At 71.5% G+C, this 56967-nt stretch carries 54 protein-coding genes and 1 tRNA gene (2 of these 55 running past the window's edge); 36 read left to right on the forward strand and 19 right to left on the reverse strand.

Annotated elements, in window-relative coordinates:
- The 6 genes from ABZ808_RS27325 to ABZ808_RS27350 all read right to left on the reverse strand — a co-directional run.
- Window positions 1-360, reverse strand: partial view of a beta-ketoacyl-ACP synthase III gene (locus ABZ808_RS27325; protein ID WP_357011819.1) — the start only. Its footprint begins 585 nt before the window's first position; the window shows 360 of its 945 coding nt (coding positions 1-360); the start codon lies at window positions 358-360; its stop codon lies off the left edge, out of view.
- Window positions 357-1313, reverse strand: coding sequence for an ACP S-malonyltransferase (locus ABZ808_RS27330; protein ID WP_357011821.1), 957 nt, complete (start codon window positions 1311-1313; stop codon window positions 357-359). The genes ABZ808_RS27325 and ABZ808_RS27330 overlap by 4 nt, the downstream gene beginning before the upstream one ends.
- A gap of 78 nt (window positions 1314-1391) precedes the next feature.
- Window positions 1392-2693: a helix-turn-helix domain-containing protein gene (locus tag ABZ808_RS27335; RefSeq protein ID WP_357011823.1), complete on the reverse strand. Its 1302-nt coding sequence runs from the start codon at window positions 2691-2693 to the stop codon at window positions 1392-1394.
- Between the two features lie 11 nt (window positions 2694-2704).
- Window positions 2705-3523, reverse strand: a complete 819-nt coding sequence (locus tag ABZ808_RS27340; protein ID WP_357011826.1) for a septum formation family protein — start codon at window positions 3521-3523, stop codon at window positions 2705-2707.
- Window positions 3524-3649: 126 nt separating this feature from the next.
- Complete coding sequence (locus ABZ808_RS27345; protein ID WP_357011828.1) at window positions 3650-4336, reverse strand: response regulator transcription factor; 687 nt, start codon at window positions 4334-4336, stop codon at window positions 3650-3652.
- Complete coding sequence (locus ABZ808_RS27350) at window positions 4333-5532, reverse strand: histidine kinase (protein ID WP_357011831.1); 1200 nt, start codon at window positions 5530-5532, stop codon at window positions 4333-4335. Before ABZ808_RS27350 ends, ABZ808_RS27345 begins: the two co-directional genes overlap by 4 nt.
- Before the next feature lie 209 nt (window positions 5533-5741).
- Here ABZ808_RS27350 and ABZ808_RS27355 point away from each other — a divergent pair, with 209 nt between their 5' ends.
- Complete coding sequence (locus tag ABZ808_RS27355) at window positions 5742-6077, forward strand: hypothetical protein (RefSeq protein WP_357011832.1); 336 nt, start codon at window positions 5742-5744, stop codon at window positions 6075-6077.
- A gap of 69 nt (window positions 6078-6146) precedes the next feature.
- Here the strand turns inward: ABZ808_RS27355 and ABZ808_RS27360 are convergent, their stop codons facing one another.
- Window positions 6147-6800 carry a hypothetical protein gene (locus tag ABZ808_RS27360; RefSeq protein WP_357011835.1) on the reverse strand — a complete coding sequence of 218 codons (654 nt, stop codon included), beginning with the start codon at window positions 6798-6800 and terminating at the stop codon, window positions 6147-6149.
- 242 nt (window positions 6801-7042) lie between these two features.
- On the opposite strand from ABZ808_RS27360, the gene ABZ808_RS27365 reads away from it, so the two are divergent.
- The gene (locus ABZ808_RS27365; RefSeq protein ID WP_357011837.1) at window positions 7043-7657 is read left to right on the forward strand and encodes a copper resistance CopC family protein; all 615 of its coding nucleotides are present in this window, start codon (window positions 7043-7045) and stop codon (window positions 7655-7657) included.
- A gap of 65 nt (window positions 7658-7722) precedes the next feature.
- Here the strand turns inward: ABZ808_RS27365 and gltX are convergent, their stop codons facing one another.
- The 3 genes from gltX to ABZ808_RS27380 form a co-directional block, all read right to left on the reverse strand.
- The gene (gene gltX / locus ABZ808_RS27370) at window positions 7723-9120 is read right to left on the reverse strand and encodes a glutamate--tRNA ligase (RefSeq protein ID WP_357012014.1); all 1398 of its coding nucleotides are present in this window, start codon (window positions 9118-9120) and stop codon (window positions 7723-7725) included.
- 62 nt (window positions 9121-9182) lie between these two features.
- Entirely contained in the window at window positions 9183-10460 is a 1278-nt protein-coding gene (locus ABZ808_RS27375; protein ID WP_357011839.1) for an MFS transporter, read from the reverse strand.
- Window positions 10457-11791 (reverse strand): GH1 family beta-glucosidase, encoded by a 1335-nt coding sequence (locus tag ABZ808_RS27380; protein WP_357012016.1) that lies wholly within the window; start codon window positions 11789-11791, stop codon window positions 10457-10459. Before ABZ808_RS27380 ends, ABZ808_RS27375 begins: the two co-directional genes overlap by 4 nt.
- A gap of 204 nt (window positions 11792-11995) precedes the next feature.
- Between ABZ808_RS27380 and ABZ808_RS27385 the strand changes: the two genes are divergently transcribed.
- A complete protein-coding gene (locus tag ABZ808_RS27385; RefSeq protein WP_357011842.1) occupies window positions 11996-12442 on the forward strand; it encodes an SRPBCC family protein in 447 nt (148 codons plus the stop codon).
- Between the two features lie 310 nt (window positions 12443-12752).
- On the opposite strand, the gene aceE is transcribed toward ABZ808_RS27385, so the two are convergent.
- Window positions 12753-15491 carry a pyruvate dehydrogenase (acetyl-transferring), homodimeric type gene (gene aceE, locus ABZ808_RS27390; RefSeq protein ID WP_357011845.1) on the reverse strand — a complete coding sequence of 913 codons (2739 nt, stop codon included), beginning with the start codon at window positions 15489-15491 and terminating at the stop codon, window positions 12753-12755.
- 176 nt (window positions 15492-15667) lie between these two features.
- On the opposite strand from aceE, the gene ABZ808_RS27395 reads away from it, so the two are divergent.
- From ABZ808_RS27395 to ABZ808_RS27425, 7 genes are all read left to right on the forward strand, one after another.
- Window positions 15668-16099 (forward strand): hypothetical protein, encoded by a 432-nt coding sequence (locus ABZ808_RS27395; protein WP_357011847.1) that lies wholly within the window; start codon window positions 15668-15670, stop codon window positions 16097-16099.
- Window positions 16100-16125: 26 nt separating this feature from the next.
- Entirely contained in the window at window positions 16126-16530 is a 405-nt protein-coding gene (locus tag ABZ808_RS27400; RefSeq protein WP_357011849.1) for a YjbQ family protein, read from the forward strand.
- Window positions 16531-16618: 88 nt separating this feature from the next.
- On the forward strand, window positions 16619-17098 hold the full coding sequence (locus tag ABZ808_RS27405; RefSeq protein ID WP_357011852.1) for a MarR family winged helix-turn-helix transcriptional regulator: 480 nt from the start codon (window positions 16619-16621) through the stop codon (window positions 17096-17098).
- Window positions 17099-17149: 51 nt separating this feature from the next.
- Entirely contained in the window at window positions 17150-19624 is a 2475-nt protein-coding gene (locus tag ABZ808_RS27410; protein ID WP_357011855.1) for a transketolase C-terminal domain-containing protein, read from the forward strand.
- 112 nt (window positions 19625-19736) lie between these two features.
- Window positions 19737-20174 (forward strand): DUF3052 domain-containing protein, encoded by a 438-nt coding sequence (locus ABZ808_RS27415; RefSeq protein ID WP_030330240.1) that lies wholly within the window; start codon window positions 19737-19739, stop codon window positions 20172-20174.
- An 84-nt stretch (window positions 20175-20258) separates the two neighbouring features.
- Window positions 20259-20726, forward strand: a complete 468-nt coding sequence (locus ABZ808_RS27420) for a peroxiredoxin (RefSeq protein ID WP_357011857.1) — start codon at window positions 20259-20261, stop codon at window positions 20724-20726.
- A 79-nt stretch (window positions 20727-20805) separates the two neighbouring features.
- Window positions 20806-20877 (forward strand) — tRNA-Val (locus ABZ808_RS27425).
- A 112-nt stretch (window positions 20878-20989) separates the two neighbouring features.
- Here ABZ808_RS27425 and ABZ808_RS27430 read toward each other — a convergent pair.
- Window positions 20990-21436, reverse strand: coding sequence for a hypothetical protein (locus ABZ808_RS27430; protein WP_357011859.1), 447 nt, complete (start codon window positions 21434-21436; stop codon window positions 20990-20992).
- A gap of 354 nt (window positions 21437-21790) precedes the next feature.
- Between ABZ808_RS27430 and ABZ808_RS27435 the strand changes: the two genes are divergently transcribed.
- Complete coding sequence (locus ABZ808_RS27435) at window positions 21791-22762, forward strand: RICIN domain-containing protein (protein ID WP_357011861.1); 972 nt, start codon at window positions 21791-21793, stop codon at window positions 22760-22762.
- A gap of 113 nt (window positions 22763-22875) precedes the next feature.
- Here ABZ808_RS27435 and ABZ808_RS27440 read toward each other — a convergent pair whose 3' ends face one another.
- Complete coding sequence (locus ABZ808_RS27440; RefSeq protein ID WP_357011863.1) at window positions 22876-24081, reverse strand: hypothetical protein; 1206 nt, start codon at window positions 24079-24081, stop codon at window positions 22876-22878.
- Between the two features lie 196 nt (window positions 24082-24277).
- Window positions 24278-25033, reverse strand: coding sequence for a hypothetical protein (locus ABZ808_RS27445; protein WP_357011865.1), 756 nt, complete (start codon window positions 25031-25033; stop codon window positions 24278-24280).
- Between the two features lie 257 nt (window positions 25034-25290).
- Between ABZ808_RS27445 and ABZ808_RS27450 the strand changes: the two genes are divergently transcribed.
- The 5 genes from ABZ808_RS27450 (at window position 25291) to ABZ808_RS27470 (ending at window position 28944) form a co-directional block, all read left to right on the forward strand.
- Complete coding sequence (locus ABZ808_RS27450; RefSeq protein WP_357011867.1) at window positions 25291-25548, forward strand: hypothetical protein; 258 nt, start codon at window positions 25291-25293, stop codon at window positions 25546-25548.
- A 21-nt stretch (window positions 25549-25569) separates the two neighbouring features.
- Window positions 25570-26367, forward strand: a complete 798-nt coding sequence (locus tag ABZ808_RS27455) for an alpha/beta fold hydrolase (protein ID WP_357011869.1) — start codon at window positions 25570-25572, stop codon at window positions 26365-26367.
- A gap of 132 nt (window positions 26368-26499) precedes the next feature.
- Window positions 26500-27129 (forward strand): HAD-IA family hydrolase, encoded by a 630-nt coding sequence (locus ABZ808_RS27460; protein WP_357011872.1) that lies wholly within the window; start codon window positions 26500-26502, stop codon window positions 27127-27129.
- 97 nt (window positions 27130-27226) lie between these two features.
- Complete coding sequence (locus ABZ808_RS27465) at window positions 27227-27739, forward strand: GNAT family N-acetyltransferase (protein ID WP_357011874.1); 513 nt, start codon at window positions 27227-27229, stop codon at window positions 27737-27739.
- A 62-nt stretch (window positions 27740-27801) separates the two neighbouring features.
- Window positions 27802-28944 carry a polysaccharide pyruvyl transferase family protein gene (locus tag ABZ808_RS27470; protein WP_357011877.1) on the forward strand — a complete coding sequence of 381 codons (1143 nt, stop codon included), beginning with the start codon at window positions 27802-27804 and terminating at the stop codon, window positions 28942-28944.
- Between the two features lie 9 nt (window positions 28945-28953).
- Here the strand turns inward: ABZ808_RS27470 and ABZ808_RS27475 are convergent, their stop codons facing one another.
- The gene (locus tag ABZ808_RS27475; RefSeq protein WP_357011880.1) at window positions 28954-29160 is read right to left on the reverse strand and encodes a hypothetical protein; all 207 of its coding nucleotides are present in this window, start codon (window positions 29158-29160) and stop codon (window positions 28954-28956) included.
- 251 nt (window positions 29161-29411) lie between these two features.
- Between ABZ808_RS27475 and ABZ808_RS27480 the strand changes: the two genes are divergently transcribed.
- Entirely contained in the window at window positions 29412-32624 is a 3213-nt protein-coding gene (locus ABZ808_RS27480) for an SNF2-related protein (RefSeq protein WP_357011883.1), read from the forward strand.
- Window positions 32625-32703: 79 nt separating this feature from the next.
- A complete protein-coding gene (locus tag ABZ808_RS27485; protein ID WP_357011885.1) occupies window positions 32704-33612 on the forward strand; it encodes an SWIM zinc finger family protein in 909 nt (302 codons plus the stop codon).
- A 4-nt stretch (window positions 33613-33616) separates the two neighbouring features.
- Here ABZ808_RS27485 and ABZ808_RS27490 read toward each other — a convergent pair whose 3' ends face one another.
- The gene (locus ABZ808_RS27490; protein WP_357011888.1) at window positions 33617-33874 is read right to left on the reverse strand and encodes a DUF3040 domain-containing protein; all 258 of its coding nucleotides are present in this window, start codon (window positions 33872-33874) and stop codon (window positions 33617-33619) included.
- 432 nt (window positions 33875-34306) lie between these two features.
- On the opposite strand from ABZ808_RS27490, the gene ABZ808_RS27495 reads away from it, so the two are divergent.
- Genes ABZ808_RS27495 through ABZ808_RS27515 form a run of 5 tightly spaced genes read left to right on the forward strand, consistent with a single transcriptional unit; the run spans window position 34307 to window position 40613 of the window.
- Window positions 34307-36427, forward strand: coding sequence for a DUF1800 domain-containing protein (locus ABZ808_RS27495; RefSeq protein ID WP_357011890.1), 2121 nt, complete (start codon window positions 34307-34309; stop codon window positions 36425-36427).
- Window positions 36428-36435: 8 nt separating this feature from the next.
- A complete protein-coding gene (locus tag ABZ808_RS27500; RefSeq protein WP_357011893.1) occupies window positions 36436-37818 on the forward strand; it encodes a DUF1501 domain-containing protein in 1383 nt (460 codons plus the stop codon).
- Window positions 37815-39233 carry a ferredoxin reductase family protein gene (locus ABZ808_RS27505; protein WP_357011895.1) on the forward strand — a complete coding sequence of 473 codons (1419 nt, stop codon included), beginning with the start codon at window positions 37815-37817 and terminating at the stop codon, window positions 39231-39233. Before ABZ808_RS27500 ends, ABZ808_RS27505 begins: the two co-directional genes overlap by 4 nt.
- Window positions 39234-39244: 11 nt before the next feature.
- Window positions 39245-39841 carry an FMN-binding protein gene (locus ABZ808_RS27510; protein WP_357011898.1) on the forward strand — a complete coding sequence of 199 codons (597 nt, stop codon included), beginning with the start codon at window positions 39245-39247 and terminating at the stop codon, window positions 39839-39841.
- Between the two features lie 49 nt (window positions 39842-39890).
- Window positions 39891-40613: an FAD:protein FMN transferase gene (locus tag ABZ808_RS27515; protein WP_357012018.1), complete on the forward strand. Its 723-nt coding sequence runs from the start codon at window positions 39891-39893 to the stop codon at window positions 40611-40613.
- A gap of 559 nt (window positions 40614-41172) precedes the next feature.
- Here ABZ808_RS27515 and ABZ808_RS27520 read toward each other — a convergent pair.
- Entirely contained in the window at window positions 41173-41844 is a 672-nt protein-coding gene (locus ABZ808_RS27520) for a bifunctional DNA primase/polymerase (protein WP_357011900.1), read from the reverse strand.
- 251 nt (window positions 41845-42095) lie between these two features.
- Here ABZ808_RS27520 and ABZ808_RS27525 point away from each other — a divergent pair, with 251 nt between their 5' ends.
- The 9 genes from ABZ808_RS27525 to mctP all read left to right on the forward strand — a co-directional run bounded on the left by ABZ808_RS27525 (window position 42096) and on the right by mctP (window position 51625).
- The gene (locus ABZ808_RS27525) at window positions 42096-43325 is read left to right on the forward strand and encodes a helix-turn-helix domain-containing protein (RefSeq protein WP_357011903.1); all 1230 of its coding nucleotides are present in this window, start codon (window positions 42096-42098) and stop codon (window positions 43323-43325) included.
- Between the two features lie 16 nt (window positions 43326-43341).
- The gene (locus tag ABZ808_RS27530) at window positions 43342-43914 is read left to right on the forward strand and encodes a flavoprotein (protein WP_357011905.1); all 573 of its coding nucleotides are present in this window, start codon (window positions 43342-43344) and stop codon (window positions 43912-43914) included.
- A 125-nt stretch (window positions 43915-44039) separates the two neighbouring features.
- Window positions 44040-44876, forward strand: coding sequence for a Nif3-like dinuclear metal center hexameric protein (locus ABZ808_RS27535; protein ID WP_357012020.1), 837 nt, complete (start codon window positions 44040-44042; stop codon window positions 44874-44876).
- Complete coding sequence (locus ABZ808_RS27540) at window positions 44866-45603, forward strand: C4-type zinc ribbon domain-containing protein (protein ID WP_357011907.1); 738 nt, start codon at window positions 44866-44868, stop codon at window positions 45601-45603. Before ABZ808_RS27535 ends, ABZ808_RS27540 begins: the two co-directional genes overlap by 11 nt.
- A gap of 3 nt (window positions 45604-45606) precedes the next feature.
- The gene (locus tag ABZ808_RS27545) at window positions 45607-46770 is read left to right on the forward strand and encodes a bifunctional RNase H/acid phosphatase (protein WP_357011909.1); all 1164 of its coding nucleotides are present in this window, start codon (window positions 45607-45609) and stop codon (window positions 46768-46770) included.
- An 89-nt stretch (window positions 46771-46859) separates the two neighbouring features.
- On the forward strand, window positions 46860-46940 hold the full coding sequence (locus tag ABZ808_RS27550; RefSeq protein ID WP_357012022.1) for a putative leader peptide: 81 nt from the start codon (window positions 46860-46862) through the stop codon (window positions 46938-46940).
- 147 nt (window positions 46941-47087) lie between these two features.
- The gene (locus ABZ808_RS27555) at window positions 47088-49517 is read left to right on the forward strand and encodes a M14 family zinc carboxypeptidase (RefSeq protein WP_357011911.1); all 2430 of its coding nucleotides are present in this window, start codon (window positions 47088-47090) and stop codon (window positions 49515-49517) included.
- Window positions 49518-49733: 216 nt separating this feature from the next.
- Window positions 49734-49976, forward strand: a complete 243-nt coding sequence (locus ABZ808_RS27560) for a DUF3311 domain-containing protein (RefSeq protein WP_357011913.1) — start codon at window positions 49734-49736, stop codon at window positions 49974-49976.
- Window positions 49976-51625 carry a monocarboxylate uptake permease MctP gene (gene mctP, locus ABZ808_RS27565; RefSeq protein ID WP_357011915.1) on the forward strand — a complete coding sequence of 550 codons (1650 nt, stop codon included), beginning with the start codon at window positions 49976-49978 and terminating at the stop codon, window positions 51623-51625. Before ABZ808_RS27560 ends, mctP begins: the two co-directional genes overlap by 1 nt.
- 96 nt (window positions 51626-51721) lie before the next feature.
- Here mctP and ABZ808_RS27570 read toward each other — a convergent pair whose 3' ends face one another.
- Complete coding sequence (locus ABZ808_RS27570; RefSeq protein ID WP_357011917.1) at window positions 51722-52603, reverse strand: AraC family transcriptional regulator; 882 nt, start codon at window positions 52601-52603, stop codon at window positions 51722-51724.
- Between the two features lie 160 nt (window positions 52604-52763).
- Here ABZ808_RS27570 and ABZ808_RS27575 point away from each other — a divergent pair, with 160 nt between their 5' ends.
- From ABZ808_RS27575 to ABZ808_RS27585, 3 genes are all read left to right on the forward strand, one after another.
- On the forward strand, window positions 52764-53774 hold the full coding sequence (locus ABZ808_RS27575; RefSeq protein ID WP_357011919.1) for an aldo/keto reductase: 1011 nt from the start codon (window positions 52764-52766) through the stop codon (window positions 53772-53774).
- Between the two features lie 118 nt (window positions 53775-53892).
- The gene (locus ABZ808_RS27580) at window positions 53893-55095 is read left to right on the forward strand and encodes a serine hydrolase domain-containing protein (RefSeq protein ID WP_357011921.1); all 1203 of its coding nucleotides are present in this window, start codon (window positions 53893-53895) and stop codon (window positions 55093-55095) included.
- Window positions 55096-55192: 97 nt separating this feature from the next.
- Window positions 55193-56083 (forward strand): NmrA/HSCARG family protein, encoded by an 891-nt coding sequence (locus ABZ808_RS27585; protein WP_357011924.1) that lies wholly within the window; start codon window positions 55193-55195, stop codon window positions 56081-56083.
- Window positions 56084-56140: 57 nt separating this feature from the next.
- On the opposite strand, the gene ABZ808_RS27590 is transcribed toward ABZ808_RS27585, so the two are convergent.
- Window positions 56141-56629 (reverse strand): MarR family transcriptional regulator, encoded by a 489-nt coding sequence (locus ABZ808_RS27590; RefSeq protein WP_357011926.1) that lies wholly within the window; start codon window positions 56627-56629, stop codon window positions 56141-56143.
- Between the two features lie 54 nt (window positions 56630-56683).
- Between ABZ808_RS27590 and ABZ808_RS27595 the strand changes: the two genes are divergently transcribed.
- Window positions 56684-56967 carry the 5' end (the start) of an MFS transporter gene (locus tag ABZ808_RS27595; RefSeq protein ID WP_357011928.1) on the forward strand. Its footprint extends 949 nt past the window's final position, so only the first 284 of its 1233 coding nucleotides appear in the window; the start codon lies at window positions 56684-56686; its stop codon lies beyond the right edge, outside the window.

The following is a 56967-nucleotide window of genomic DNA, read 5'->3' on the forward strand; positions in this document are numbered from 1 at the left end:
GCCCAGCGCGTAGGCGAAGCCGGAGCAGGCGGTGTTGACGTCGTACGCGCCCGGCGCGCCGATGCCCAGCTTCGCGGCGACGCGGCAGGCCACGTTGGGGCTGCGGTCGATCGACGAGCAGGTGGCGACCACGACCAGGTCGATGTCGGCGGCACTCAGGCCGGAGTTGGCCAGCGCCTTGCCGGCGGCGGCGGCGGCCATGTCGGCCACGGTCTCACTGTCGGCGATCCGTCGGGTGACGATGCCGACCCGGTCCCGGATCCACTCGTCGCTGGTGTCGACGAGCTGGGCGATGTCGTCGTTGGTCACCACCCGCGAGGGCTGGTAGTGCCCCATCGAGACGATGCGACTGCCGGTCATGAATGTCCTCCGATGGGGGCGAGCGGTTGGCCCGGCGTGCCGTGCCGGGCGATCAGATCCCGCGCGGCCGGTAGGTCGTCCGGCGTGTTCAGGGTGACGATCTCGGGCGCGCCGTCGCCCTTGAGCTCCCGCTTCACCAGGCCGGCGAGGGTGCCGGCCGGAGGCAGCTCGATCACCCCGGTCACACCGAGGTCGGCCAGGGTACGCATGCATAGGTCCCAGCGGACCGGGGCGGTGACCTGGCGGACCAGGCGCTGCACCATGACCCGCCCGTCGGTGACCGCCGTGCCGTCGAGGTTCGACAGCAGGGTCCGCTCCGGGGTGGCGGGGGTGATCCCCTCGGCCACCGAGGCCAGCGCGGTCTCGGCCGGGGCCATGTACGGGGTGTGGAACGCGCCCGCCACCTGGAGCCGGATTACGCGGGCCTTCGACGGTCGCTCGGCGGCGAGCTTGTCCAGGCCGTCCAGCGCGCCGGCGGCGACGATCTGACCGGCGCCGTTGCGGTTGGCCGGGTACAGCCCGTTCGCCTCGATCGCGGCGAGCACCTCGTCCGGGTCCCCACCGAGCACGGCCGCCATCCCGGTCGGCTCCAGCGCGCACGCCGCGGCCATCTCCCGGCCCCGCACACCGGCGAGGGTGATCGCCGTCTCGGCCGACAGCACCCCGGCCAGCGCCGCGGCGCCCAGCTCGCCGACGCTGTGCCCGGCGGTCAGCGCCACGTCGTGCAGCGGCAGGTGCTCGGCGGCGAGCAGCGCGGCGGCGACGAGCAGCGGCTGGGTGCGGGCGGTGTCCTTGATCTCGTCGGCGTCGGCGTCAGTGCCCAGGTGCACCAGGTCGACCCCGGCCAACGCGGACCACCACCGCAGGCGTGCCTCGGTGCCGGTCAGGTCGAGCCAGGGGGTCAGGAAGCCGGGTTTCTGGGAACCCTGGCCGGGACTAAGTACGGCGAGCACGCCTATGACTCTTCCGGATACACGTAAGGAACGCTGTGCCGGCCCGGACCAAACCGCACTAGGACCTTTGGAGGTTTCCTACAAAGATCGGCCGGGATCATCACTGGTTTGGGTGGATTTCCGGGCGGCCGGGGTCAATGTCTGGGTCGGTACGGACGAGGCGATCGGGACCACCGGATCCAGCCGGCCGACAGTCAACGCCACCTGCAGCGCGAACGCGTCCCGGGGCGACAGGGGTGAGAAGCCGGTCACCTCGGCGATGCGGCGCAGCCGGTACCGCACCGTGTTCGGGTGCACGAACAGCGCCCGCGCGGCGCTCTCCAGCGTGCCACCGGCGGCGAGGAAGGCGTCCAGGGTCTCCAGCAGCTCGCCACCGGCGCGGACCAGCGTGGCGTACACGTCATGACGTAGCTGACGACGCGCCTCCGCGTCCCCGGCGAGGGCGCGCTCCGGCAACAGGTCGTCGGCCGGCACCGGCCGCGGGGCCGCCGGCCACGCCAGCGCCGCCCGGAAACCGGCCAACGCGGCCCGCGCCGACGACGTCGCCTCGTCCAGACTGGGCACCGCCGGACCGACCACCACCGGGCCGTCCCCGAACGCGTCCAGCAGCTTGCCCGCCGCGCTCAGCGGGTCCGCCGCGCCGCCCAGCACGATCACCAGCCGGTCGCCGTGCACACCGCCGATCACCTCGACGTCGATCCGGCGGGCCAGCCGGTAGACGACGTGCAGCACCGCCGAAACCTCCCCACCAGGGGAACGACCGACCGCCACCGCGACCGGCGGCGCGTCCGCCCACCCCAGCGCGGCCGCCCGGCTGGCCAGCACGTCCGGCGAGTCACCACGCAGCAGGGCGTCGACCAGCAGGGCCTGCAACCTCGCGTCCCAGGCACCGCGTGACTCGGCGGCCCGCGCGTACACCCGGGCGGCCGAGAAGGCGATCTCCCGGGAGAAGCGCAGCACCGCCTCGCGCAGCTGCTGCTCCTCACCCTCGACGGCCAGCTGCGACACCTGCTCCTCGACCACGTCGATGGTCACCTTGATCAGCGCCACGGTCTGCTGAAGGGTGATCGACCGGGCCAGCGCCAGCGGCGCGGTGGCGAAGACCTCGTCGGAGACCTCCTGCGTGCTGTCCGCCGTGCCGCCGCCGTCGCGCAGCCACTCCACCAGCGACCGGGCACCGGCCTGGGCGACCAGCATCACCCAGGAGCGCTGGTCGGCCGGCAGGGCGCGGAACCACGGCAGCGTCTCGTCCATCCGCGCCACGCTGGCAGTGGCCAACGCCCCCGCCGAACGCTCGATCCGGCGCAGCGTGGCCGACAACTCTCCACCGCCGGGCGCACTCACCGCCCTAGCCTGACATGTCGTGAGCAGGCCATCCACGTCGGCACCGGTCAGCGGGCCGCCGCGAGGCCGGTCCGGCCGACACCCTTGAGGGACGTGTTGAGCGGCTGACCGGGGCTGTGGAGGAAGCACAAGGCGCTGAGGGTGCCTGCCAGCCACTCGGGCTCGCCCTCCAGCATGAACGCCAACACCTCGAGCCGGCCGTCCAGATCTCCCTCCGGTGCCCCGACGTACCCGGAGATGGTCGACAGGCAGCCCGCGTCCACGATCTCGTCGGTGAGCTCCTCGACCTCCGGTCCGGCCCGCCAGATGCCGGCGAACTCGGTGGCGTGTGGCCCGGAGCAGGAGGCGGGCGGTAGGTCGACGGTGTCGCCGGACTCGGCCGGCTCGGTGAAACAGGTGTACCGCAGCGGCGAATCACCGGTCAGTCCGTTGCGCAGGCTGTTCGCCCGGGGGTTCGGGAACCACCGGTCCACCGCATGCATCTCCAGCAGGTCGCAGCGGTACCACCGCTCACCCGCCTTCCACCGCGCCGCCGACGGGGTCAGCGCCCGCATCGCCAGCCGCGACTCGCGCCACTCGCCGCCCAGGAAGCGGGCAGCCTCGGCGTCGCAGGATTCGTACACCCGCCAGATCCCCTCGGTGTCGGCTGCCGGCGGCGCCTTGGCGGCGGCGTCCGCGCCGTCGAACCGGCCGACCAGGAACGTCTCCACCTCGTGCTTCGAAGAGCAGGGGATCGGTGTGTACGACGTGGGGCTGCGCTCGTCGGAGGCGGTGGCGTGGCACACCCCCGCCTCGGGAGTGAAGCTAGAGGGCTTCTCCTCGGCGAGAACGCCGTCGCAACCGCCCGTTCCTACGGTCAGCGCCACAAGGACCGTCGTCCCCCACCACCGTCGCACGTCGTCCCCATTCCGGCAGCCGTCATCGGCATCGATGGCGCGCAGCGTACGGCAGCCAGGCCGCCCGTCGCCGTCCCGAGCGCGCCGGCCCCGGGCTCAGGATTGCGGGGGAGTGGGCAGGCCCAACTCCTGGGCCAGGATCGCGGCCTGCACCCGGCTGCGTAGGTCCAGCTTCGCCAGGATCCGGCTCACGTGCGTCTTGGTGGTGCTCTCCGCCAGCACCAGCCGGTCGGCGATCTGCTGGTTGGACAGCCCCAGCCCGAGACAGGCCAGCACGTCACGCTCGCGGGGGGTGAGCGTCTCCAGAGCGGCCCGGGTGCCCGTCGACGCGCCCGGCGCGGTGGCTGCGAAGGCCGCGATCAGCCGACGGGTCACCGTGGGGGCGATGAACCCCTCGCCGCGCGCCACGGTGTGCACCGCCGCGACCAGTCCCGCCGCGTCGGTGTCCTTGAGCAGGAACCCGGCCGCACCGGCGCGGAGCGCACCGAAGACGTACTCGTCGAGGTCGAAGGTGGTCAGCACCAGCACGTCGGCGAGCCGGTCGGCGACGATCGCCCGGGTCGCGGCGATGCCGTCGCGGCGGGGCATCCGGATGTCCAGCACCGCCACGTCGGGGCGTGACTCCCGGCACAGTCGGACCGCCTCGTCGCCGTCGCCCGCCTCGCCGACCACCTCGATGCCCGGCGACCCGGCCAGGATCAGGGCCAGTCCCGCCCGTACCGCCGGCTGGTCGTCCGCGAGCACCACCCGTACCGGCGCTGCCGCGTCGCCCGGCCCGGTCATCCGCCGACCCCGGTGGGCAGCGCGGCCCGGACCTGCCAGCGGCCGTCGTGCGGCCCGGCGGTGAACCGGCCGGCCAGCAGCGTCGCGCGTTCCCGCATCCCGATCAGCCCGGCCCCGGCGCCCGGCACTCCGGCCCCGCCCCGGCGCACCGGGTTCTCCACCGTCAGCACCACCTCCGCCGGCCGGTACGCGATGGTCAGCTCCGCCTCGCCCGTGCCGTGCTTGAGCGCGTTGGTCAGCGACTCCTGCACGATCCGGTACGCGGCGAGATCCACCCCCACGGGCAGCGTGCCCGGCGTGCCGTCGGTGTGGACCCGCACCACGAGGCCGGCGGCCCGGATCCGCTCGATCAGCCCGTCCGCCTCGGCGAGCCGCGCCGTCACCGCCTCGGGCAGCGATCCACCGACCGGGGTCCGCTCGTCACCGGCATCCGGCTCGCGCAGCACTTCGATCATCTGTCGCATCTCCGCCAGGCCCTGCACGCTGCTCTCCCGGATCACCCGCAACGCCGACTCGACCTGGCCGCGCTCCAGACCGGGCACGGACAGCACCGCGGTGGCGTGGATGGCCACCGCGCTGAGGTGGTTGGCGACCACGTCGTGCAGCTCCCGGGCCATCCGGGCGCGTTCGTCGCTGACCGCCTGCCGGCGGTCCAGCTCGACCAGCCGGGCGGTCTGCTCGGCGCGCGCCCGTTCGGCGGCTGCCTGGTCGCGGTACTGCCGCACGCTGATCCCGGTCAGCACCGGCAGCAGCCCGGCCAGCACCACCGGCACCCCGACGGCGACCCCCCGCCACTGGCCGAAACCGAGGACGCCGACCACCGCGCCGATCAGGCTCAGCGCCACGGTGATCCGCAGCAGCCACCGCCACAGCCGGGGCGGGCCGTACACGCAGGCGTCGTAGAGCACCTGCGTGTAGACCACGACCGTGCCCAGCGAGTTGCCCAGCGCCGTGTCCACCAGGAGCGCCCCGGTCCCCACGGCCAGGCTGGTGCGTGGCGCGACCCGACGAAGGCCGACGGCCACACACATCACCAGCAGCGGCGGCAGGAACAGCGCGGGCGGCACGTCCGGGTGCGGGACGATCTGCGGTTGCATGCCCAGGCCGTACAGCACCAGGCCGCCGGCGAGCGACGCGCCGGCCAGCGTCAGGTCCCGGCCGGGCGTGCCGGAACCGAGCCAGGGTGGCGGTCGCATGCCCCGATCCCATCACAACGTCGCCCCCGGCAACTCCGACCGGGGGAGGAGCCCGCCGACCCCGACATGCGCCGAAAGGGGTACGTCGAGGGTACCGAGCTGGCTGACCCCCGGGTACGCCGTGCACGGGCCGTCGGTCCCGGCCAGTACGGTGACAGGGCACGTCGGGGGGAGCACCCGCACGTGAGTGCGAGCGTGAGGAGACCGGGATGGCGCACGGGGAGGCCGAGCACGGCTGCGCCCAGGGTGAGCCCTGCCGGCCGGGGCACCACGACCCGCAGGCGACTGGCAAGCCCCGCCGGCCGGTCGGCGGGTTGCCGGCACACCCGGCGGAGTCGGCCGGTGGCCGCCCTGCCGAGCGGGCTGACGACGACCTGGCGGTGCCGCGCCAGCGGGCCGGTGAGCCGGCGCTGCCCGACGAGCCCGACGACGACGCCGGCTGCCGCAGTGACCTGCCCGGGTGGGCTGGGGCGCACCGGCACGGCCCGGTTCGGCCACGACAGCGGGCTACCCGCCGGGAGCGGCCACCGCGCCGCTGGTGCTGACCGCACGGTCGATGGGCGGCAGCTAGCGTGCGGTCGCCGCACGGGACACGTGCGGCGACTCCGGGTGGGTCAGCGGGTCCGGCGACGGATCAGCAGGGCGATGCCGGCGAGACCGACCGTGATGGTCAACATCACCGCGACGTTGAGCAGCAGCAGTCGCTGCAACTCGCCGAGTGCCTTGTCGATGTCCCGAGCGGGGTCGAGAGTGTCCTCCGGGAGCACCCGCTCGCCGCCACCCACGCCGCCGCTGACCGTGTCGAACTGCCGTTCCAGCGGCACTCCGGCGGTGCGCAGCGTTTCGGACATGCTGAGCCGGCCGAGGAACCAGCCGGCGCTGGTCTTGCGGCCGTCCGGCTGCTTCGCCGGCCGGTAGACGCGAGGCCCGCCGACAGCCTTCGGATAGAGGTCGTACGTCTGCTTCGGCGTCTCCCCGGCGAGCACCACGACCGTGAACTTCGGGCCGAGGTTGGCCGCCTTCGGGCCGGTCGACTGGCCGGTACGACCAAGGAAGTTGACCTGGTCGATGACCGCGACCACGTGGGCGGGCTGCGTGTCCGACCGCAGCCGCAGCGGCTCGGACAGCCCTTCGCCGGTGACGTCCACTCCGGCGGGCGCGGCGGGCTTCGGCGCGGCGGTGGCCGGGCCGGCGGTGCCGAGCGCCAGCAGTGCCCCCGCAAGCGTGCCCGCCAGCACGGCCAGCGACCGTCTCATCTGTCGGACCATCCCGCCTCCTCGCCCCGTTCGATGGATGGCTTCGTTGTGATGTCCGGACCGGTAGGCCGGTGAGCTCACCGGCCGGGCGGTCGTGCCCACTCTCACAGACTCCGCAGAACGTCGATGATTTGCAGCTTGTGGAACAGTAATTGGAACTATCTGCGATCTCTGCTCGACTAATGAGGAGCGGTTTTGATCAGCGGGCGGATCGTACCCTTACGGAGGGGTTCATGGGGGGCAGGGTTACACGTTTGGCGCGGGTCGTGCCAGTGGTGCTCGGCGTGGCGTTCGGTGTGTCGTTGCTGGCCCCGGCGCTGCCGGCCGCCGCGCACAACTCGCTGACCGGCAGCGATCCGCGCGACGGTGCCCGGGTGGCCACCGCGCCGGCCCGGATCGAGCTTCGGTTCCTGGCCAGACCGGCCCCGGCCACCACGAAGATCACAATAACGGGACCGGACAATGTGGTCGCTGGTGGGTCGCCCACCTTCGACGGCAGCCGCGTGCGTGTGCCGTTCAAACCGGCTGCCGCAGGGCTCTACATCGTCGGTTACCAACTCGCGTCCGCCGACGGACATCCGGTCAAGGGCGAGGTGCGTTTCACGCTGACCACCGGGACGGCCGCCGACCCGTCCGCGACCGCCGATGGCACCACCCCGACGGCTGCTGCGGCGGGTCCGACCGCCACCACCGGGTCGCCGTCGCCGGTCGCCACCGCGACCGTCGACGCGACTCCGGCGGGCGGCGCGGTGCCGGCCTCCCAGGAGGGCAGTCAGTTGCGCGGCTGGCTGTGGACGATCGGGGCGGCTCTGCTGGTGGGCGCGCTCGTGATCGGACTGCAGCGCCGGTACCGAGCGCGGCGCCGCTGAGCCGCCGGGCGCCAGCCTGACTGGCGGCCGGCGGCGGAGACGGCGCGGGAGTCGGTGGTAGAGGGTCAGACCAGGCGGAGCCGGGCGGCGCGCATCCGGGTCAGGGTGCGCTCACGACCGAGCACCTCCAGCGACTCGAACAGCGGCAGGCCCACGGTGCGGCCGGTGACCGCGACCCGGACCGGCGCCTGCGTCTTGCCGAGCTTGAGGCCGCGTTCGGCGCCGACGGCCTCCAGCGTCGACTTCAACGACTCGGCGTCCCACGGCTCCAGCGCCTCGAACGCCGCGATGGCGGCGTCCAGCAGGTCGGCGGAGCCGTCCTTCATGGTCTTGGTCCAGGCCGCCTCGTCGATCAGCGGCGAGGCCAGGAAGAGGAAGTCGACGTTCGGGACGATCTCGCTGAGAACCGCGAGCCGGGTCTGGGCCAGCGGGGCGACGGCGGCGAACGCGTCGGCGTCGAACTCCTCGGGCTGCCACGGCGGCGGCGCGATCGTCCCCGTGCCGGTCAGCCACGGCTGGCAGGCGTCGATGAACTCGGGCACCGGCAGCGCGCGAATGTACTCACCGTTGAACGCGCGCAGCTTCTTCTCGTCGAAGAACGCGGGGGAGGGGTTGACCTCGTCCAGCCGGAACTCGTCCTCGATGACCGACCAGGGGACAATCTCCCGGTCGCCCGAGGGCGCCCAGCCGAGCAGCATCAGGTAGTTGCGCATCGCACCGGCGAGGTAGCCCTCCTCGCGGTACGCCTCCAGGGCCACCTTGTCCCGACGCTTGGAGAGCTTCTGGCGCTTCTCGTTGACGACCACGGGCACGTGCGCCCAGACCGGCGGCTTGACACCGAGGGCGTCCCAGAGCAACTGCTGCTTGGGCGTGTTGGGCAGGTGCTCCTCGGCCCGGATCACGTGGGTGATCCCCATGGTCATGTCATCGACGACGTTGGCCAGCAGGAAGACCGGCGAGCCGTCGCCCCGGGCTATGACGAAGTCCTCGATGAGCTTGTTCTCGAAGGTGGGCTCGCCGCGGATCAGGTCGACGACCACCGTCGCGCCCTCGTCGGGCGTACGGAAGCGCAGCGCCCGCCCTTCGCCGGGGGTGAGGCCGAGGTCGCGGTGGTAGCCGTCGTAGCCCTGGTACTGCGAGCCGGTACGCGCCTGCACGTCCTCGCGGGTGCAGTCGCAGTAGTAGGCGCGGCCGGACTCGTAGAGCCGGGCGGCGGCTGCGCGGTGCTCGCCGGCGTTCTCCGACTGGAAGTACGGTCCCTCGTAGCTGCCCCGGGAGATGCCGATCCAGTCCAGCGCGGTGAGGATGCCCTCGGTCCACTCGGGCTTGTTGCGCGCCGCGTCCGTGTCCTCGATGCGCAGCACGAACACCCCGCCCTGCTGCTTGGCGTAGATCCAGTTCTGCAGCGCCGAGCGGGCGCCGCCGACGTGGAACATACCGGTCGGGGAGGGGGCGAAGCGCACACGTACCGTCACGTCCCCCAGCCTACGGCGGCCCGCCATCGCGTTACGCCACGCCCCCTGACTCAGGGAACTGAGCGGATCTTGACGACCAGCGCGCTGCCGATCAGGGTGACCACGGCGGTGACCGCGTAGAGCGTGGCGTAGCCGCCCAGGTAGACCACGAGCGGGGCGGAGAGCGCCGGGCCGAGCACCTGCGGCGCCGAGTTGGCGATGTTGATGACGCCGAGGTCCTTGGCCCGGTCGGTGGCCCGGGGCAGCACCTGCGTGATCAGCGCGGCGTCGACCGAGAGGTAGACGCCGTAGCCGGCACCGAGCAGCAGGGCGGCGACGATCGCCATCGGCCAGATCGGCGCGACCGCGAGCAGCAGCGCCGCCACCGCCATGATCAGCCCGGAGGCGATCACATAGATCTTGCGCCGCCCGGAGCGGTCCGACAGCCGGCCGGCGACCACGGCGGTCAGCATCATGCCGAGCGTGTAGAGCAGGATCAGCACCAGCAGGCCACCCTCGGGGTCGGGGTGGCGCACCCCGTCGGTGAGGAAGTACAGCAGGTAGAGGGTGCCCAGCGCGTTGCCGAGCTGGACCAGGAACCGGGTGATCCAGGCCCAGGCGAAGTCCGGGTGCTGGCGCGGGCTGATCCACATCGAGGCCAGCAGCGCCCGCGCCCGCAGCACGGGCCGATGCGTACGCGGCAGCGGCTCGTCGGGGGTGAGCAGCGCGAACGGCAGCGACAGCAGCAGGATGGCCACGGCGATGGCCAGGTAGCCGGCGGCGTTGCCGGTGACCAGGGCGGTGACCAGCACCGCGCCGAGCACCAGCCCGAGCGCCTGCGGGATGCCGACCCAGCCGGAGACTCCACCGCGCTGCGTCACCGGCACCCGGTCCGGGATGGCGGCGGTGAGGCTGGCCAGCATCGCGTTGAAACAGATCTGGGCGGCGACCCAGCCGAGGGCGACACCGAGGATGGTCCGCTGCTGGGCCAGCAGCACCAGCGCGCCGGCGCCGAGCACCGCGCCGCCAGCGGTCCAGACATGCCGGCGGCCGAACTCCCGGCCGGCGATCCGCAGGCAGGTCCGGTCCGACAGCGCGCCCGCCAGGGGGTTGGCGAGCACCGCGGCCAGCGCGCCGAGGCCGGTGACCACGGCCAGCATGTTCTCCTTGTTGCCGGGCGCGATCTGCTCGATCTGCTGCGGCAGCAGCACCTGGATGGGCGTGAAGAACGCCATCCACACCCCGAGGTTGGCCGCGAAGATCAACCCGATCCAGCCGCGCCGCACCGGCACGGTCGGTTCGGCGAGCGCGGCCGGCAGTGACGCCGGGGTCGGGTCGAAGGTGGTCACTCCGCCGACCCCGGCCGGCGGGTCGCGATCACCTCCCGCAACCAGATGTACGAGGACTTCGGCGTACGGGTCTGGGTGGCGTAGTCGACGTGCACCAGCCCGAAGCGTTTGGTGAACCCCTCGGCCCACTCCCAGTTGTCCAGCAGCGACCAGACGAAGTACCCGCGGACGTCCACCCCGTCGTCGATGGCGGCCCGTACGGCCCGCAGGTGCCCGTCCAGGTACGCGATCCGCTCCGGGTCGGCCACCTGCCCGTCCGCGTCAGGTGCGTCGTCGTACGCGCAGCCGCTCTCGGTGATCTCGATGGGCGGCAGCGCGTCGCCGTACGTGTCGCGCAGCCAGCCGAGCAGCTCGCGCAGCCCGTCGGGGGCCACCGGCCAGTCGAAGGCGGTACGCGGGTAGCCGTCGAGCGGCACCAGGTCGAACGGCAGCGGCGAACCCTCCTCGGCGGCCCGTACTCCGGTGGGGTTGTAGTAGTTGACCCCCAGCACGTCGATCGGGGCGGCGATGGTGTCGAGGTCGCCGGGGTGGATGACGCTCGGGTCGAAGCCGGGCAGGTCCGGGTAGCCCCGGCCGAGCAGCGGGTCGGTGAAGAGCCGGTTGTGCAGCGCCTCGTACGCGGCACCGGCGGCGCGGTCGGCGTCGCTGTCGCCGAGCACCCGCACCGGCGAGTAGTTGTTGGCGATCGCCACCGGGCTGGCGGTGCGACCGCGCAGCGCGGCGACCGCGAGCCCGTGGCCGAGCAGTTGGTGGTGGGCGACCGGGAAGGCGTCGAAGAGCAGCATCCGGCCGGGGGCGTGCGTGCCCATGCCGTAGCCGAGGCTCATGTGGATGAACGGCTCGTTGAGGGTGATCCAGAGCCGGACGCGGTCGCCGAGGCGGGCGGCGGTCCGGTCGGCGTACTCGGCGAAGCAGGCGGCGGTGTCGCGGTGCAGCCAGCCACCGGCGTCCTCAAGTGGTTGGGGCAGGTCCCAGTGGTAGAGGGTGGCCACCGGGTCGATGCCGGCGGCCAGCAACTCGTCGACCAGCCGGTCGTAGAAGTCCAGGCCGGCGGCGTTGACCGTGCCGGTGCCGGTGGGCTGCACCCGGGGCCAGGCGATCGAGAACCGGTACGCGGAGACGCCCAGCCCGGCGAGCAGGGCGACGTCGTCGGCGTACCGGTGGTAGTGGTCGCAGGCCACCTCGCCGCTGCTGCCGTCGCTGATCTGGCCGGGGGAGCGCGCGAAGGTGTCCCAGATGGACGGCCCGCGCCCGTCGGCGGTGGCGGCGCCCTCGATCTGGTGTGCCGAGGTGGAGACGCCCCAGCGGAAGCCGGCGGGGAACTCGGGCATCGATGCGGTCGACAAGGCACCCTCCCGGTCAACGTGAAACGTGCTCGGGACTTTAGAGCGCTCTCGATGAATGCGCCATAGGCCGGTCTGGCGCGATGCGCAATGGTTGATCGGCGTGTCTTTTTCCGAACCCGTCCAGGTAAGTCCGATTTAACGCATAGAGTGCCGATATCGTGGGATGTCCTCACTGGAGGAAAGACGGAAATGATCCTCGTGGAACGCAGTGCGCACGTGGCGGCGCCGGTGGAAGTGGTCTGGGACGTCGTACAGCGGGCCGAGCAGTTGCCGGCCTGGCTGGCGGGGGTCCGCGCGGCCGAAGTGCTCTCGGGGGAGGGCTTCGGCCGGCGGCAACTGGTCCAGGCGGGGCGCGGCTCGGCGCATGAGGCCGAGGTGATCGCCTACCAGGAGCCGACGCTGATCGGCTGGCGGGAGCGGGCCAAGGGTGCCGGTGCTCGTGCGGAGGCGCGCACCGAGATCTATGTCCAGCTCACTCCCGATGAGGAGGAGGGCGGGACCATCGTGCGGCTCATCGTGGTCCGCTGGCCGGCTGGTCCGGTCAAGGCGGCCCTGCTGCGCCTGGGCCTGCGCCGGGTGGGCGCCGACCTGGAGGACTCGCTGGCCCGGCTCACCGACCTGGCCGCCGTCGGCTGACGAGAGCCCATCCTCCCGGCGTCACCGGCAACGGCGGTGGTCCGGATCCCCGCCAGGGACCCAAACCACCGCCCGCCCTCACCCCACCCGCCCCGCCGCCCTGCTCCGCCCCCGCCGCCCCGCCCCCGCCCGGGTCGATCATGGAGTTGTGGTGCCTGGATTAAGGTGACTTAACCGCTTCGTCCCCCACCACAACTCCATGATCGACCCGGCGAGGGTGGGGACGGGGACGGGACGGGGGCGGGACGGGTGGGTGGAACTTGGAAGGGCCCGGCGCAACTGCGCCGGGCCCTTCTGGTGCGTGCTGGGGTTAGCTGTCGCCGCCGGTCTCGCCGACCGGGGCGGCGTTGACGTCGTCGATCGCGTACTTCTTGGCGGCCTCGGCCGGCACGGTGGCCGGCACCGCGCCGCTGCGGGCCAGCTGCCGCAGCGTGGCGACCACGATCGACTCGGCGTCGACGTGGAAGTGCCGGCGCAGCGCGTGCCGCGTGTCGGACATGCCGAACCCGTCGGTGCCGAGCGACGTGTAGTCGCCGGGTACCCAGCGGGAGATCAGGTCCGGTACGGCGCGCATCCAGTCGCTGACCGCGACCTTCGGCCCGTCCGCGTCGGCCAGCTTCTGCTGGATGTACGGGACCTTCGCCTCGGCGCCCGGGTTGAGCAGGTTGTACTCCTCGGCCTGCACCGCGTCGCGACGCAGCTCGGTCCAGGAGGTCACCGACCACACCTCGGCAGCCACCCCCCAGTCCTGGGCGAGCAGCTGCTGGGCCTTGAGCGCCCACTGCATGCCGGTGCCGGAGGCGAGCACGTTGGCCTTCGGGCCGTCGACCTGCGGTGCCGGCGAGTAGCGGTAGATGCCCTTGAGCAGGCCCTCCACGTCCACGTCGGCCGGCTCGGCCGGCTGCAGCGTCGGCTCGTTGTAGACCGTCAGGTAGTAGAAGACGTTCTCCTGCGCGTCCCCGTACATCCGGTGCAGGCCGTTTTCCATGATGTGCGCGATCTCGAAGGAGAACGCCGGGTCGTACGCGACCACCGCCGGGTTGGTGGCGGCGATCAGCAGCGAGTGCCCGTCCTCGTGCTGCAGGCCCTCACCGTTGAGCGTGGTCCGGCCCGCCGTGGCGCCGAGCAGGAAGCCCCGGGCCATCTGGTCGGCCGCGGCCCACAGCCCGTCGGCGGTCCGCTGGAACCCGAACATCGAGTAGAAGATGTACATCGGGATCATCGGCTCGTCGTGCGTGGCGTACGCCGAGCCCGCAGCGGTGAACGAGGCGACGGAACCGGCCTCGTTGATGCCCTCGTGCAGGATCTGCCCGGTCGTCGACTCCTTGTACGACAGGAACAGCTCCCGGTCGACCGAGGTGTAGCGCTGGCCGTGCGGCGAGTAGATCTTCGCGGTCGGGAAGATCGAGTCGAGGCCGAAGGTGCGCGCCTCGTCCGGGATGATCGGCACCCAGCGCTTGCCGAACTCCTTGTCCTTCATGATGTCCTTGAGCAGGCGGACGAAGGCCTGCGTGGTGGCCACCTTCTGCTTGCCCGAGCCGCGCTTGATGTCGGCGAACCGCTCCGGGCCGGGGATGCTCAGCCGCTTGGTGCTGGTCCGCCGGGTCGGCAGGTAGCCGCCGAGCTGCTCGCGCCGCTCCTTGAGGTACGCCAGCTCCTCGGACTTCTCGCCCGGGTGGTAGTACGGCGGCAGGTAGGGGTTCTCCTCCAGCGCCGAGTCCGGGATGTCCAGGTAGAGCCGGTCGCGGAAGGTCTTCAGATCCTCCAGCGTCAGCTTCTTCATCTGGTGGGTCGCGTTGCGGCCCTCGAAGTGCGAGCCGAGCGTCCAGCCCTTGATCGTCTTCGCCAGGATGACGGTGGGCTGCCCGGTGTGCTCGGTGGCCGCCTTGTAGGCCGCGTAGAGCTTGCGGTAGTCGTGCCCACCCCGCTTGAGGTTCCAGATCTCGTCGTCGCTCAGCGGCTCGACCATCTTGCGGGTGCGCGTGTCACGGCCGAAGAAGTGCTCCCGCACGTACGCGCCGGACTCCGCCTTGTAGGTCTGGTAGTCGCCGTCGGTCGTGGTGTTCATGAGGTTGACCAGCGCGCCGTCGGTGTCGGCGGCGAGCAGCGGGTCCCACTCGCGGCCCCAGACGACCTTGATCACGTTCCAGCCGGCGCCCCGGAAGAACGACTCCAGCTCCTGCATGACCTTGCCGTTGCCCCGGACCGGGCCGTCCAGCCGCTGCAGGTTGCAGTTGATCACGAAGGTGAGGTTGTCCAGCTCCTCGCGGGCGGCCACACCGATCGCGCCGAGCGTCTCCGGCTCGTCCATCTCACCGTCGCCGAGGAACGCCCACACGTGCTGCTGCGAGGTGTCCTTGATGCCGCGGTGCTGCAGGTACCGGTTGAACCGGGCCTGGTAGATCGCGTTCAGACCGCCGAGACCCATCGAGACGGTGGGGAACTCCCAGAAGTCCGGCATGAGCCGCGGGTGCGGGTACGACGGCAGGCCGCCGCCCGGGTGGGACAGCTCCTGGCGGAACCCGTCGAGCTGGTGCTCGCTGAGCCGCCCCTCCAGGAACGCGCGCGCGTACATGCCGGGGGAGGCGTGGCCTTGGTAGAAGATCTGGTCGCCGCCGCCGGGGTGGTTCTTGCCCCGGAAGAAGTGGTTGAAGCCCACCTCGTAGAGCGACGCCGAGCTGGCGAAGGTGGAGATGTGCCCGCCAACGCCGATCTCCGGGCGCTGCGCCCGGTGCACCAACATCGCGGCGTTCCACCGGACGTACGCCCGGATCCGTCGCTCGACGTGCTCGTCACCCGGGAACCACGGCTCGCGCTCCGACGGGATGGTGTTGATGTAGTCGGTGGTGGTCAGGGGCGGAACCCCGACCTGGCGCTCACGAGCCCGCTCCAGCAGGCGCAGCATGACGTAGCGAGCGCGTTTGGCGCCGCGGTCGTCAATGACACCATCAAGCGACTCGACCCACTCGCTTGTTTCTTCAGGGTCGATGTCCGGAAGCTGGCTCGGTAGGCCGTCGCTGATCACCGGGCGCTTGCGTTCCGTAGCCACAGGCGTTCCCTCGGTTGTGTGTGGGATAGGTCTCTAGCGCCATCCTGCCCCCTGGTGGCACCCCTCGTCACGCCTAGACCCCCCGGACGCGATGCTGAACACAGGTACCCGCCGGTAACTTAGCGCGACGGCGGGCAGCAGTTGAGTGGTTGCCCACCACTCCTACCGTCTGAGTCATGAACAGAGGCCATCTCGCGGTTGCCGTGAGCATGATCGTTATCGGGGTTGCCGGAGTGGTGATCGGCGCGGTCGCGGTCGCCTCCGGTGACGTGGCGGTGGTGGGGGCGGTGGCTCTCGGCGCCCTGGTGGTGGCGCTCGGCGTGGTCCTGCTCCGGGACGCGATCCGAGCGGCTCGTGTGCCGCACGGACCGGGCCAGCGACCTCGTCCGGATACGGGCGGAGGCGCGGTCTTCTACCCGGGGACGGCCGGCGACCCTGGTAGCGCAGACCTCGGCCGCCAGCGCAAACGCGACGACGGCGGGTCCGGCGGCCCGGAACCGGTCGGCGGTGACTCCGGCGGCGGCTCCGGTGGTGGTTGGTCCGGCGGTGACTCCGGTGGTGGTTGGTCCGGCGGGGGCGACTCCGGTGGCGGTGGCGGCGGTTCCTGACCGCTTACTACGGCAGAATGCGGCGTATGCGCAGTGACGTGATCACCGTCCAGACCGGGTCGCGGCCGACCGTCCGGGACATCACCGCCGAGGCACAGGCGTTCGTCTCCGGCGAGGACGACGGCCTGCTGCACGTCTTCGTGCCGCACGCCACCGCCGGCCTGGCGATCATCGAGACGGGGTCCGGCTCCGACGACGACCTGCTCACCGCGATCGACGCGCTGCTGCCCACCGACGGCCGCTGGCGGCACCGGCACGGCTCGCCCGGCCACGGCCGCGACCATGTGCTGCCGGCGTTCGTCCCGCCGTACGCGACGCTGCCGGTGCTCGGCGGCCGGCTGGCGCTCGGCACCTGGCAGTCGATCTGCCTGGTCGACACCAACGGCGACAACCCGACCCGCCAGGTCCGCTTCTCGTTCCTTCCGGCCTGAGGCGACCCAGCCGAGGGGGCCGCTCGGCCGGCGTGACCGAACCTGATCGTCGACCTGCTGAGCCAGGGGCGTTGCGTACGATGTGGCGATGGCGCAGGAGGTCGTTTTCGGATCAGCCGGGCCGGTGGACCGCACCGGCCTGGCCGCCGACGTGGTGCGCCGGATGGGACACGTGAGCGCCGCGCTGCGGCATCGGCAGGATTCCGGGTTCGCCGAGCTGGGGCTCACCCCGGCGTCGGCCCGAGCGCTGCACGAGTTGGACCCGGACCGCCCGTCGCCGGCCCGTGACCTCGCCGAGCGGTTGGGCTGCGACCGGTCGAACGTGACGGCACTTGTCGACAAGCTGGAGCAGGCCGGGCTGGTCGAGCGCCGCACCGACCCGACGGACCGGCGGCAGAAGACACTGGTGGTGACCGGGCAGGGCCGGAGCGTGCGGGACCGGGTGGCCGAGGTGATGTCCGACTCCCGACTCCTGGCCGGGCTGACCGACGACGAGCTGGGCACCCTGCGTGACCTGGTGTGGAAGGTGTCCGACGGTGGCTGTCCGGAGCCCTGCGGACCGGAGTGACTGGACCCGCGCCGGCCGTGTCCCAGTGGGCGACCATGGCCCGCGTCGGTAATGCTGTCCGACGTGACCACCCCGCAAGATCTCGACGACCGCTTCCGGGAGACGCTCGCGGCCCTTCCCGCCGCGCAGCATCGGCGTGACCCCGCCGACCCGGTCACCGACGACGCCCCACTGACCGGCGCACAGCTGCTGGACCTGTTCGACGCGCAGGTGACCAGCCGGCAGCTCGACCTGGCCGGCCGCTGGCTGCGCAGCTTCGGGGAGGGCTTCTACACCATCGGCTCGGCCGGGCACGAGGGCAACGCTGCGGTCGCCGCGGCGCTGCGCCCCACCGACCCGGCGTTGCTGCACTACCGCTCCGGCGCGTTCTACTGCGTACGCGCCGCCCAGGCCGCCACCGACCCGGCGGACACGGGGGAGCCGGTGCCCGCCACCGACCCGGAAGCGCCCGCCAACCCGGAAGCACCGGCCGGCCCGGAGGCGTCCGCCGACCAGGACCCGTCCGCCGCCCCTGAGCCGTCCGGCCCCGCGCCGAGCGCAGGTGGGTTCGCGGCGTACGCGGACGCGGCCCGGGACGTGCTGCGCGGGATGGTCGCGTCCAGTCAGGAGCCGATCGCTGGCGGCCGGCACAAGGTGTTCGGCCGGGCAGACCTCGCCATCGTGCCGACCACCTCCACCATCGCCTCGCACCTGCCCCGGGCGGTCGGAATGGGGCTGGCTGTGGAGCGGCTGCGCCGGCTGGACAGCGCCGGCCGGCGTACCGGCGCCGGGGCGCGGGTGGGCGGCGGGGCCGACGCCGCGAACGCCCCGTGGCCACCGGACGCCATCGTGGTCTGCTCGTTCGGTGACGCGTCGGTCAACCACGCCAGCGCCACCGCAGCCTTCAACACCGCCGGCTGGTACGACCACGCCGGGCTGCGCATCCCGGTGCTCTTCGTCTGTGAGGACAACGGGCTGGGCATCAGCGTCCGCTCCCCGCAGGGCTGGGTGGAGGCGACGCTGCGGGCCAAGCCCGGCATCCGTTTCTTCAGCGCCGACAGCGCCGACCCGGTGCGGGCGTACGCGGTGGCGGTGGAGGCCGCGGCGTGGGTGCGTCGGCACCGGCGACCGGCCGTGCTGCACCTCCGCACGGTCCGGCTGATGGGGCACGCCGGCGCGGACGCGGAGTCGGCGTACCGCAGCCCGGCCGAACTGGCCGAGGACCTGGACCGGGACCCGGTGGCCGCGACCGCCCGGCTGCTCGTCGAGGCCGGCGTGGCGACCGGCGAGGAGTTGCTGGCCCGGTACGACGAGACCGGCTGGCAGGTCCGCCGGCTCGCCGAGGATGTGTTGGGCGAGCCGAAGCTGGCCTCCGTGGCCGAGGTGGTGTCGGCGCTGGCGCCCCGCCGGCCGGTGCGGGTGGCGCGGGCGGTGGCCGACGCGGCGGCGCGGGCCAGTGGGCCGGGCGCGGGTGCCCGCGCGGAGGCGTTCGGGGGCAAGCCGCCGGAGCTGACCGGCCCACTGACGTTGGCGCAGAGCATCAACGCGGCGCTCGCCGACGGGATGATCGACCACCCGCAGATGGCCGTCTTCGGCGAGGACGTGGCCGCCAAGGGCGGCGTGTACGGGGTGACAAAGGGCCTGCGGGACCGGTTCGGGGCGGCCCGGGTCTTCGACACCCTGCTCGACGAGACGTCGGTGCTCGGGTTGGGCCTCGGCGCCGGGCTGGCAGGGATGCTGCCGGTGCCGGAGATCCAGTACCTGGCGTACCTGCACAACGCCGAGGACCAGCTGCGCGGTGAGGCGGCCACCATGCAGTTCTTCTCGCGGGGGGCGTTCCGCAACCCGATGGTGGTGCGGGTGGCCGGGCTGGCGTACCAGGAGGGGTTCGGTGGGCACTTCCACAACGACAACTCGGTGGCCGTACTCCGGGATGTGCCGGGTCTGGTGATCGCGGTGCCGGCGCGGCCGGACGACGCCGCGCCCATGCTGCGGACCTGCCTGGCCAGCGCGGCCGTGGACGGCAGCGTAGTCGTGTTCCTGGAGCCGATCGCGCTTTACCACACCCGCGACCTGTACGCCGAGGGCGACGGCGAGTGGCTGGCCGGCTATCCCGAGCCGGGCTCGTGGGTGGCGGGGCACGTGCCGATCGGCCGGGCGCGGGTCTACCCGGTCGGCTCGGCCGACGACCTGACCATCATCACCTTCGGCAACGGGGTGCGGATGTCGCTGCGGGCCGCGGCCGTCCTCGCCGAGGAGGGGGTGGGCACCCGGGTGGTGGACCTGCGCTGGCTGGCGCCCCTGCCGGTGGCCGACATCATCCGGGAGGCCTCGGCGACCGGCCGGGTGCTGGTGGTGGACGAGACACGCCGGTCCGGCGGGGTCGGCGAGGGAGTCATCGCCGCGCTTGTCGACGCCGGATATGTCGGCGCGGCACGACGAGTAGCCGGAGTTGACTCGTTTGTACCATTAGGTCCGGCAGCACGCCAGGTTCTGGTCTCCGAGGAAGCCATTACCGACGGTGCCCGTACGCTGCTGGCACGGTAAATTCCGATCCACCCGGTGTGCCACTTGCGCGGGGACGCACAACTGTGTGGACTTTGCCAGACGGCGTCGCCCTGACGCCGCGAGCAGGAACGAGAAGAGGAGGCACGCGACAGTGAGCGCGACCGCTGGTCAGGCCGCCGACGGGGTACGCAGCCTGGCGGACCGGTTCGGCATCGAACCGGGGATGGTCGTCATGGAGATGGGGTACGACGATGACGTCGACCAGGATCTCCGGGACGCCCTGACCGACCGCTGTGGAGACCTGGTCGACGAGGACACCGACGAGGTGGTCGACGCGGTGCTGGTGTGGTACCGCGACGGCGACGGTGACCTCTTCGAGCTTCTCGTCGACGCCCTTGGCCCGCTGGCCGACAACGGTGTCGTGTGGCTGCTCACCCCGAAGGCGGGGCGCGAGGGGCACGTCGAGCCGAGTGAGGTCGCGGAGTCCGCGCCCACCGCCGGCCTTCAGCAGACCTCGACCGTCAACGCCGGTCGGGACTGGAGCGGCGCCCGCCTGGTGCTGCGCCGGGGGGCCAAGGCCAAGAAGTAGCCCAATCGGCCCCTCGCACCCGGCGGTCCACACCGCCGGGTGTGGCAGGCTGGCGTCATCCAGCGAGCGACCCGAGGAGTCCTCATGCCCATCGTCACGGTCGGCGCCGAGGCACCGGACTTCGTGCTGAAGGACCAGAACAACCAGGAGGTCCGGCTCTCGGCCTTCCGGGGCAGGCGCGCCGTGCTGCTGGTCTTCTACCCGCTCGCCTTCACCGGCGTATGCCAGGGCGAGCTGAGCGAGGTGCGGGACAACCTCGACGAGTACGTCAACGACGCCGTCCAGGTGCTGACGGTCAGCGTCGACTCGGTCTACAGCCACAAGGTCTGGGCCGACCGCGAGGGCTACCAGTTCCCGATGCTTGCCGACTTCTGGCCGCACGGCGCGGTCGCCCAGGCGTACGGGGTCTTCAACGACGTGGCCGGCTTCGCCAACCGGGGCACCTTCGTCATCGACAGGACCGGCGTGGTGCGCTTCGCCGAGATGAACGGCCCGGGGGAGGCCCGCGACCAACAGGGCTGGCGCAAGGCCATCGCCGAAGCCGCCGCCTGACCGGGGTACGCCGCGCGCCCTGAGCCGGCGGGAGCAGGTAAGCTTGCCAGCCACCGGCCCGCCGCACACGGGGCGTTCCGGGCGCGTAGCTCAGTGGGAGAGCACTCGCCTTACAAGCGAGGGGTCGCAGGTTCGAAACCTGCCGCGCCCACCCTTCACCATCAGCGCAAACAGCCCCGGGAAATCAATCCCCGGGGCGCTGACAGCAACGGGCAGATGCCCGACCGGCGCGGGACTCCGTCGGTGGCGGATCGCGCCACTGATCAACCGTGCACTGTCCGAGCCGGCTGGTCCGGGTGGGTCAGCCATACGCCGACCAGCGCCACGAAAGCCACGCCGTCAGCGACGAGGGACCAGGTGATGGACGCCATGAGTTGGGGCTGGGCCTCGAACAGAGGGGTGCCGATCAGGGCCACCCAGCAGGCGAAGAGCGCGACGCCGACCGCAGTGGTGGTCAGGAGCCCCGACAACCAGCCGCGGGTCGAGACCAGGGCAAGGGCGACCACCACGGCCAGGGCGAGCGCCAGGAAGTAGAACGGCAGGTAGATGAGGATGAACGTGCCGAACCTGCCGCCGGCCTCCAACTCGCCCCACGCCTCTCGGTCTGGCTGGGAGAAGCGCAGACCGTAACCGAGGATCACCCAGGCGATCGCGACCGCGCAGGCGGCGACTGCCTGTGAGGCTCGTCGACGGTGCCTCGAATTCCGCACGGCGACACCGTACTTGCCGGCGGCAGACGCCGGCTCCGCCCTTCGGCTCAGTGTCGGACACGAGCTTCGACGGCGCCGGGGCGGTGGAACGGTCAGGCACCGGGCCGCACCCAGCGCGGTTTGGCCCACCTGCTCGGCCGTGTTGCCGCTCGCTCTTTTCGGTGTTATGAGGGCATTTGTTGCCGAGCATTACCGTCCGAGACGACGGCAATCGGAAGATCTTCGCTATTCAAGATAATGCTATGACTTATTGCGGATGCTGGGGATGTCCAGTTTGTCGGCAGTGGGTCGATGCATCTGATCGGCGCTCCTGATTGCCTTATTGTAAATCGCATTTAGGGTTCCCGCTGACCGGTGGATCCGGCGCCGCCAACCAGCGTCCACAGTGATCCGAAAAACCAGACGGGCCACCCCGAACAGGCGCAGTTCTGCCATCCGCTTGACCTGTTGTCGGCCATCAAGCGCACGCCGTACGGTTGCGGCACCAGCATCTCGTGCGATTGGCCAGATAAATTACGGCAAATTGCAGCGATTCTGTGGAGTCGAAATTCGTCTTTGATGGGAATAAAAGTGAAGAACATGACAAGGTCTGTGGCGGTCTTGGCGGTTCTGGCCATGGCCGCGGCGGGATGCGGGCAGGACGCAGAGTCAAGCCCGTCCGCGTCCGAGCCGGCCACGCCGACGAGCGCGGCGTCCGCACCTGCGTCCGCATCCGCATCCGCGTCCGCATCCGCATCCGCGCCCCAGGCGGCGGCGGTCGACACGTCCATCAACGAGAAGCCGGTGGACGGTTCAGACGCCGCTGCCGTGAAGACAGTCGATGTCCGGACGCGGCCGGCGGCGCAGGCCCCAGCCTCGGCGTCGGGGTACTACAAGCTCAAGACGGTGTTCCGCGGCGAGGACGAGTGCCTGGAAGGCAACCGCGTCGACGGCAACTCGACCCTCGCCGGCGCCGCGTTCCAGGACACCTGCAAGGACGTGGACGGGCAGGCTTGGAGTTTCACCAAGCGCCCCGACGGCTACTACACCTTGCGGACGAAGTTCCTCGGCGAGGAGAAGTGCCTGGAAGGCAACCAGATCGCCGGGAAGGTCCTCGGCGGTGCCGCATTCCTCGACACCTGCCGCGAGGTCACCGGACAACAGTGGAAGCTGGTCGAAGCCGGTGACAACCTTTTCCGGCTACAGACGAAGTTCCGGGAAAAGGAAGGCGAATGCCTGGAAGGCAACCGGTTCGCGCCGGAGTCCGTCCTGAAGGGTGCGTCATTCACGGACAAGTGCCAGAACGTGACCGGTCAGCTCTGGTACCTTACCGCGATTCCTGCCTGACAGCACTGCACTGAACCGGAGGAGCCCGGACAACAGTCCGGGCTCCTCTGCGTGCGCTTGGTAGGTCCGGCGTCACTACGGCGACGTCAATCCGGCACCAAACTGCTGCGGGTCTAATCGGTCAGTCGGGATATCAGTTCATTACGCAGGGGCCACGATTCGTCATTGACGCACTCTGCGAGGGAAGCCAGCCCAAGTGCCAGAGGCCAGGAAACCGCATCCCGGTGCTTGCGCGGCAGCATCTCAAGCGGCCGACGAGGGTCCCACAGTCGCACAGGTGCGAGGTTGACCGGCATGACTTCGTGGACGAAAGACCGCTCCACCCGCCGCACTGACCGGTCGAGCATCTGGTCACCGGTGAGTCTGAGAAGGGTTGCTGCGCAGAATTCGGGCATGGCTCCCCGGCTGATCCAACGACCATGGCCAACGACAGCGCTGCGCCGTATCTCGTTCGCTTCCAGGTGGCATTCTTCCTGTAGTTCGCGCTCGGCCCCGTTGATGACAATTGTTTGGATCGTCCAGTCGGCCATGTTGTCAGGCATGTCCTTGGGTTCGAGTGCACCCGATCCGGACGGGGCAAGCAAGCCGGGACTGCCCATGTTCTCGGGGGTCTGCGACACAAGGAGCAATTGCCCATCGGTGGTGAAGGCAAGCGTCGATACGCCGATGATGTTCGCGAGACGGCTGCGCCTGAAGGGGATCAGCCGTCCCTCGGGGTCGAGGATGAGATCACGACCACGAAGGGCGGGGCTCTTGCGCCCCACCTGCCAGACATCCAGGGGGGCGAGCAGGTTGCTGCACAAGAAGTCGAAGTAGCGGGCCGCTCTCAGCTTGGCGACGTCGTCGCCCAGAAGATCCGATGCCAGGCAGAGCACGCGGTCGTTGTAAATCTTCCCGGTCTTGGCGCGGCGGGTCAGATAGTCAAGGGACCAGGTCCTCAAGTCACGGGGAAGCACGTAGTCCGGGGTTTGAAGAATGGCGCGGATGGGTCGTTTGCGGAGTTCGGCGTTCTCCCGAGACAGCATTATTCCTACGTCTCGGGCGCTTTCTATGCTCGGGCCGAGGGCGGCCGACTGATCTACAACGTCCTTGTATTTGTCGCCCTCTCGCGGCTGGAACCGCAATTCCTCTGAGCGGCGGCGGTTGGCCCGGGTCTCCATGAAGGAGAGGGTAGCGCCAGCAAGTCCCGCAGCCACGCTAACTGTCCGAGGCGGATTGACCAGGGCGGTTGCTGCGCCGAACGAGGCCAAGACAATGCCGACGGTGGTGAGTCGGAAGCGCCACAGCCGGTAGCGCCAGATGGTCAGCTTCGTCCTCACCGATCTCTTAGCTCCAAGCATCTGTGCTCTCCGCCGGTGTGGCTGCCTCGGGTGCTGCATCCTAACGGCGGATGAAAACTTGTCGCGTACGGCTTAAATCCAAGAGCCGGCAGAGAAGTGGGACAATTCTGAACACGACCGGCGGCCGAGATCTTGTCTGCATCGCCAGCGTCGGATATTTGACTCCTGGGCGAGCCTACGAGCAACGTACCCGTACCCGATCCAGCTCGTGTTGCGTGCCGATGGCCGACCGGTGCTCGGGGTGCTCGACGTAGTGGCGGATCGTTTCCGCGAGGAATGTCGGATCGACGTGCAGTGGCGCCATCGGCAGCGAGAACGGTACGGGTGGGCGGCCCGGTGTCGCCGGCTGTTGCATGAGGGTGAGGTTCGCGGTGCGCCGGGCCGGTGACGGTGGTCCGCCCGGAAGCAGCCGGTCCCAGCGGACGAACGCGCGCCGTGCCAGCCCCTGCTTGGTGATGCCGTCCCGGTCCAGGATCAGGCGTGGTCGGTCCAGCAGCAGCACGGCCGCCATGGCTGCCAGGACGACGGCCGGGACGGCGATGCTCACGGCGAGGACGCCGGGTATCTCGGCGAGCCGCACGCGGTCCGCGCCCGGAACCCGCTCGGTCAACACGGCACCCCCGGCCAGCCAGCCGATGAGGATCACCCAGGGGCCGAGCCAGCGCGGGCTGGCCGACGCGACGAACTTCTCCGCGCCGGCCGCCACCTCCCAGGTCGCCGGCCGCTGGCGCACCCGTCTGGTGAGCAGGGCGTGTCCGGCCCACGGCACCAGCAAGCAGGCGGCCTGGACGGCCGCCCAGACCAGGAAGGCGACGCCACTCGGATCGATCCGCCAGGTCACCGGCTTGAACCACAGTTCGGCGCAGACCCGCAGGGCGAGCGCGGTCACCGCGAAGGGCCAGATCAGCAGGCGCGCCACGCGAGGGGACATGCGTGGCACCGTAGGCGACCCGGGCAACATGTCCGGGCGCCGTCCCGTTCAGCACCCGCCGGCAACTCGCCCATCAGCTCGCCCTGGCCCGCCAGGAGAACGCCGAGCGGCGTGCGGCCCGCCGCGACGAGCTGCGGCGCGAGGCGTACGTCGGGTTCCTGAGTGCCTGCGACCAGGCGTACCGGCGGCTGGACCGGCGGTGGGTCGAGCCCGCCGGGGACGGGCACCCGCCCGGCTACGACGAGACGTACGCGGCGATGCGCGCCGTGGACGAGGCGTACAACCTGGTGTTGCTGGAAGGCCCGGCGGACGTCGCGGCGGCGGCCCGGTCGGTGCTGGCCAGCCTCACCACGGAGTACGCCGACCAGCGCCGGCTGGCCGGCGAGCCGGGCGACGCGGTGGTGCCGCTGCGCGACAGGCACCGGGACCGCTGGCTGGCCGCGATCGAGGTACGGACGGATCGGCGCGTTGCGTACGTCGACGTCGTGCGCCCCGTGTTGGATCGGGACGGGTGACGCCGAAGAGCGGGAGGCCGGGTGAGTTACGCGCAGGTCAACGGGCTGCGGCTCTGGTACGAGTCGCACGGCACGGGTCGGCCGCTGGTGTTGCTGCACGGCGGCTACGGGTCGGTGGAGATGTTCGCCCCGGTCGTGCCGGCGTTGGCCGAGCGACGCCGGGTCGTCGCGGTCGACCTTCAGGGTCACGGGCGCACGGCCGACGTCGACCGGCCGCTGCGCTACGAGACGATGGCCGACGACATCGCGGCGCTGCTCGGGCACCTCGACCTGTCCACGGCCGACGTGCTGGGCTACTCGCTGGGCGGCGGTGTCGCGCTGCGTACCGCGATCCAGCATCCGGCGTTGGTGCGTCGGCTGGTGCTGGTCTCCACCCCGTGCAAGAGCGCCGGCTGGTATCCGGAGGTGCTGGCCGCCATGGCCACCCAGGACGAGCGCACCGGCGAGCAGATGCGCGGCACGCCGCCACACGTGCTCTACGAGCGGGTCGCCCTGCGTCCGCAGGACTGGCCGCGGCTCTGGGCCAAGAGCGGTGACCTGTTGCGCCGTGACTACGACTGGTCGGCCGAGGTGGCCCGGCTGAGCATGCCGACGATGCTGGTCTTCGCCGACGCCGACTCGATCCCGACCCGTCACGTGGCGGAGTTCTACGGGCTGCTCGGCGGCGGGCACCGCGACGCCGGCTGGGACGGCACCGACCGTCCGGCGGCCCGGCTGGCCGTGCTGCCCGGGCACACGCACTACGACATCATCGCCGCGCCGGCCCTGCCGGCGGCGGTGCTGCCGTTCCTCACCCACCAGGTCGGCGCGCCCACCTGATCCCCGGGCTGTCGAGGCGGGGTGGTGGTCCGGCGCCGTCGGTGTGGTCCAGGGCGCGACGGTGGCACCTGGCCGGCGGCCCGATCGGCAGCTCCCTATCCTCGTTACGGAGCGTATTCGGGGAGGGTGATCGTGGAGCTGGCGGACATCGACGCGGTGCTGTTCGACATGGATGGCACGCTGGTGGACTCCGACGCCGCCGTGGAGCGGGCGTGGGAGCAGTGGGCGGCCGAGTACGCCGTCGTGCCGGCGGCGGCGCTGGCGATCGCGCACGGCAGGCCCGCCGATCAGACGATTCGCCGGCTGCTGCCCGCACTCGACGACGCGGCGGTCGCCGTGGCGGCGGCCCGGCAGTTGGCATTGCAGTACGACGACCTGTCGGACGTGTCGCCCACCACCGGCGCCCACGAGCTGCTGACGACCCTTGCCCGGTTGGGGATGCCCTGGGCGGTGGTGACCAGCGCCGACGCCCGGCTGGCCGAGGCCCGGCTCGGTGCCGCTGGCATCGAGCCGCCGGTGCTGGTCACCGTGGAGGACGTACGGGCGGGCAAGCCGGACCCGGAGGGCTACCTGCGCGCGGCCGCGTTGCTCGACGTGCCGCCGACGCGGTGCCTGGTCGTCGAGGATGCCGAGGTCGGGCTACAGGCCGGGCGGGCGGCTGGCGCGCTGACCGCTGCGCTGAAGGGACTCGACGGCGACCTGCGGCTGGTCGACCTGACGCAACTGGCGGACGGACTGGCGTCGGCTCCCACGGCACGCTGACCGGCGACAGGAACCAGTCGGTGGGTGGGGTGGCAGGGTCGGGTCGGTTCTGCTGCACTACCCGCTGGAGGCTGACACCCAGAGGAAGGCGGAGCCGGTGGATGTGACGTTGACGCCGTTGAGCGAGCAGGAACTGGCCCGGTTGCGGGACCCGCTGGAACGGGCGTACGCCGAGGATCTGGCCGCGCACCAGGGGATGAGCCCACAGGCGGCGCGGGAGCGGTCGGCGGACCAGCTACGGCAGTTGCTGCCGGCGGGCGCGGCCACCGAGGGGGTGCTGCTGCGGATGGCGCGGGTCGGCGACACCGAGGTCGGCTGGATCTGGGTGACTCTGCCCGGGGCGGCCGGAGCCACCGACGTCACTCGTGCCTGGATCCACAACATCGAGGTGCAACCGGCGCATCGGGGACGGGGGTACGCACGGCGGATGATCCAGCTCATGGAGGCGGAACTCGCCCGACTCGGGGTGCCCGAGCTGGGGCTGAACGTCTTCGGCACGAACACCGTGGCGATCGGGCTCTATCAGAGCCTCGGATTCCAGGTCACCGCTCAGCAGATGGCCAAGCGGATCGACCGGCGGGCTGACCCGGCGGCGACGCCGGTCCCCTGAGCAGGACTGTTCGTCCGTCCAGCGGGAAACCGCGCCGGACCGCACCCGGGGAGGAGCGACGGATGACGCATGACGCCGGACTGACGATCGGTGTGCTCGGCTCGTACGGTGGTCGGAACCTCGGTGACGAGGCGATCCTCACCGGCCTGCTCACCGATCTGCGCACGCAGGAGCCGAACGCCCGGATCATCGTCTTCTCCCGCAACCCGGACCACACCCGGGCCGCCCACCCGGACGTGGAGGCGGTGCCCTGGGAGGGCGTCAGCCGCACCGACTCCGCGCTGGTCCTGGCCCAGCTCGACCTGCTCATCCTGGGCGGCGGCGGCATCCTCTACGACCGGGAGGCCCGCCGCTACCTGCGGGTCGTCCGGGTCGCCCAGGAACGGGGCCTACCCCTGATCACGTACGCGGTGGGGGTCGGGCCGCTCAGCGACGCGGTGGACACCGGCATGGTCCGGGAGACGCTCGCCAGCGCAACCCAGGTGACCGTCCGCGACCAGGAGTCCCGGATGGTGCTGGAAGAGGCGGGCCTGCTCAACCCGATCACGGTCACCGCCGACCCGGCGTTCCTGTTGCAGCCGGCGGACTTCCCAGCCCACCTGCTGGCCGAGGAGGGTGTGCCGGTCGGCAAGCCGCTGGTCGGGATCAGCGTGCGGGAGCCGGGACGGGCCGCCGAACGCCTCGACGTCGACGGCTACCACCGGCTGCTGGCCCAGATCGGTGACTTCCTGGTGCACCGGATCGACGCGCACGTGCTGTTCGTGCCGATGGAACGCGACGACATCCGGCACTCGCACGGGGTGCTGTCGCACATGGTCGCCGCCGAGCGGGGGCGGATCCTGCACGGCAACTACTCCCCGGAGCAGGTGCTCGGTCTGATGCGCCACTTCGATCTGGCCGTCGGCATGCGCCTGCACTTCCTGATCTTCGCGGCGATGGTGGGCACGCCGTTCCTGCCGCTGCCGTACGCCGGGAAGGTCTTCGATCTGGCCCAGCGGCTCGGTGTGCCGGCGCTGCGCGGCGTGGAGCGGGAGGTCGAGGGTCCGTTGCTGGCCGAGGTCGACCGGCTCTGGGACGAGCGCGAGGCACGTGCCGAAGCCACCGCCCGGCGGGTCGCCGAGGTCTGCGAACAGGCCCGAGGCACCTCGGAGGTCACCCGCGCCGTGCTGGAGAGGCTGCGCAGCCAGACCCTCACCCGGGTCTGATCCGGCTGGTCACACCGCCGGGCCGGTCCACCGGTAGCGCCACTCGCGGGCTTCCTCGCGGGCGGACTCCAACTCGTAGATCTGCGCCTCGGCCAGCCCTCCGGACCCGAGGTGGTGGTGGGTGAGCGGCGGGCGGCCGTTGCTGTCCAGCTCGACGGTCACGGTCTGCCCGTCCGCCGCGCCGCCGACGAGGAGGATCTGCACGGAGGAAGCCATGCGCCCATCCTGCCTGCCGTGCCGCCCACGCGCAGCGGATAGCGGGGCAGCGCGACGGCTTGATCACCACGGGATCGGCGAAGTCGGGGTGTCCCGCCTACTCGGATACCGCGATATCAGCGATACCGAGTCGATCACCCCAGCAGCGTCGCGGTGAGCCCGTGCGAGCCCGCGCGTGTCGACCGGTGGTCGGGAACGCAGGCCCACCGGGGCCGCCTATCCTGGGCGCGGGCGGCGACGAGGGGGAGCACGTGCTGGTCATCCACGGGCTGTGGCTGCCCGGCGACGGCGCGTCCGCCGGCCTCGCCGTCTGGGCGGAGGACAGCGCCGCCCCGGCTGCCGTCGCACCGCGCTCCGGCCGGCCGCCCCGCGAACGCCCGCACCCGTTCGCCGCCGGGCACGCCGACCTGGCCGCCGTCCTCGCCGACGCCGCCGAGCCAGCCCGCCCCGACACCGCGCTGCTCACCCTGCCGACCCGGGCGGGCGCGCCGACCGACTCACCCGAACTGATCCGGACCGCCGTCGAACCTGCGGCCCGCGGCCGGCTCACCCTGGCCGGGTGGCGGGTCCCCATCCTGGTGTACGCCCCGGACGACGCCCTGCCCCTCCTACGCGCCCTGGACGACCTCCCGGCGGTGCCCGGGGCCACCCTGCGCCACCTCGCCGAAGTGGCCGACTTCGCCGCCGACCTGGTGACCCGGGGCCGCGTCCTGCCGGGTGTCAGCCCGACGGCGGGTATCGCGTCGTCAGGTGCCGGCGTGGCCGAGCCGCCGCGCCCACCGGCGGTCGGACGCGCGGCGCGGCCGGCGGAGGCGGGAGCGACGGTGACGGCACGTGCCGTGTGGCGTCCGCTGCTGACCGGCACCGACGCCGGCTGGGCGCGGTCGCTGGCACTGGCGCTGCCGCCGGCCGCCCGAGCCGCCGCCCCGGCGACCACCGATTCGAGCGACGCCGAGCTGACCGCTGGTGTGCTGGTCGCGGATGCGCTCGACGCGCTGACCGACGCCGCCGCCCGAGCCGCGCTCTCGACCACCACGCTGGCCCGAGGGCTGCGTCCGGGCGGGCCCGCGCCGGCCTGGCTGGCGGCGCTCACCGGCCCGAGCCGCGACTTCACCGTCGACCCGGCGGCGCTGGCCACCCTTCGCTCCGAGCTGGACAACTGGCAGCGGGACGCGGCAGGCGGCGCGGTCCGGGCCAGCTTCCGCCTGGTGGAACCGCACCCCGAAGAGGTCACCGAACCGATCCTGGCCACCCGGCACGAGCCGGCCGACCGCGTCCCGTCCGATGGCGGGCCGGCCGGTGGCGGGCGGTGGCGACTGGAGTTCGGGTTGCAGGCGGCCGACGAGCCCGGCCTGCACGTCGACGCCGGGCAGATCTGGCGGGCGCCGCACAGCCTCGGCGGCCTGGCCGGCGCTACGGCCAACCCGCAGGAGACCCTGCTCGCCGAGCTGGGCCGGGGCAGCCGCCTCTGGCCGGACCTGGACGCCGCGCTGCGCACCGCCGCACCCGAGGCGATGGAGCTGGACATCGAGGGCGCGCACCGGTTCCTCAGCGAGGGTGCCCCGGTGCTGCACGCCGCCGGCTTCGGGGTGCTGCTGCCGTCCTGGTGGCAGCGCCCGTCGGCGCGGCTCGGCGCCCGGCTGCGCGCCCGGAGCCGGACCGCGCCCGGCACGGTGGCCGGCACCGAGGCGGGCGTCGGCTTGGACGCGCTTGTCGACTACCGCTGGGAGGTGGCGCTCGGCGACCAACCGCTGTCCGCCGACGAGTTGGCGGCGCTGGCCGAGCTGAAGACCCCGCTGGTGCGGCTGCGCGGCAGGTGGGTGGAGCTGGACCCGGGGCGGCTCGCCGCCGGGCTGCGGCTGCTCCGGTCGGCCGGCGAGCTGACCGTCGCCGACCTGCTCCGCCTCGGGCTGGCCGACGGTGACGACACCGGGGCGCTGCCGGTGCTGGAGGTGACCGCCGACGGGGCGCTGGGCGACCTGCTCGCCGGTGCGGTGGAGCGCCGGCTCACCCCGCTCGATCCGCCGCCGGGCTTCGTGGGGACACTGCGGCCGTACCAGCGGCGTGGGCTGGCCTGGCTGGCCTTCCTGCGGTCGCTCGGCCTGGGTGGCGTGCTCGCCGACGACATGGGGCTGGGCAAGACCGTGCAGTTGCTCGCGCTGCTCGCCGGAGACCCACCGGAGGCCGGACCGACCCTGCTGGTCTGTCCGATGTCGCTGGTCGGCAACTGGCAGCGGGAGGCGGCCCGGTTCACGCCGGGGCTGCGTGTGCACGTACACCATGGGGCGGAGCGGGCGCGGGGGGCGGAGTTCACCGCGGCCGCGCACGGCGCGGACCTGGTCCTCACCACCTACTCGGTGGCCGCCCGCGACGCCGTCGACCTGGCCGGCATCGACTGGCACCGGGTGGTGGTGGACGAGGCGCAGGCGATCAAGAACGCCTCGACCCGGCAGGCCGAGGCGGTCCGCGCGCTGCCCGCCCGGCAGCGGGTGGCGGTCACCGGTACGCCGGTGGAGAACCGGCTCGCGGACCTCTGGTCGATCATGCAGTTCGCCAACCCGGGCCTGCTCGGGCCGGCCGCGACGTTCCGGAAGCGGTTCGCGGAGCCGATCGAGCGGCACGGCGACGCCGAGGCCGCCGAACGGCTGCGCCGGATCACCGGCCCGTTCGTGCTGCGACGGCTCAAGACCGACTCGTCGATCATCTCCGACCTGCCGGAGAAGCTGGAGATGGAGGTGCTCTGCAATCTCACCGCTGAGCAGGCCGCCCTCTACCAGGTGGTCGTCGATGACATGCTTGCCCGAATCGAGTCCAGCGACGGCATCGAACGTCGCGGGCTGGTGCTGGCCACCATGACCCGGCTCAAGCAGGTCTGCAACCACCCCGCCCAACTGCTGCGCGACGGGTCGCCGCTGGACGGCCGCTCCGGCAAGCTGGCCCGGCTGACCGAGATCGTGGAGGAGGTGCTGGCGGCGGGGGAGCGGGCGTTGCTGTTCACCCAGTACGCCGAGTTCGGCGCGATGCTGCGCGGGCACCTGTCGGCGCGGTTCGGCCGGGAGGTGTTGTTCCTGCACGGTGGGCTCGGCAAGGCCGAACGCGACGCCATGGTGCAGCGGTTCCAGTCGGCCGACGGGCCACCGCTGTTCGTCCTCTCGCTCAAGGCCGGCGGCACCGGGCTCACCCTGACCGCCGCCAACCACGTGGTGCACGTGGACCGGTGGTGGAACCCGGCGGTCGAGGACCAGGCCACGGACCGGGCGTTCCGGATCGGGCAGCGGCGGCGGGTGCAGGTCCGCAAGTTCGTCTGCGCCGGCACCGTGGAGGAGAAGGTGGCCGCGATGATCGCCGACAAGCGCAGCCTCGCCGAGCGGGTGGTCGGCACGGGCGAGCAGTGGATCACCGAGCTGTCCACCGGGCAGCTACGGGAGCTGTTCGCCCTGGAGGCCGGCGCGGTGGTGGAGTAGTGAACGAGCGGAGCGAGCGAACCATCAAACACAGCAGCGTTGTGCCTCGCGCCAGCGCGGAGCGCAGCGGAGCGCTGGCGTGAGTACGGACCGGTTCGCCGACTACGGCCGCCCCCGGCGGGTCGACGGTGGCCTGCGGGCGCGCAGCGCCCGGGGCGCGATAGGGCAGTCCTGGTGGTCGCGGCGTTTCCTGGAGGTGCTGGAGTCGTTCGCGCTCGGCACCCGGCTGACCCGTGGCCGGTCGTACGCGCGGGCCGGTCAGGTGCTCCGGCTCGACATCGCACCCGGCCGGGTCACCGCCCAGGTGCAGGGCTCCCGGCCGCGGCCGTACCAGGTCTCCATCGCGTTGGCCGCGTTCCCAGCCGCCCTCTGGTCCCGGATCGAGGCGGAGTTGGCCGGGCAGGCGTTCTTCAGTGCCCGGCTGCTCGCCGGTGACCTGCCTGACGAGCTGGAGGAGTTGTTCGCCGCTGCCAGCGCGCCGCTCTTCCCGGGCACGGTGGACGAGCTGACCCAGCGCTGCAACTGCCCCGACTTCGCGGTGCCGTGCAAGCACCTCGCGGCCACCTTCTATCTGCTGGCCGAGGCGTTCGACGCGGACCCGTTCGAGCTGCTGCACTGGCGCGGGCGGTCCCGTGCGGAGCTGCTCGACCAGTTGCGCGCCCGCCGGGCCGAGGCCACCGGGACGGCGGTCACCGCCCCGCCCGTCGACGCCGTGTCCATCCTGGACGGCGACGGTTCCGGTGTGGATCTGCTGCCGTCGGCCGGTGCGGCGCGGGCGCTCGCCGGGCTGTCGGCAACCCCACTGGCCGAGACGACGGACCGGTTCTGGGCCCCGCCGGTGCCGCTTCCCGACCGACCGCCCCGACTGGCGACCGGGCCGGATCTCCTGCTGCGCCAGCTCGGCCCGCCGGCACCGGCCATCGGAGGGCCGGGACTACTTGAACGGCTCCGTCGCGCGTACCGGGCGTTCGGCCCGGCCGACCGGTGAGCCATCACGTCCAGCGGCGGCGGAACCGCCACATGATCGCCGCGTTGGCCACCAGCACCACCGCGCAGATCGCGCCGGCCATCCGGCCGGCGAACACGGCCATCGCCGGAAGCGACGCCCACAGCACGATGGTCAACAACATCAGATAGCGGCCCCGGCGGGCCCGGACCCGGTGGTCGAGCCGGGCGAAGAAAGCCGGGTCACTCTCCCGGAGCTGACGGGTGATCTGGTCGAACCTGCGCTGATCCTCTTTGCTGAGCATGGCGCTGCCTTCCCCTCACGCGTTCAGCGGTTCGGCGGCATACCCGCTGCTGCGGCGGCTCACGCTCGCCCGCTGCTCCTACTTTTCCCTCCGCATGAGGGCACCTCACGTCCTGCTTATCCGGACCTTAAGTTTGTCTGTGGCCGTTAACGACGCCGAATGTGTCACGTACGGCGGCGCGGTCCGATCCGTACCGGGCTGTCGGACGTCCGCCCTGCTGGGAAGGTCGGAGCCCGACCCGCGTAGGTGACCCGCCACGACGGCGGTGGTGAGGCCTGTCTTAAGTGCCCTCACGAGCGCGTTCGGGCCACCTTGAAGGCACCTGGGCGCTTGGTTACCTTCCCGTAGCAACCCCCTCAGGCAACAGTCGCCGCACCTGCCGCACCTGCTCGGTCGCAGCTTCCGGCGCTCATCAGAAATCGGGATTGGTACATGGCCGACCAGAATGTGCCACCACGTCGACCGCGGGACGACCGCGGCTGGGACGGACGCCAGCACCACAGTGCGGACGGGTACGGCGACTCCGCGTCGTACGGGTACGACTCGCCCCACCCCTACCAGGGCGGCTACCCGGCGCAGGCCGACCCGCGCGACCAGTACGGCGACGGGTACGCACACGCCGGACATCCCGCTCCCGCCCCGCGCGGGCCGCAGTGGGTCGGCCCGGAGGGGCTCGGCCGCCCGGTCCCGGCCCGCCAGGCCGGCAGTGGCCTGCCCACACTGGACGATGACGACGAGCCGGGCCGCAAGGTCGGCCGGCGCAAGGCCATGGTCGCGCTCGGCGGTACGGCCGCCGTCGTGGCCGGCGGCGCGGCGCTCGCCATGACCCCGCAGTTCCGCGGCCTCTTCGGCGACGAGGCGGTGGCCGGCGACGCGACCGGCAGCACGGTGACCGACGGCAACGCGGCGCGGCCCAGCGGCCAGCAGCCCAGCACGGTGCGCACCTACACGGAGCAGAACGAGAGCTACATGGGCTCCCGGGCCGGTGAGGCGCTGAAGAAGAACGCGCCCGCCGGTGGTCGAACGTTCTCCGGCCCGGCCGCGGCCGCCGCCGACACCCAGGTGACGGTCAAGACGGTGCTGGCCAAGGACCCGATCCTGCACCTGGCCCGGCGGGCCACCTTCGGCGCGACGCCCGCCGTGGTCGCCGACATCAAGAAGCAGGGCATCGACGCCTGGATCCGTGCCCAGCTCGACCCGGACAAGCTGGAGCCGAGCAAGGCCGAGCTGAAGATCGCCGAGCTGCCCACCCAGTCGCTCACCGTGCAGCAACTGCGCGACCAGCGGGAGAAGCTCAACGAGCAGGGCGCCCAGCCGCAGCGGGAGGTGGTCGACGCCACCCTGGCACGGCAGATCTGGTCGAAGCGCCAACTGTTCGAGGTGATGGTCGACTTCTGGAACGACTTCCTGCACGTCGCCGCCGACTTCGACGGCGGTGAGGCGTACCGCACCTCGTTCGACAAGGACGTGGTGCGCAAGCACGCGCTGGGCAGCTACCCCGAGATGCTGGTCGCCGCGAACAAGCACCCCGCGCTGCTGATCTACCTGAACCAGAAGGACTCCCGCAAGGACGCGATCAACGAGAACCTCGCCCGGGAGAACCTGGAGCTGTACTCGGTCGGCGTCGACGGCGGCTACACGGAGGGCGACGTCCGCCAGGCCGCCATGTTGCAGACCGGCCGTGGCGTCGACGACAAGGGCCAGTACCGCCTGCGCGTCAACCAGCACTACATGGGCAAGGTGAAGATCCTCGGCTTCACCCACCCGAACACCTTCAGCATCGGCGACGTCAACAACCCGACGCCGAAGGAGATCGCCGCCGTGGACGCGGCGATCGACAAGTACATCACCTACATCGCGATGCACCCGTCGACCGCGAAGTACGTGGCGCAGAGCCTGGCCACCCGGTTCGTCTCGGACACCCCGCCGAAGTCCCTGGTGGACCGGCTAGCCAAGTCGTACAGCAGCAACAACGGCATGATCAAGCCGGTGTTGATGACGCTGTTCAGCTCCTCGGAGTTCTGGGCGGCGGTGGGCCAGAAGGTGCGGCGGCCGATGGAGTACCTGGTGGCTACGTACCGGACGCTGGGCGTGGCGCCGGAGGCGTCGCCGACGCACAACAACGGCGACAACAAGCGCACCCCCTTCGCCCGGGGCCTGCGGCAGGTCCACGACAAGCTGCGGGAGTTGGGCCAGTACCCGATGGGTCAGCCCACCCCGGACGGCTACCCGGACGTCTACGTCGCGTGGACCTCGGCCGGCACCATGGTCAACGGCTGGAACGAGGCCGGCGAGATCGTCGCCGGCTACCGCACCGCCTTCACGTACACGCCGCCGCAGAAGCTGGTCGCCAAGCCGCCGGCCACCGCCGGGGCGTACGTGGACGCGCTCTCCCTGCGGCTGGTGGGCCAGAAGCTGAGCACCCGGGAGAAGAACCTGATCCTCGGCGTGGCCGGCGTGCCGGCGACCGCCAAGGTCGACGCCACGTTCAACGGGGCCATCACCGCCGTCGCGCGGGCGATCCTCGCGTCCCCCCAGCACCACCTCCGGTGAGGCACCCGATGGAGAAGACTGTGTACAACTCTTTCCCCCTGCACCCCGAATGCCCCGACCTGCGGCGGCTGGCCGACAACCCGGCCGAGGCGCTGCTGCGCGCCGAGGCGGACATCGTCGCCGCCGAGAACGCGGCCGAGGCCGACCGCTACCGCACGCTGGAGGACCTGGAGGAGGCCCAGCAGGACGGTCGCGGTGTCACCCGGCGGACCTTCGTCGCCGGTGCGGCGGCGACCGCCACCGCGCTGGCCACCGCCCAGTTCGTCACCACCTCGGCGTCGTTCGCGGCGACCAAGACCGGCACGCTGATCCACGTCTTCCTCTACGGCGGGCTGGACGGGCTGAGCCTGGTGGCACCGGACAACGACCCGGTGCTCGCCAAGGCCCGCCCCGACCTGCTGCTCGGCAACGACTCGCTCGCCCTGAGCCGGGGCTTCAAGCTGACCAGCGCGTTCAAGCCGCTGGAGCAGTGGCTCAAGGCCGGACAGTTGGGCTTCATCCCGGCGGCCTCCGACGAGCGGCTGTCCCGCAGCCACTTCCAGGCCGCGGACGCCTGCAACCTGGGCGGGCTGCCCAACGAGACCGGCGGCCGGGGCTGGCTGGACGGACTGGTCGACAACCTCGGCAAGGGCACGGCGTTCCGCAGCGTCGGCATCGGCAGCACGCTGCCCCGCTCGCTGGTCGGCAACAACGGCGCGATCTCGCTGAACAGCGTCGGCTCGCTGAAGCTCAACGGTGACGACCGGTTCCGGGCGGCCACCGAGAAGGCCATCAAGGGGCTCTTCACCGGGATCAACCACCCGGTCGAGGAGGCTGTGCAGGAGGGAATGGGTGCGCTGGCGACCGCGCAGAAGCTCGCCGCCAAGCCGTACCAGCCCGCCGAGGGCGTCACGTACGAGGGCGTCGGGCGGGCGTTCCAGCAGCTCGCCCAACTGATCAAGGGCGGCGCCAACGTCCGGGTCGCCACCGTCGGCATGGGCGGCTACGACACCCACGAGAACCAGGGCACCCGCGAGGGCGGCCAGCTGCACCGCCGGCTGGGTGAGCTGGCGAAGGCGATGGCCGCGTTCTTCACCGACCTCGGCCCGCAGGCCGCCGACGTGACGATCATGGTGTCCAGCGAGTTCGGCCGTCGGGTCGGCTCCAACGGTGGCGGCACCGACCACGGCCACGGCGGCGTGATCACCGTCCTCTCCGGCAAGAAGCTCGCCGGTTCGCTGCTCGGCACCTGGAACGGCCTGGACAAGCTGGACTCCGGTGACGTGCCGGAATACAACAACATGTTCAACGTCTACGGCTCGCTGGCCCAGGGCCGGTTCGGGCTCACCAACGCGGAGGTGCAGAAGGTGTTCCCCCGCATGAAGTACGCCCCGATGAAGCTGTACGCGTGACGTACCCGCACACCCACGCCGCCGGCCGCCGCACCGGGACCTCGTCCCGGCACGGCGGCCGGTCGGCTGAGCCCGTACCCCCGCAGATCCCGGCCCGGCGCGGACCCGGCGGCCGGCGGTTCCTGGCGGTGCTGCTCCTGGTCGGGCTGCTCGCCAGCGTGCTGCCCTGGTGGTTGGGAACCCCCGCCGGCTCGCTGAGGACTACCGCGGCGACCGTGACCGCGGCCGGCCGGATCACCGGCCTGGTCGCCGGCTACCTGCTGCTGGTGCAGGTGCTGATGATGAGCCGACTGTCGGTGCTGGAACGGTGGATCGGTGGCGAGCACCTGTCCCGCTGGCACCGCGACATCGGCGCGACGCTGCTGGTGGCCGTGTTGGCGCACATGTCGCTGATCCTCGTCGGCTACGCCGACCTGCGAAACCAGTCGATCATGGCCGAGGTGGGCACGCTGCTCGGCGACTACGAGGACATGGTCTCCGCGTTCGTCGCCACCGGCATCATGGTGCTGGTCGGGTTCAGCAGCATGCGGGCGATCCGGCGGGCGCTGCCCTACGAGCTGTGGCACCTGCTGCACCGGTCCAGCTACCTGGTGCTTCTGCTCGGCTACGGGCACCAGTTCACCCACGGCGCGCAGCTCTACAAGCCCGGCCCGGTCCGCACCGGCTGGATCGCCCTCTACCTGCTGGTGGTCGCCGCCCTGCTCTGGGGCCGGGTGATCGCGCCACTGGCGTTCAACCTGCGGTACCGGCTGCGGGTCGCCGACGTGGTCGCCGAGAGCCAGGACACCATCTCGATCTACCTCACGGGCGAGCGGCTGGGCCGGTTGGAGATGCTCGGCGGGCAGCACTTCCGCTGGCGCTTCCTCACCCGGGGCTGCTGGTGGCAGTCGCACCCGTTCTCCGTCTCGGCCGCCGCGAACGGCCGCTGGCTGCGGCTCACCGTCAAGGTGGTCGGCACGCACACCGCGGACCTGCGCGACCTGGACACGGGCACCCGGGTCTGGGCCCAGGGCCCGTCGGGCACGTTCACCGCCGCGCACCGGCTCCGCGAGCGGGCGCTGCTGATCGCCGGCGGCAGTGGCATCACGCCGATCCGGGCCATGCTGGAGGAGTTGCCGCCGGGCGCCGCCCTCATCTACCGGGCCCGCACGCCCGCCGACGTGCTGCTCAGCCGGGAACTCGACTGGCTGGCCCAGGAGCGCGACACCTCGATCTGGTACGTCATCGGCTCCCGCGACGACCCCGGCCCCCGTCAGCTCATGAGCCCGGACGGGCTACGTCAACTCGTGCCCGACGTGGCCCGGCGCGACGTCTACCTGTGCGGGCCGCCCGGGCTGGTCGAGCAGTCGGTGCGCGCGTTGCGCCGCGCCGGCGTACCGCGTCGGCAGATCCACCTGGCCACCTTCGAGTTGTAGGAAGGCATCGCATGCGCCGCGCGCTCCTCGCGATCACCGGCCTGGCCGCCAGCACCACCGCGCTCGTGGTGCTGAAGGGCTCGCCGGGCGTCACCCAGGCCGCCCCGGACCTGGCAGCCGGGCAGCCGGTCAACCCCACGCCGCAGGGCGCCGACCCGGGCCTCACCCCGGCGGCCCCCGGCGCCGACCCGGCGGGCGCGACGCCGTCGCAGAGCGCCAACGCGCCGGTGTCGCCCAAGCCCGGCAAGACCACCGCCCGCCCGTCGGGCACCCGCACCACCACGAAGGCACCGACCGCGCCGCGCACCACCAAGGCGCCCCAGCCGACCACCCGCCGGATCACCGGGCCGGGTGTGGACAACGAGTACGGGTACGTGCAGGTGCAGATCGTGGTCTCCGGCAACCGGATCATCGACGCCACCACCCTGTCGCTGCCCAGCGGCGGCGAATCCGACATCCACAGCGGCGATGTCCGGGACGCCTACAACGGCACCGGCGGCGAGGTAGTCCGCAAGCAGAGCGCCAACCTCAACACCGTCTCCGGCGCCACCGAAACCAGCAACTCCTACAAGCAGTCGCTGCGGGCTGCCATCGAGCAGGCGTTCTGACGTGCCGGCCGCGACGACCCGACCCGGGCTGTGCCGGGTCGAGCAGATCATGGGTACGGCGATCACCGTGGACCTCGCCGACGACCTGCCGCCCGCGCGCCTGCACGAGCTGGCCGATGACGTCTTCGCCTGGATGCGCGAGGTGGACGCCCGGTTCAGCACGTACCGGGACGACAGCGAGGTGTGCCGCTTCGACCGGGGCGAGGTGCTGCTCTCCGAGGCGTCGGCGGAGCTGCGGTTCGTGTTGGAGGCGTGCGCCGACCTGTGGGGCGACACCGACGGGTTCTTCGACGCGTACGCCACCGGCCGGCTCGACCCGTCTGGTTTCGTGAAGGGCTGGGCGGCGCAGGTCGCCTCTGATCGGCTGCTCGCCGCCGGAGCGGGCAACCACTGCGTCAACGCCGGCGGCGACGTGCGCGTACGCGGTCTGTCTCCGGCGGGGGAGCCGTGGCGGATCGGCATCCGGCACCCGTGGGACGAGATGGCGACCTGCCTGGTGCTCGCCGGCACGGACCTGGCCGTCGCCACCTCCGGCGTCTACGAGCGGGGTCGGCACGTGCTGGACCCGCGCCGGGGCGCACCGGCCGACGGGCTGCGCTCGGTGACCGTGGTCGGCACCGACCTCGGGATCGCCGACGCCTACGCCACCGCAGCCCTGGCCATGGGAACCGCCGGAATCGGCTGGCTGGACCGCCGCGCCAACCACACCCACGCGGTCATCACCGACAACGCCCGCCAGTACAACTCCGCCACCCTCCCGCTAACAGACTGACCCCACCCCCACGCCACCCCACCCACCCCGCCCAACGTCGTCCCCGCGCCCCCCACGACCCGCGCCGCCCCACGACCCCGCCCCACCAGCCGCGATCTTGCAGTTTTGGTCGCTGGTTCGTCTGGAATGCGGTGATTGTCGGGGCAGGAAGTGCAAGATCGCGGGGGAGGGGGGACGGGCTAGCGTACCGGGCGGTGGGTGCCGGCGGGGCGGGTGCCGGTGGGGCGGGGGCGGCCGGGGCGGGAGCCGGCGGGCCGGGTGCCGGCCCAGCGGTGCCCGGGGTGGCTGCGGCGGGGCGGCTCGGTACCGCCGGGATGCGGCGCTCTGTCGTCCGTGGACATCGTTCCCCCGATCATGGCGCGCGTTCGCGCTGTCCCTTGGTCGCTGTCCCTCTGCTCAACGAGGACCGCCGCCCCGGCGACGCTGTCGGTCACCGGATCGGGTCGGTGGCCCGGACCGGCCCAGCGACCCGACACGGCCGCGGCGGACCGGCTCACATGCCCCGACACGGCCGCGGTGCGCCGGCTCACATGCCCCGACATGGCCGCGGCGGACCGGTTCACATGCCCCGGCGCGGCAGCGGCAGGTGGCCGGGGAGCAGGTCGAGGGTGAGCGTCACCCCGGTGGCGCGCAGCGCCTCGATCAACGTGTTCTGCACCAGGTAGGAGTCGGGAAGCTGCCACCGGGCCTGCTCCGGGGCGACCGCCCAGCGGACCGTCCCCTCGGGCAGCCGGGTCGGCGGTGCCGGAATCCACGAGCCCGGCCCGTGCCGGACCACGTGGAAACAGTGCTCCAACTCCGGTCGGAGCGGATCGCCGGGGCGTACCAGGAACATCCACCGACCGGTCGGGGTGACCAGCACCGGCCCGCGTACGCCGGTGCCGGCCGGGTGGGTCCGCACCGCGTCGAGCACGTGCCGACCGAGGTGGGCCGGCACCTCCAGCACGTCGAAGGCCCGCCCGGTGGGCAGCAGCACGCCGTGTGGGCGCGTCCGCCACCAGGTGGCCACCCGGGCCGGGTCGGCGCTCGCGGCCAACTCCCAGTTCTCCAGGGCGGGGTGGCAGCCGACGGTGGGACAGCCGGCCCGGCCGCACACGAACCGGCTGCGGGCCAGGCAGGCGCCGGGGGTGACCTCCCATCCGTGTACGGCGTACCGGATGGCGACCCGGCGCAGCCGGACCCGTTCCAACGGCGACAGTTCGGCGACGCGCGGTCCGACGTTACGCCACATGTTGTGTCATCTCCCCTCGTCGGGCCTGGCGAACGCCAGGTCGCATGTCGAGCACCGTCACTGCCGTAACCCGCGATCGTTGAGGTTGACGAACGGCTCGTGCAACTTGCACGAAAAGTACGAGGACTGGCTATCCGGCTGACGTACAGGCTGTGCGACCAGCGGAAACCTGAAGAGCACGTTGGACCGCCGCACCCGCGGACATCGCTCCGTCCCGATGGGACGGTGGCGGCAGGGGAGGGGATGGGGAGATGGACGAGCTACCCATAGGGCGGCGAGTGGCCTACTGGCGGGGCCGACGCAAGATGTCGCAGCAGGTTTTCGCCGACCGGTTGGGCAAGTCGAAGAGCTGGGTGGACAAGGTCGAGCGTGGCGTCCGTCGGCTCGACAAGTTCTCGGTCCTCTACGAGATCGCCGACATCCTCCAGATGGACGTGCAACTGCTGATGGGCAGGGATCCGGAGCGGCGTACGGACGCGCTGAACTGCATCGACCAGGTCGAGGTGCAGGAGATCCGGGCGGCCCTGGAGCGGTACGACTCGATGAGCGCCTACTTCGACGCGGCGCCCTGCCCGCCCCCGCTGGACGACATGCGCAAGGCCGTCAACCACGCCTGGCTCACCTACCAGTACGGCCGCTACGGAATGCTCACCCGGGCGCTGCCGAAGCTGCTGCGCGACGCCCAGGCGGCCGACGCCGCCTACGACGGCGCGCAGGCCCCGGAGGCGGCCCATCTGCTCGGGCAGGTCTACCAGATCGCCTCCTCGGTGCTACGCAAGCTCGGCGAGTGCGAGCTGGCCTGGCTGGCCGCGGACCGGTCGATGGCGGTGGCCCAGCGTGCCGACGACCCGCTGCTGGCCGGCATCGCCACCACCCGGGTCTGCAACGCCCTGGTCGCCATGGGCCGGGCCCGTCCGGCGCTGGAGTTGAACGTCCAGATCGCCAACCGGCTGGCGCCCGGCGGGAGCAACGAGGTCTCCCCGGCCCGGCTCTCGGTCTACGGGATGCTGCTGCTCCAGGGCGCGATGGCCGCCTCCCGGATCGGTGACTCGGCCAGCGTCGACGACCTGATCAACTGCGCGGAGGAGGCCGCGACGCTGCTCGGCAGCGACCAGAACCACTACTGGACGTCGTTCGGCCCGACCAACGTCGAGCTGCACCGGGCCGCCGCCGCGGTGGAGCTGGGCGACGGGGGCCGTGCGGTGGAGGTGCACCAACTGCGCATCTCGGAGCCCCTGTTCAACGCGTTGCTGCCCGAACGCCGCGCCCACCACCTGCTCGACATCGCCCGGGGGTACGCGCAGATCGGCGACGTGGCGAACGCCGGCGAGATGCTGCTGCTCGGCGATCGGCTCGCGCCGTCGGAGATCCGCTGCCGGCCGATCGCCCACGAGGTCATGTCGGACATCCTTCGTCGCACACGTGGTGCGCCGCCTTCTCCGGTAGCGGAGTTGGCTGAGCACATGGGAGTAGGGGTATGAGCGCGGAGCCGGTCTGATGGCCGGCGGACAGCGCACCAGCGAGCACCGCGCGGTGCTCTATGTCATCGCCTGCGGTTCGCCGCTGGCCCGTCACGTCGGGCGTCTGGTCGACCTGGCCCAGCAGGACGACTGGGATGTCTGCGTGGTCACCACACCCGACGGCGCCAAGTTCGTCGACCAGTCCGCACTGACCCACCAGACCGGGCATCCCGTGCGAACGCACTACAAGAGCCCCGGTGACCCGGACGTGCTACCACCGGCCGACGCCATGATCGTCTGCCCGGCGACCGTCAACACGGTCAACAAGTGGGCGGCCGGGATCGCGGACACTCTCGCCCTCGGGTTGCTGGTCGAGGCGCAGGGCAAGGGCCTGCCCATCGTGGCGGTGCCGTACACCAACGTCGCGATGGCCGCCCACCCGGCGTTCCGGGCCGGCGTGGCCCGGCTGGCCGACTGGGGTGTCACGATGCTCTTCGGTGATCATGTCGTCGCCCTGCACCCTCCCGGGACGGGTGAGCAGCACCTGCACATGTTCCCCTGGCAGTTGCCGCTGGCCGCGCTGCGTACCGTCGCGTACCGCGCGGCCTGAGCGCTCGACGGTCGCGTCCGGCGGGTCGCCCGACCGGTCCGGCCGGGCGTCGCCGCCGGACCGCCATCGCGCCGGTAAGCTGGGCCGCCGTGAGCGTATGCGTATCCGCCCCCTCGGTGACCGACGTGGTCGCCGAGCTGGAACGGCGCTACCCGCCGGTCTGGGCCGAGGAGTGGGATCGGGTCGGCCTCGTGCTCGGGGAGCCGGCCGCCCCGGTCCGCCGGGTGCTCTGTGTGGTCGACGTGGTGCCCGAGACGGTCGCCGAGGCGCTCGCCGTCGGCGCGGACATGATCGTCTCGCATCACCCGCTGCTGCTGCGGGGCGTCTCGTCGGTCGCCCCGACGACCTTCAAGGGCCGGATCGTGCACCAGTTGATCCGGGCCGGGGTGGCGCTCTACGTGGCGCACACCAACGCCGACGTCGCGTCCCCCGGCGTCTCCGATGCCCTTGCCGCCCGGTTCGGCCTGACCGGGCTGCGCCCGTTGCAGCAGCCCGCGCCCGGTTCGGCCGCGTACGGCGACGACCGGGGCTTCGGCCGGATCGGCGAGTTGCCCCGCCCGATGACCCTGGCCGAGTTGACCCGGCACGCCGCCGCCGTGCTCCCTGTCACGTCGTGGGGAGTTCGCGCGGCGGGGGATCCCGGGCGTATGGTTCGTACCCTCGCCGTCAGCGGCGGGTCGGGGGACAGTTTCCTCGGCGCCGCGACCGCCGCCGGGGTGGACGCGTTCCTCACCGCCGACCTGCGGCACCATCCGGCCGGCGAGCACCTCGCGGCCGATGGTCCCGCCCTGATCGACGCCGCCCACTGGGCGACCGAACGACCGTGGCTGGACGATCTGGCCGCCCTCCTGCGGGAGGCGCCGGGCGTCGAGACGCTGGTGTCCGACCTGGACACCGACCCGTGGACCGTGCACGCCGCCGCACCCGTTGTGGACGACAAGGAGCCCGACCGTGAAGGCTGACCCCCAGGTCCAGCGCCGCCTGCTCGACCTTCAGGCGATCGACACCAACCTCGCCCAGCTCGCGCACCGTCGACGGTCGCTGCCGGAGCGGGCCGAGCTGGAGGCGCTGGCCCGGGAGTTGTCGTCGCTGGAGGACGAGCGGGTCCGCGCCCAGGTGGCGGTCGACGACCTGGACCGGGACATCGCCCGCCTGGAGAAGGACGTCGATCAGGTCCGGGCCCGCAAGGAGAAGGATGAGAACCGGCTCGCCGCCGGCACCGGCCCGGCCCGGGAGCTGGAGGCGCTCCAGCACGAGCTGGTCTCGCTCAACCGGCGCCAGGGCGACCTGGAGGACGCCGAGCTGGAGTTGATGGAGCAGCGGGAGACCGCGCAGGGCGTGCTGGACGGCGTGGAGCAGCGGCTGGCCGACACCCGGGAGAAGCGGGCCGCCACCGAGCAGCGCCGCAACGACGCGCTGGCCGAGATCGCCAAGGAGGAGGAGTTCAAGCGGGGGGCCCGTCAGCCGCTCGCGGCCGACCTTCCGGGCGAGTTGGTCACCCTCTACGACAAGATCCGCGAGGAGACCGGGCTGGGCGCCGCGCTGCTCACGGCGGGTCGCTGCGGCGGCTGCCGGCTGGAGCTCTCCGGCGCCGACCTGGCCCGGATCCGCAAGACCGCCCCGGACGACGTGGTCCGCTGCGAGGACTGCCGACGGATCATGGTCCGTACCAACGAGTCGGGCCTGTAGGTCGTGGCACCGCGCGTGGTCGTCGTCGAGGCCGACGGCGGGTCGCGGGGCAACCCGGGCCCGGCCGGCTACGGCGCGGTGGTGCGCGACTCGGAGACTGGCGAGGTGCTCGCCGAACGCGGTGAGTCTCTGGGTACGGCGACCAACAACGTCGCCGAGTACCAGGGCCTGATCGCCGGGCTGACGGCCGCCGCCGAGCTGGGTGCCGGCGAGGTGGACGTCCGGATGGACTCGAAGCTGGTGGTCGAGCAGATGTGCGGCCGGTGGCAGATCAAGCACCCCGGCCTGCGGCCGCTCGCCGCCCAGGCGGCGACGCTGGTGGGCCGGTTCACCGCTGTCCGGTTCACCTGGATTCCCCGCGACCAGAACCGCCACGCCGACGCGCTCGCCAACGCCGCGATGGACGCCGCCGCCGGCCGACCCACACCGCCGCCGGCTGCCGCCAGCGCCCCGGCCTCGGCCAGCGCACCGGCCGGCGGTGCCTCGACCGGCAGCGACCCGGCGACCGCGCCGGCCTCCTGGGAGCCGCGTCCGAGCTTCACCGCCACCCGGCTGATCCTGGTGCGCCACGGCGAGACCGAGTACACCGAGCAGCGCCGCTACTCCGGCCGCGGTGACGTGCCGCTCTCCGAGCGTGGCCGGGCCCAGGCCCGTGCCACCGGCGCCCGGGTCGCCGCGCTGGCCCCGTCCGTCGCGGCCGTGCTCAGCTCACCGCTGTCCCGGTGTACGTCGACGGCGGCGGCGATCGCCGGGGCGCTCGGCGACGTGCCGGTCCGCACCGAGGACGACCTGATCGAGTGCGACTTCGGCCAGTGGGAGGGGCGTACCTTCGCGGAGGTGCGCCAGCAGTGGCCGGGCGAGATGGACGCCTGGCTCGCCTCTCCCCGGATCGCCCCGCCGGGTGGCGAGTCGTTCACCCAGGTGGCCGAGCGCATCCGCCGGGTCATCGCCGCGCTGCCCACGGCGTACCCCGCGGAGGCTGTGGTGGTCGTCTCCCACGTCTCGCCGATCAAGCTGGCGCTGCGCGACGCGCTCGCCGCCGGTGACGGTTTCCTGCACCGACTCTTCCTGGACGCGGCCGGCATCTCGGTGCTCGACATGTGGCCCGACGGCGGGGTCGCGGTCCGCACGGTCAACGACACCGCACACCTCGCCAAGATCGACTAATTCCCATCTAGCGGGAGGGTCTTAGCTCTGGGGCTCCTACCAGGGCGGAAACCGTTGACAGTGGAGCGTGCGCGACCCAAGATCGGTTTGTGCGAAGCGTATACCTGACGAAGCGGGGTCACATCGACCTCCTGCGCGTCGCCAGCGCAGCCTGTCGACGCTCCATCTGACGCCGGGTCCATCCCTTCCTCGCACGCTACGGGCGTTCCCCTTCACCGCTGGTCTCCGGCCCCGCGGCGCGTCCGCCTGCGTACCTCCCGACAGGAGATCTGTCCATGTTGCCCACGAGACGTCTATCCCGCCTCACCGTGACGGTGGTGAGCACCGCGTTGCTCGCCACCGTGGCCCTGACAAATCCGGCGTCCGCCAAGCCGGGGCACTCCACTCCGGGGCACCCCGCGCCGCAGCACGGCCCCGGCCACTCCGACGTTCGGGGCTACCCGCAGCAGAACACGCTCCGTCTCTGGCCGGACAATCCGGCCGACGCGTCGATCGCGATCGGTGTCGTCCCGTACGACGAGATCGCGCCGAAGCTGAACGCCCTCCAGCGGGCCAGCAACCGGGTCTCCGCCCGGGTCGCCGGTAAGTCCGCCGGCGGTTACGACCTGTACGCGGTCACCGTGACCGCGCCGGAGAGCCGCGCCGAGGCCCAGCAGCAGGAGACCTGGAAGCAGCTCATCGAGGACGATCCGGCCCGGGCGCAGCGGGACCGCAAGCTCCTGGCCGGTTACAAGACCCCGCTCTTCGTCAACGGCAACCTGCACGGCAACGAGTGGGAGGGCACCGACGCGGCGCTGCGGGTCATCGAGGACCTCGCCACCGACAGCAGCCCCGAGGTGGCGGCGCTGCTCAAGCGCAACCGGCTGGTCTTCATCGTCACCGCGAACCCGGACGGACGGGTGGCCGGGACCCGGCCCAACTCGGCGGGTTACGACCTCAACCGCGACTTCACCATCGTCTCGCAGCCCGAGACCAGGATCATCCGTGATCTGATCATCGACACCAAGCCGATCATCACGCTGGACCTGCACGGGTACGTCAACCCGACGCTGCTGCACCCCAGCACCCCGCCGCACAACGTCAACAACGAGTACGACCTGTACATCAAGCACGGCCTGCCGAACGCCCTGGCGATCGAGGAGGACCTGCGCGGTCTGGGCTACCCCGAGACCCAGCGGGCGCGGATTCCGTTCCGTGACGACGAGCCGGGCGTGTGGGACGACTTCCCGCCGATCTACGTGCCGTCGTTCGCCATGCTCCAGAGCAGCATCCCGTACACCATCGAGGCGCCGCTGAACCCGCGCGGCACCAACCTCACCCCCGCCGAGCGGGTCCGTCGCTCCGGCATCAACACCGACGTGCACGAGGTGGCGATCCGTACGTCGCTGCGCTACATCCAGGACCACCGCGCGCAGGTGCTGCACGACCAGGCCGAGGTCTACCGCCGTGGCCTCGCCGGTGAGCCGCTGCGCGACATTCCCGACGGCTACGTGCCGGGCTGGGGTCCGGAGGACAACTACAACACCACCTTCCCCCGCTCGTACGTCATCCCCACCGGCACCGGGCAGCGCTCCGAGCCCGCCGCGGCGCGTCTGGTCGACCTGCTGATCGGCAGCGGTGGCCGGGTGTGGCAGGCGAAGAAGGCGTTCAAGGCCGGCGGTAAGACCTACCAGGCCGGCTCGTACGTCATCGACATGCACCAGCCCAAGCGCGGCCTGGTCAACTCGCTGCTCGAACCGGGCGCGGACATCACCGACCGGGTGAACGACCTCTACGCCGGCCCGGCCGCCTGGAGCCAGGGGCTGACCTGGGGCGCCACCGTGGACACTCTGTGGAACACCCTTCCCGGCGTGCGCCTGGAGCGGACGTACGACGCGCGGGCCGAGGGCACCCTGCCCGCCGGCAAGGTTGACCTGCGCCTGGACCTGCGGGACGCCGCCGACCTGCTCGCGGTGAACTCGCTGCTGGGCAAGAACGTCGCGGTCTACCGGCTCGCGGACGGGTCGGTCGTCGTCCCCGGCACCACGGCCAACCAGAAGCTGGCCCGCGCCGAGGTGAAGGCACACGGCGTGAGCTTCGAGAAGGCGCCGAAGGGCTGGCGGGGCACTCTGCTGGACCGGGTCGTGGTCGGCTACATCGGCACGGTCGAGGAGCGGGACACCCTCGCCGCCCTGGGCTTCGAGGCGCGTGCGGTGACCGCCGCGACGCTGGCCGGCACGCTGACCAACGACGTCGACGTGCTGCTTGTTGCCAGCAACGTCAACCTGACGAACCTGACCGCCGAGAACCGGGCAGCCCTGGACAGCTTCCTGGCGCGAGGCGGCGGCGTGGTCGGCCTGGGCACCCCCGGGGCGTCCTTCGGCAACGCCACCGGGCTGTTGAGCGTGACCGCCACGGCGGCGCCGAGCCTGGCCAGTGGTGTGGCAAACATCGTGAACAACGGCGGGCCGGTCACCACCTCGGCCATCCCGCACGCGTTCATCAGCCAGCCCGTCTGGTTCACCAACCTGGGCGCCAACGTCCAGGTCGAGCAGTCCTACGCCGCTGACCCGCTGCTGTCCGGCTGGTGGGCCACCGGCGGCGCCAACGGGCAGGCCGCCGCGGCCAACCAGGCCAGCATCGTGCGGGCCGTCTCCGGCACCGGGAACGGCGTGGTGCTGTTCGGCACCGACCCGACGTTCCGACTGCACCCCAAGGGCCTGCAGTCGCAGCTCGGCCGGGCGTTGCTCTGGACAGCCCAGCGGTGACCTGACGATCTGCCCTTGTGGGGCCCGGGTGCGTACGCGCCCGGGCCCCACGCCGTCTCCGGGGCAGTCCATACCGGGTACGTCCGTCGATGCCGCTCGGCGCACTGCGGACGCCGTTCGGCGCAGCGCTATCCAGACGGGGACAGTGACGGCGATCACAAAGTCGTAGCCTCCGGCCGTTACATCGAGTGTCACGACTCCCCGGAGGTGTGTCAGATGGCTGCACCCGAACCGGAGGCGCCCACCCCGGCGCCGGCCAGGGCAAAGGACCACAGCCCCTGGAACTGGTTGCTCTTCATCCCCATCGTGGTGCCGCTGATCCCGGCGTTCTTCAATGGCGACGCGCCCCGGATCTTCGGGTTCCCGCGCTACTACTGGCTGCAACTGACCTGGATCCTGCTCGGCGTGTCCACCACGACCTTCGTCTACCAGATGACGAAGAAGCGGAGGACCCGCTGATGTGGCGCGATCACCTCACCGAGATCATCGTCTTCTCCCTGCTGTTCCTGCTGGTCAGCGCGATGGGCTTCGTGGCCGCTCGCTGGCGGGCACCGAAGGACATGGCGCACCTGGACGAGTGGGGTCTGGGCGGGCGGAGCTTCGGCGGCTGGATCACCTGGTTCCTGGTCGGCGGTGACCTCTACACCGCGTACACCTTCGTGGCGGTGCCGGCGCTGATGTTCGGGGCCGGCGCGGCCGGGTTCTTCGCGGTGCCGTACACGATCGTCGTCTACCCGCTTGTCTTCCTGGTGCTGATCCGACTCTGGTCGGTATCGCACCGGCACGGGTTCGTGACCCCCGCCGACTTCGTCCGCAGGCGGTTCGACTCGCCGGTGCTGGCGTTGCTGATCGCGATCACCGGGATCGTGGCCACGATGCCGTACATCGCCCTGCAACTGGTCGGCATCGAGGCGGTCCTCAAGACAATGGGCGTGACGGGGGACAGCACCCTGGCCCGGCACCTGCCGATCATCATCGCGTTCGCCATCCTGGCCGCGTACACCTATCAGTCGGGGCTGCGCGCGCCGGCGCTCATCGCGTTCGTCAAGGACAGCCTGATCTACATCGTGATCCTGGTGGCGGTCATCTACCTGCCGTACAAGCTGGGTGGTTGGGGCGAGATCTTCGACGCGGCGGACGCGAAGTTCCAGGCGTCGCCGAACCCGAACGACGGCATCCTGCTCAACGGCAACAACCAGCTCCAGTACGTCACCCTGGCGTTCGGCTCGGCGCTGGCGCTGTTCCTCTACCCGCACAGCATCACGGGCGTGCTGGCCAGCCGGAACCGCGACGTGATCAAGCGGAACATGTCGGCGCTGCCGGCGTACAGTCTGCTGCTCGGGCTTATCGCGTTGCTCGGCTACATGGCCATCGCGGCTGGCGTGAAGCCGCTGCCGGGGGCGACGGAGGGCAGCGTCGACAACAACACGGTCGTGCCGCTGCTGTTCGACCAGCAGTTCCCGGACTGGTTCGCCGGGGTCGCCTACGCCGCCATCGGCATCGGCGCGCTGGTGCCGGCGGCGATCATGTCGATCGCGGCGGCGAACCTGTTCACCCGCAACATCTACAAGGAGTACCTGAAGCGGGACGCGACCGCCGCGCAGGAGGCGAACGTCTCGAAGATCACCTCACTGGTGGTAAAGGTCGGCGCGGTGGCCTGCATCGTCTTCCTCGACCCGCAGTTCTCGATCGACCTCCAGCTCATCGGCGGCGTGATCATCCTTCAGACGCTCCCTGCGGTGGCGCTGGGCCTCTACACCCGCTGGTTCCACCGGACCGCGCTGATCGCCGGCTGGGCCGCCGGCATGGGGCTCGGCATGTGGATGCTCTACCAGGTGGCCAGCCCGACCCGGAAGCACTTCGGCGGCTCGGCGTTCCCTCTGGAGAAGTTCGGCTTCGACACCCCCAAGACGATCTACGTCGGCATCGTGGCGGTGCTCGTCAATCTGGCGGTCGCGGCCCTGCTGACGCTGATCCTGCGGGCCGCCAAGGCACCCGAGGGCGTCGACGGCACCACCCCGGACGACTACTTCGCCGACGAGGGCGACCCCCGCGTAACCCCCGGCCCCAACCGAGACGCCACACCCACCCGAGAGCCGGTCGCCTGACCCCCGCCCCGGTCGATCATGGAGTTGTGGTGCCCGGTCGATGGTGACTCGCGCCATTCGTCCACCGCCACAACTCCATGATCGACGAAAGGGGGGTCACCCGTCGGCGAGTTGTGCGGGATCGAGTCGGGCAAGGCGGGCGGCGTCCTGGCCCGGGGGCAGCCCGAACAGCCGGCGGTACTCGCGGCTGAACTGCGACGCGCTCTCGTAGCCGACCGCGAACCCGACGGCCGCCACGTCCCCGGGCTCGGCGAGCAGCCGAGACCGTGCCTCCTGGAGCCGAATGACCTTCTGGAACTGGATCGGCGTCATCGTGGTGATCGCCCGGAAGTGTCGGTGCAGGGACGTCACGCTCATCCCGGCGACGCGCGCCACGTCCTCGACCCGGAACAGGTCGGCGTGATGGTCGCGGATCCAGCGGATCGCCCGCTCGATCTGCACGATGTTGCCGCCGCCCAGCCCGATCTGCCGGACCGTGCCACCCTGCTCGCTGGTCAGCAATCGCCAGACCACCTCACGCTCCAGGCCCGCCCAGAGCACGCGCTGGTCCTGGGGACGGTCGAGCAGGCGTAGCAGCCGTACCAGCGCGTCGAGCAGGTCGTCGCCGGCGGTGCTGACCGCGATGCCGGCCGCCGGCTCGCCCCGCCCGGGTGGCGTCTCCACCAGCAACTCCGCGATCAGCGGCGGCCGCAGCGCCAGGCCCAGCACCAGGTACGGCTCGTCGGGAGTGGCCCGGGTGATGTGGGTGATCACCGGCAGTTCCAAGGACGCGACGATGAACTGCCCGGACCCGTACGTGAACACGCGCTTTCCCAGGACGGCGCGCTTCGTGCCCTGCACGACCAGGGCGAAGGTCGGCGCGGTCTGGGCCGGCATCGGCTCGGTGGGGGAGTCGCTGCGGTGCAGGCCAAGCCCGGCTGGCGTCGGCCGCCCGGCGTGGCGCCGCACCAGGTCGCGGATCTCGGGCAGCGCGCTCATGCGCTCATCCTGCCCAACTTGGCAGGATCAGGCAACGCGGTGGCAGTATCGATCTACCCCTACCGGCGCCTGCGGATTGTAAACTGGACATATGCCACTCAACAGTTTCGTCACTCTTGGCCGCTCTGGCCTGCGCATCAGCCCGTACACCCTGGGTACCATGACCTTCGGGGAGGATCATGGATGGGGAGCCTCGGTCGCCGAGTCGGAGGCGATCCTCACCGAATATCTGGAACGTGGCGGCAACTCCATCGACACCGCCAACATCTACACCAACGGCCACTCCGAGAAGATCATCGGCGACTACCTGGCCTCTCGGCCGGGCCTGCGAGACCGGATCGTCCTCGGCTCCAAGTTCTTCGGCAACCTGTTCATCGGCGATCCCAACGGCGGCGGCGCCGGGCGCAAGGCCGTGGTGGCCCAGGTGGAGGAGTCGCTGCGCCGGCTGCGCACCGACTACCTGGATATCTACTGGCTGCACAACTGGGATCGGGGCGTACCGGTCGAGGAGACGCTGCGCGCCCTCGACAACCTCGTCACGGCCGGCAAGATCCGGTACGTGGGCCTGTCGGATCTGCCCGCGTGGAAGGCAGCCGAGGCGCAGATCGTCGCCCACTTCCGCGGGTGGACGCCGGCGATCGGATTGCAGGCCGAGTATTCGCTGCTCGAACGGACCGTCGAAGGGGAACTCGTCCCGATGGCGGCCGAGCACGGCCTCGGAGTGCTGCCCTGGGGTCCGCTCAAGAGCGGCTGGCTCTCCGGCAAGTTCGTCCGTGGGAACGACTCCGTGGACACGAAGCGTGGCGCACTGGTGGGCGGCCCTGCCGAGCGTGACTGGCGGGTCATCGACGTACTGCACGAGGTGGCCGCTGACGCCGGAGTGACACCGGCGGCGACAGCGCTGGCCTGGGTGGGTGCCCGACCGGGCGTGAGCTCGGTGCTGATCGGTGCGCGGCGCCTCGACCAACTGAAGGCGAACCTGGACGCGGTGGACGTGCGGTTGTCGCCGCGGCAGACGGAACGACTCGACGAGGTGTCGACGCCCACGTTGAACTTCCCCGCCGACAACAATCGGCACCTCGCACCGAGTCTCGCCTTCGCTGGAGCCACAGTGGACGGCCAGCCGAGCGGCACGATGCCCTGGCTCACCTCCGACGGCGTCAGGTACTGATCACCGAACAGCTGAGGTAGTGCAGGCTGTACCAAAGGTGGGCAGCAGGGGGGATCGTCCAGGTATCGGACTCCTTGAACCATTGAGGGGCAAGCGTTTCCGACACCGAGGAGCCAATATGTCCGTGATACCGAGCGATCCCTCCCGCCGCCGCCGAACCGTGCGGATGGCCGCCGCCGCGTTGGCCGCCGTCCTTGTCGGCGCCGCCCTGGCCGTCCCGTCGGCGTTCGCCGACACCGGGTCCAGCCGGCACGACGGCCCGCGGGACGCCGTGCAGCGGCACCTGGACGGACTGGTCAACGAGAGCGGCTTCCCCGGCGCGCTCGCCTCGGTGCGGGGGGCCGACGGGCGGGTCCGCGACTACACCGCCGGGGTCAGTGATCTCCAGAAGCGGCGCCCGGTCCCCCGGGACGGCCAGGTCCGCATTGGCAGCAACACCAAGACCTTCACCGCGGTGGTCGTCCTCCAGTTGGCGGGCGAGGGTCGCATCGACCTCGACGCCACTGTCGAGCACTACCTGCCCGGGGTCGTGCGCGGCAATGGCCACGACGGCAGCAGGATCACCGTACGACAGTTGCTGCAACAGACGAGCGGCCTGCCGGACTACGACGACGTGGTGTTCACCAAGCCGCAGGACCTGATCGACAAGAGCCGCTCGTACTACCAGCCGCGCCGGGGGGTGGACGCGGCGCTCACCAAGGCACCGCACTTCGCGCCGGGCGAGAAGTGGGAGTACAGCAACACCAACTTCGTCCTCGCCGGCCTCATCGTCGAGCAGGTCACCGAACGCCCGATCGGCGAGGAGATCACCAACCGCATCATCAGGCCGCTGAAGCTGCGTGACACCTACTGGCCGGGCGTCGGGGAGCAGCGTCTTCGCGGCACCCACCCGCAGGGCTACGTCTCGGTGGCGCCGGGCACGCCGTGGGTGGACGTCACCGAGATGGACCCGTCGCTGGGCTGGGCAGCCGGTCAACTGGTGTCCACGCCGGACGAGCTGCGGACCTTCTTCGACGCGCTGGTGGGCGGCAGGTTGCTCAAGCCCGCGCAGCAGGCGGCCCTGACGACGACCGTGCCCGCGCCCGGGTTCGAGCTGACCGGTGAGTACGCGTACGGGCTGGGTGTCGCCCGGTACGAGCTGCCCTGCGGCGGCTACGCCTGGGGCCACGGCGGCGACATCCAGGGCTTCCAGACCCGCAACCTCGCCACCCGGGACGGCCGGAGCGCGGTAGTGGCCGTGACCGGCCTGCCGACCAGCGAGCAGATGCTCGCCGCGGTGAACAAGACCGTCGAGACGGCGCTGTGCGGCACGGGCCGCTGACGCGGCCCACACCCCGGCGGACGCCGTCACCCACCGTCCGGTGGACCTGTTCACGACAAGAAGTGGGGGACACCCCACGTGTTTTTCAGGAGGAATCATGGCTGTTCTCGTCATCGGTGCGACGGGCAACCAGGGCGGGGCAACGGCACGGGCGCTGCTAGACCGTGGCGTCGCGGTCCGTGCCCTGGTCCGCGATCCGGGTGCCGACAGCGCCCAGGCACTGCGGGCTCGGGGCGTCGAACTGGTCAAGGGTGACCTGGACGACGCGGAGTCGCTGTTCGCCGCAGCGGACGGAATGGACGGCCTGTTCTCCATCCCGTATCCGGACGTGACGGACATGCAGGGCAACGCCGAGGTGACCCGTGGTCGCAACGTCGTCGAGGCGGCGCGCCGGGCCGGCGTGTCGCACGTCGTGCACAGCAGCGTCTCGGGTGCTGGCGATTTCCACCGCAACCAGCCCGGATGGGCCGAGGGCCGGTGGGACAGGCACTACTGGGAGAGTAAGGCGGCCATCGACGAGATGGTGCGCTCTGCTGGCTTCGCGCACTGGACCATCCTCAAGCCCTCGACCTTCATGGAGAACCTCGTCGGCCAGTCCTACTTCTTCGGCGACTGGTCCAGCGGCACGATCATCACGGGCTTCGCGGCGGACACGCGACTTCCGTTGATCGCCGTCGACGACATCGGGGAGGCCGCGGCGATCGCGTTCACGAACCCGGGGAAGTTCCACGCCCTGGACGTCGACCTGGCCAGCGACCATCTCACCATGACCGAGATCGCGGCCATCCTGAGTGAGATCTCCGGCCGGGAGATCACCGCACCCGTCCTCACCCCGCAGCAGGCCGTCGAGCGCGGCATGCTGCCCTTCATGGCCAACGCGGTCGAGCAGATCAACGAGAATGGGAGCCCCGCCCGTCCGGAGACGACCCGCGCCCTCGGCCTGCCCACCACCGACTTTCGCACGTGGGCGCGACGGACGCTCTCCTGAAACCCAGCCGGCCGTAGACCGTCACCGGGCGGGCCGTAAGCGGGCAGTGGGGCGGGGTTAGGAGCGGCGGCGGTTGCGGTTCACCAGGGCCTGGTTGAAGCGGCTCAGGAGGGCTGCCAGGGTTTCTCGGTCATCGGTGGTCCAGTCGGCCAGCATGTCGCCGTAGAGCCGGGTCCGCGCGGACCGTACCGCCGCCATCCGCTGTAGGCCGGCGGCGGTGGGGGAGATGACGGTGCCCCGGCCGTCGGACGGGTCCGGGGTACGGGTGATCAGGCCGTCCCGCTGGAGCGCGGACACCTGCCGGGTCACGGTCGAGCCGTCCAGGTTGAGCCGGGCGGCGAGCGCGGAGACGTTCTGCGGGCCGGCGGCGTCCAGGTGGCGCAGGATGACGTACGCCGCCCGGTCGAGCACCCGGTGCTCGGCGGTGCCGGTGGCCCGCCGGGTCGCCTCGCCGAAGCGCATCAGCAGGGCGACCTCGGTCTCGATCCGGCCGAGGGTGGCCTCGTCCGGGGTGGCCTCGGCATCCCGGTGGGGGTCGTCGCTCATAGCTGTATGATACAGGATAAGTGCCTGTATCATACAGCTATCTTGGGAGTCCGAGTGGATCGGCGTTCCGAACCGAACCGCAGTGCCATCTACGCCACCACACTGGTGGCCTTCCTCGCCATCGCCGGCATCGCCGTCGTCGACCCGATCCTGCCGGCCATCGGCGACGCGATCGGAGTCACTGCCTGGCAGGTCGAGCTGCTGTTCACCGCGTACATCGCGGTGATGGCACTCGGCATGATCCCGGCGACGCTCGCCAGCGGCCGGTTCGGCTTCAAACCGGTGCTGATCACCGGCGTCTCCGTGGTCGGCGTGGCCGCGATCCTCGCCTCGCTCAG

The organism is Micromonospora sp. NPDC047527 (assembly GCF_040643015.1).
GTDB lineage: Bacteria > Actinomycetota > Actinomycetes > Mycobacteriales > Micromonosporaceae > Micromonospora.

What these genes read in the sequence shown, in the direction of transcription:
- ABZ808_RS27360 (WP_357011835.1), bottom strand. Translation starts at nt 6,800, where the DNA reads ATGGTCCGACAGATGAGACGGTCGCTGGCCGTGCTGGCGGGCACGCTT.
- ABZ808_RS27400 (WP_357011849.1), top strand. Translation starts at nt 16,126, where the DNA reads ATGCGCAGTGACGTGATCACCGTCCAGACCGGGTCGCGGCCGACCGTC.
- ABZ808_RS27585 (WP_357011924.1), top strand. Translation starts at nt 55,193, where the DNA reads ATGGCTGTTCTCGTCATCGGTGCGACGGGCAACCAGGGCGGGGCAACG.
- ABZ808_RS27570 (WP_357011917.1), bottom strand. Translation starts at nt 52,603, where the DNA reads ATGAGCGCGCTGCCCGAGATCCGCGACCTGGTGCGGCGCCACGCCGGG.
- ABZ808_RS27575 (WP_357011919.1), top strand. Translation starts at nt 52,764, where the DNA reads ATGACCTTCGGGGAGGATCATGGATGGGGAGCCTCGGTCGCCGAGTCG.
- ABZ808_RS27495 (WP_357011890.1), top strand. Translation starts at nt 34,307, where the DNA reads ATGGCCGACCAGAATGTGCCACCACGTCGACCGCGGGACGACCGCGGC.
- ABZ808_RS27470 (WP_357011877.1), top strand. Translation starts at nt 27,802, where the DNA reads ATGACGCATGACGCCGGACTGACGATCGGTGTGCTCGGCTCGTACGGT.
- mctP (WP_357011915.1), top strand. Translation starts at nt 49,976, where the DNA reads ATGTGGCGCGATCACCTCACCGAGATCATCGTCTTCTCCCTGCTGTTC.
- ABZ808_RS27530 (WP_357011905.1), top strand. Translation starts at nt 43,342, where the DNA reads ATGGCCGGCGGACAGCGCACCAGCGAGCACCGCGCGGTGCTCTATGTC.
- ABZ808_RS27560 (WP_357011913.1), top strand. Translation starts at nt 49,734, where the DNA reads ATGGCTGCACCCGAACCGGAGGCGCCCACCCCGGCGCCGGCCAGGGCA.
- ABZ808_RS27450 (WP_357011867.1), top strand. Translation starts at nt 25,291, where the DNA reads ATGCGCGCCGTGGACGAGGCGTACAACCTGGTGTTGCTGGAAGGCCCG.
- ABZ808_RS27355 (WP_357011832.1), top strand. Translation starts at nt 5,742, where the DNA reads ATGGCGCACGGGGAGGCCGAGCACGGCTGCGCCCAGGGTGAGCCCTGC.
- ABZ808_RS27520 (WP_357011900.1), bottom strand. Translation starts at nt 41,844, where the DNA reads ATGTGGCGTAACGTCGGACCGCGCGTCGCCGAACTGTCGCCGTTGGAA.
- ABZ808_RS27500 (WP_357011893.1), top strand. Translation starts at nt 36,436, where the DNA reads ATGGAGAAGACTGTGTACAACTCTTTCCCCCTGCACCCCGAATGCCCC.
- ABZ808_RS27590 (WP_357011926.1), bottom strand. Translation starts at nt 56,629, where the DNA reads ATGAGCGACGACCCCCACCGGGATGCCGAGGCCACCCCGGACGAGGCC.
- ABZ808_RS27345 (WP_357011828.1), bottom strand. Translation starts at nt 4,336, where the DNA reads ATGACCGGGCCGGGCGACGCGGCAGCGCCGGTACGGGTGGTGCTCGCG.
- ABZ808_RS27510 (WP_357011898.1), top strand. Translation starts at nt 39,245, where the DNA reads ATGCGCCGCGCGCTCCTCGCGATCACCGGCCTGGCCGCCAGCACCACC.
- ABZ808_RS27395 (WP_357011847.1), top strand. Translation starts at nt 15,668, where the DNA reads ATGAACAGAGGCCATCTCGCGGTTGCCGTGAGCATGATCGTTATCGGG.
- ABZ808_RS27405 (WP_357011852.1), top strand. Translation starts at nt 16,619, where the DNA reads ATGGCGCAGGAGGTCGTTTTCGGATCAGCCGGGCCGGTGGACCGCACC.
- ABZ808_RS27525 (WP_357011903.1), top strand. Translation starts at nt 42,096, where the DNA reads ATGGACGAGCTACCCATAGGGCGGCGAGTGGCCTACTGGCGGGGCCGA.
- ABZ808_RS27490 (WP_357011888.1), bottom strand. Translation starts at nt 33,874, where the DNA reads ATGCTCAGCAAAGAGGATCAGCGCAGGTTCGACCAGATCACCCGTCAG.
- ABZ808_RS27410 (WP_357011855.1), top strand. Translation starts at nt 17,150, where the DNA reads ATGCTGTCCGACGTGACCACCCCGCAAGATCTCGACGACCGCTTCCGG.
- ABZ808_RS27445 (WP_357011865.1), bottom strand. Translation starts at nt 25,033, where the DNA reads ATGTCCCCTCGCGTGGCGCGCCTGCTGATCTGGCCCTTCGCGGTGACC.
- ABZ808_RS27350 (WP_357011831.1), bottom strand. Translation starts at nt 5,532, where the DNA reads ATGCGACCGCCACCCTGGCTCGGTTCCGGCACGCCCGGCCGGGACCTG.
- ABZ808_RS27420 (WP_357011857.1), top strand. Translation starts at nt 20,259, where the DNA reads ATGCCCATCGTCACGGTCGGCGCCGAGGCACCGGACTTCGTGCTGAAG.
- ABZ808_RS27380 (WP_357012016.1), bottom strand. Translation starts at nt 11,791, where the DNA reads ATGCCCGAGTTCCCCGCCGGCTTCCGCTGGGGCGTCTCCACCTCGGCA.
- ABZ808_RS27475 (WP_357011880.1), bottom strand. Translation starts at nt 29,160, where the DNA reads ATGGCTTCCTCCGTGCAGATCCTCCTCGTCGGCGGCGCGGCGGACGGG.
- ABZ808_RS27580 (WP_357011921.1), top strand. Translation starts at nt 53,893, where the DNA reads ATGTCCGTGATACCGAGCGATCCCTCCCGCCGCCGCCGAACCGTGCGG.
- ABZ808_RS27515 (WP_357012018.1), top strand. Translation starts at nt 39,891, where the DNA reads ATGGGTACGGCGATCACCGTGGACCTCGCCGACGACCTGCCGCCCGCG.
- ABZ808_RS27385 (WP_357011842.1), top strand. Translation starts at nt 11,996, where the DNA reads ATGATCCTCGTGGAACGCAGTGCGCACGTGGCGGCGCCGGTGGAAGTG.